We start from the raw sequence: 53,911 nt of genomic DNA on the forward strand, positions 1-53,911 counted from the left end.
ACGATCTGCACCTTGGCCTTGGGCGAGCCCAGCACGTGGTCGCCCGGCTGGGCCGGCAAGGGCGCGGCGCGCGCAAGCGTCGGCATGGCGGTCGCTGCCGCCAGGCCCGAAACGATCAGCGCGCGCCGGTCCAGGGTCATGCCTACTTGCTCGCCGCGGCGATGGCGGTGTCCAGCTGGGCCAGCGGAGCCTCGCCGCCTTCGTCGTTCAGCTTCTTGCCGTTGATGACGAAGGTCGGGGTGCCCTTGATGTCGGTTTCCTTGGAGTAGCGCTCGATACGGTCGTTGAGGGCCTTCAGCGCCTTCTCGTCGCTGACGCAGGCGTCGAACTGCTGCTCGTTCAGGCCCGACGACTGGGCGATGCGCAGCAGCACGCCGCGATAGTCGCCGGTGGTGAACATCTCTTCCTGCGAGCGATAGACCGAGTCCAGCACCGAGAAATACTTGTCCTTGCCGGCGCAGCGGGCCAGCAGGAACGAGGCGGCGGCCACCTGCGGCGGGGCGGTCAGGAACTCGCGATAGACGTAGTTCACCTTGCCGGTGTCGATGTACTTCTGCTTGAAGGCCGGGAAGACCTCCTCGTTCCACTTGGCGCAGTGGACGCAGCTGGCCGAAGCGTACTCGATGACCGTGACCTTGGCGTTGGGGTTGCCCAGGCTCATGTCGTCGGCCGTGACGGTCGAGCCCGACTTGTTGCAGGCGGACAGGCCGGCGACGCTGGCGACCAGGGTCGCGGCGAGCAGGATCCGGCGAAGGGGCGAGCGCATGGTCGGGTCTTCCTCGAACGTGAACAGTGAAGTTAAGCGCGATTCTTTAGCCGCGTGAAAATGGCGCCGATGAGGCTTTCGCGCATCAGCGGCAACCCGCGAAGGTTGTCAACGCTCGTTGCGCAGCACGCCGCGCCCCAGCTTCAGCAGCGCCTCTTTCAGCGGGCCTTCGGGCTGGTCGGACAGGCTGGAGGCCAGGTCGCGCTCCTGGGCCGCGTCGAGCGGCGGCCGGCGGCGCGGACGCGGCGGGGCCGAGGCGGCCGCGGCGACGCGCACGGGTCCCTGGACGATGCGCAGGCGGGTCACCGCGCCCTTGCCTAGCAGCAGGTCCAGGCGCTGGGTGATCTGGCCGACCTGGTGCTGGATCAGCGAGGCGACGGGGCCGTCGACGCGCAGTTCCAGCGTGCCGCCCTCGCCGGTGCGACTCTTGATGATCCGGACGGGCTCGGTGCGGCGGGCCAGGCTCTCGCCGACGATCTCCTTCCAGCGGGCCTGCAGCGCGCCGGGGCCCTGGCCGTGCTTCTTGTCGAGCTCGCGGATGAACTTGGCCAGGCTCTTGCCCGCCGGCGGCGGCACGCGCATCGGCGGCCGGGTGCGGCGGCGCGACAGGATCTTCAGGGCCTCGTCGGCCGTGGGCAGCGTGCGGCGATACATTGCCTCACAATGCTAGCACGCCCCCCTCCCCTCGCGCGCGCGGATTTGCGATAGGAGGCGGACAATGACCGACGTCGCCGCGATCCGCTCAGCCCTGCTTTCCTGGTACGACCGCGAGGCGCGGGTGCTGCCGTGGCGAACCGGCCCCGCCGCCGGCGCCATGGGCCTGCGCAGCGACCCCTACCGGGTGTGGCTGTCGGAGGTGATGCTGCAGCAGACCACGGTGCCGCACGCCACGCCCTATTTCCTGGCCTTCACCCAGCGCTGGCCCACCGTCGAGGCCCTGGCGGCCGAGCAGGACGGCGAGCTGATGGCCGCCTGGGCGGGCCTTGGCTACTACGCCCGCGCCCGCAACCTGCTGGCCTGCGCCCGGGCGGTGGCCAGCCAGCACGGCGGCGAGTTCCCCGACAGCGAGGAGGGCCTGCTGGCCCTGCCGGGCGTGGGCGGCTACACCGCCGCGGCGGTGGCGGCCATCGCCTTCGACCGGGCGGCCAACGTGGTCGACGGCAATGTCGAGCGGGTGATGGCGCGGCTGTTCGCGGTGGAGACGCCGCTGCCCGACGCCAAGCCGGAGCTCAAGCGCCTGGCCGCCGGCCTGGTCAGCGACGATCGCCCCGGCGACTGGGCCCAGGCGCTGATGGACCTGGGCGCCACGGTCTGCAAGCCCAAGGCCCCGCTGTGCGACCGCTGCCCGGTGGAGGCCTTTTGCGCGGCCCGGGCCAAGGGCGCGCCCGAGACCTTTCCCCGCCGCACGAAGAAGGCCGACCGACCGCGCCGCCATGGCGTGGCCTATATCGTCAGCCGCCGTGGCGAGACGGCCCTGGTGCGGCGTCCGGACAAGGGCCTGCTGGGCGGCATGCTGGGCCTGCCGACCTCGGACTGGCGCGACCGCCCGTGGAGCGACGACGAGGCCGCCCGCGCCGCGCCGATCCTGGCCCCCTGGCGCGACCTGGGCGCGGTGGAGCACGTCTTCACCCACTTCTCGCTGACCCTGCGGGTGATGGTCGCCGAGGCCGACGTCGCCGGCGACTTCGTCTGGACCCCGCATGAGGGGCTGTCGGCGCTGCCCAGCGTGTTCCTGAAGGCGGCCCGCGCCGGGCTGGAGCGGTTGGTCTGAACCAGATCCTCCCCCCGAAGGGGGAGGTGGCCCGGAGGGCCGGAGGGGGAAGAGACTTCTGACGGAAGGGAATCTGTGGCCTCCCAGGCCACGTCCCCCTCCGTCGCCTTCGGCGACACCTCCCCCTTCGGGGGGAGGATCTGGTAATCCCGAATATTGACTTCGCATCCCACCATGCGAGCAATGCACCGACACGGGCGCGATCGACGTCCGGCATCGGGAGACGCGGCATGGCTATCGTTCAGACCACCCGGCGGACGGCGCTGGGCGCCGGGCTCCTGGCGCCGCTGATCCCCGGCCTGGCCATCGCCAAGCCCTTTCCCCGCAAGCTGGTCGCCCCGACCGCGCCGTTCGACATGCCCTCGATCGGCGTGCCCGACTTCTCCCGCGCCAGGCGCTTTGTCATCACCGACTTCGGCGCCGACCAGGGCGACCAGGCCAAGACCAGCGCCGCCATCGCCGCGGCGATCACGGCCGCCAACGCCGCCGGCGCTGGGGTGGTGGTGGTCCCCGAGGGGACCTGGCCGACCGGCAAGGTGCACTTCAAGAGCAACGTCGCCCTGCACCTGGCCAAGGGCGCCACCCTGCTGTTCTCCGAAAAGCCCGCCGACTACCTGCCGCCCGTCCAGACCACCTGGGAGGGGCTGGAGTGCTGGAACTATTCACCGCTGGTCTACGCCTTCGACTGCGAGAACGTGGCGATCACCGGCCCCGGCAGGCTGAAGGCCAAGCTGGACGTCTGGCGCGAATGGTACAAGCGGCCCAAGCCGCACATGGACGCCCTGGTGGTGCTGTATCACCAGGCCGCCAGGGGCGAGCCGGTCGACCAGCGCCGGATGACGGGCGGCGAGGCGAACCTGCGTCCGCAGTTCATCCAGTTCAACCGCTGCCGCCACGTGCTGGTCGAGGACGTCAGCATCGAGGACAGCCCGTTCTGGGTGATCCATCCCTTCCTCTGCGCCGACGTCGTCATCCGCCGGGTGAAGATCCGCGCCCACGGCCACAACAACGACGGCGTTGATCCGGAGATGAGCCAGAACGTGCTGATCGAGGACTGCGTGTTCGACCAGGGCGACGACGCGGTCTCGGTGAAGTCGGGCCGCGACCAGGACGCCTGGCGCCTGGGCGTGCCCACCCGCAACGTCGTGATGCGCGACTGCCAGATCAGGAACGGCCACCAATTGATGGCCGTGGGCAGCGAGCTGTCGGCCGGGATCGAGAACGTCTTCGTCGACAACTGCCACTTCACCGGCGACGGCCCAAGGGGGAATGGGGGCGTGGACGGCTGGGCCGTGCCGATCGCCAACCTGCTGTTCGTCAAGACCAACGAGCGGCGCGGCGGGTTCGTGCGGGGCATCCACATGCGCAATGTCAGCGCCACGAAGATCGCCGGCAGCGTGCTCGCGGTCGACACCGACGTGCTCTACCAGTGGCGCACCCTGGTTCCGACCTACGAGCGGCGGCTGACCGCGATCGAGGGCCTGCGAGTCAGCGACGTGCGCGTCGCGCAGGCCGGCTCGATTTGCAGCATCAAGGGCGAGAAGGACCTGCCGGTGCGCGACGTGCGGCTGCGCCGGGTCACGGCCGGCAAGGTGGCCGGGCCGGTGACGACGGAGAACGTGGCGGGGTTTTCCACCGACTAATCCTTCTCCCCTTGCGGGAGAAGGTGGCGGCCGAAGGCCGGCGGATGAGGGGTCTCTCAAAAGCAAAACGCCGCGACAGCCGATCAGCTGTCGCGGCGTTTCTGTACGTGCAACCCCTCACCCGACCTCCCTTCGGGAGGCCACCCTCTCCCGCAAGGGGAGAGGGATCAGGCTACATCCGCTCGGGCGTTTCCACGCCCAGCAGGTCGAGCGCCAGCTCAAGCTGCTTGAGGGCCGTCTGGGCCAGGGTCAGGCGCGAGGCGCGCACGGCCGGCTCGTCGGCGCCCAGGATCGGGCAGGCGGCGTAGAACTTCGAGAAGCCCTGGGCCAGCTTGTAGGCGTGCTCGGCCACGAAGTTGGGAGCCTTCTTGTCGTAGGCCTCGCTCAGCGCGCCCTCGAAGGCGTCCAGCAGCAGGGTCAGGTCGCGTTCGGCCGGTTCGGCGACGATCACGGCCCCGCCTTGCGCGCCCTGCTCGGCGGCCTTGCGCAGGATGCTCTTGATACGGACGGTCTGGTACAGCAGGTACGGACCGGTCTTGCCCTCGAAGCTGGTGAAGCGGTCGAGGTCGAAGACGTAGGAGGTGCCGCGGAAGTTCTGCAGGTCGGCGAACTTCAGGGCGGCGACGCCGACCTTGTGCGCGGTCTCCTCGAAGGCTTCCGGCGACAGTTCCGCCCCCAGGCCGGCTTCGCGCAGGCGCTCGCGGGCCTTCTCGCGGGCCATCTCGATCAGGTCGTGCAGCTTCAGCACGCCGCCGGCGCGGGTCTTGAACGGCTTGCCGTCGGCGCCGTTCATGGTGCCGAAGCCGATGTGCTCCAGGCCGCCCGGCTGGGCGTAACCGGCGAGGTAGGCGGCGCGGAACACCTGCTCGAAGTGGTCGGCCTGGCGCTGGTCGACGCAGTAGAGGATCAGGTGCGGGTCGAACGACTGGCGGCGATCCAGGATCGTGGCCAGGTCGGTCGTGCCGTACATGGCCGAGCCTTCCGACGAGACCACCAGCAGCGGATCGGGGCTTTCGACCTCGATCACCGAGCCGTCGGGCAGCTTCTTCTTCTTGGTCTCGCCAGGACGGGCCACGCGGACGATGCGGGCGCCCTGGTCCTCGACCAGCAGGCCCTTGTCCTCCAGCTGGCGCACCATCGGCGCGATCAGCGGATCGGCGTCGCTTTCGCCCTTCCACAGGTCGAAGTCGACGCCCAGGGCGTGGAACTCGCGCTCCAGGGCCACGCGGCTGACGTCGACGAAGTGCTTCCACAGCAGGCGATAGCCGAAGCGGCCGTTCTGCAGGTCGGCCGTCGCCTTGCGGGCGCGGTCGCGATACTCGACGTCTTCCTTGGCGCGCGCGGCGGCGGCCGGGTACAGGCGGTCGAGGTCGGCCAGGGTGACCCGGCCGGCGAACTCGGCGCGCACCTTGGCGGCGTCGGCGTCGGAGAAGTCGCGCGGGGCGTCCGGCAGCTTGTCCATCAGGGCGGCGATGAAGGCGTCCTCGTCCATCACCGCGGTGATGAGCAGGCCCATCTGGAAGCCCCAGTCGCCGAAGTGGGCGTCGCCCACCACCTGGTCGCCGCGGAAGCGGTACAGGCGCTTGATCGACTCGCCGATGATCGAGGCGCGCAGGTGGCCCACGTGCATCGGCTTGGCCACGTTGGGGCCGGCATAGTCGACCAGCACGCGGCGCGGATCGGCCAGCAGGCTGGCGCCGGCGCGCTCGTCGGCGGCGATCTCGTCGGCGCGGGCGGCCAGGGCCGCGGGGCTGACGCGCATGTTGATGAAACCGACGCCGGCGATCTCGACAGAGGCCAGGCGCGGATCGGCCTTCAGCTGCTCGACCACCTGGACGGCGATTTCGCGGGGATTACGCTTGGCGCTCTTGGCCGCGGCGAGAGCGCCGTTGCACTGGAAGTCGGCCAGGTCGGGCCGGTCGGACGCCGTGACGCGCCCGAAGTCGGGAGACAGTCCGGCGGCCTGGAAAGCGGCCGCGGCCGCCTCGCTCAAGGACCGCTTCAAATCGTTCATTGCTTAGGAGGAGTCCCTGCTTGCTGGGCTTGGGCGGCCTGGCCGGCGTTGACGCGGAAGCGCTTGCCGTCGCGGTTGAAGGCGGCCATTTCCGGGGTGACGTCGAAGCCGATCAGGACTTCGAAATTGCTGCCGCTCGTCGTGGCTTCGGCGCGCGGGATGGTGATGGTCTGCAGCTTCTCGGTGGCGAACACGCGGTCGCCGCTGGCCGGGAAGGTGATCGGCAGGTCGAAATATTCCTTGGCCAGCACCGACTTGTTGCGCTCGGTCACGGCCACCCAGTAGCGGTAGGTCTTGCGGGTCTCGGTCGCTTCCGGGCCGCGGCCCAGGGCGAACAGCACCTCGACCTGCATCTTGATCGGCTCGTCGCTCTTGTAGGCGCAGCCCGAGGACACGCCCTGGATCTCGCCGGTGTAGCCGGTGGTCGCGGCGCTTTCCTTGCCGCCCTTGAACTCGACATAGCGGCTGGCGTCGTACAGCACCTTGACGAACGGGCACGGGCCGGCGTTGCGCAGCTGGGCCAGCGGGGCCTTGGGCTGGTTCCATTCCTCGTCGCGCTTCTTGCGCTTGGCGCCGTCGTCCTCCTGGCCGCCGCCCTGCCCGCCGCGACCGCCGCCCTGGGCGTAGGCGCTGGTGGCGGTGACGGCGATCGACAGGGCCATCAGGGCGCTGAAGGCGACGGAAAGCGTGCGGCGCATGAAACGTCCGGTTCGAGAAGGATTGCCAGAAAGGGAAAGGCCCCAACCGGCGTCATGCAGCCTGATAAAGGCATATGCGTGACCTCGCAACGGGCGCACGTTGCAGCTTGGTCGTCAAAACGCCATGCGCGGCACGTCTGGCGCCCGAGCCCGCAAGCGCTTAGGTTCCGCGCCATGACCACGCCCGCGCCGATCCGTCCCCCGGTCCGTCCCAAGCTCCGCCTGTTCCTGGCCAGCCCGCGCGGCTTCTGCGCCGGGGTCGACCGGGCCATCCAGATCGTCGAGCGGGCCATCGAGAAGTTCGGCGCGCCGGTCTATGTGCGACACGAGATCGTCCACAACCGCCACGTGGTCGACCGGCTCAAGGCCCTGGGCGCGATCTTCATCGAGGAGCTGAACGAGGCTCCCGACGACCGCCCGGTGGTGTTCTCGGCCCACGGCGTGCCCAAATCGGTGCCGGCCGAGGCCAAGTCGCGGCAGATGATCTATCTCGACGCCACCTGCCCGCTGGTCTCCAAGGTCCACGTCGAGGCCCAGAAGCATTTCGACAACGGCCGCGAGATCGTGCTGATCGGCCACGCGGGCCACCCCGAGGTGGTCGGCACCATGGGCCAGCTGCCCGAGGGCACGGTGGCCCTGATCGAGGACATCGACGACGCGCGGACCTGGCAGCCCAAGGACGCCTCGAACGTGGCCTTCCTGACCCAGACCACCCTGTCGGTCGACGACACCGCCGACATCGTGGCCATGCTCAAGGAGCGCTTCCCCGGCATCGCCGCGCCCCACAAGGAAGACATCTGCTACGCCACCACCAACCGCCAGGACGCGGTGAAGATGCTGGCCGAGGCGTCGGACCTGATCCTGGTGGTCGGCTCGCGCAACTCGTCCAACTCGGTGCGCCTGAAGGAAGTGGGCCTGAAGGCCGGCGCCAAGGCCGCCTACCTGATCGACGACGCCTCGGGCCTGGACTGGAGCTGGTTCGAGGGCGTGGCCACCATCGGCCTGACCGCCGGCGCCTCGGCGCCGGAGGACCTGGTGCAGGGCGTCATCGACGCCATCAGCGGCCATTTCGACATCGAGATCGAGGAACTGGTCGAGGCCCGCGAAACGGTGACCTTCAAGCTGCCGCGCCTGCTGACGACGGCTTGAGGAAGAAACTCCCTCTCCCATAGGGAGAGGGTTTCTGGAGACGCCCGCTTGACCGCCAGCGCGCGGCGCCGCATCCCGCGCCCATGGCCGTCTACACCGACATCACCGATCAAGAGCTCGAAGGCTTCCTGGCCGAGTACGCCCTGGGCGCCCCGCTGGCGTTCAAGGGCATCGCCGAGGGCGTGGAGAACTCCAACTTCCTGCTGGAGACGGAGACGGGCCGCTACATCCTGACGGTCTACGAGCGCCGCGCGCGGCCCGAGGACCTGCCCTACTTCCTCGACCTGCTGGGCTGGCTGGCCGATCGCGGCTATCCCTCGGCCCGGCCGATCGCCGACAAGGCGGGCAAGACCCTCAAGACCCTGCGCGGCAAGCCGGCCGCCATCGTCGAGTTCATGCCGGGCCTGTCGGTGCGCAAGCCCAGCCCCGCCCACTGCCGCGAGGCCGGCGAGGGCCTGGCCTGGCTGCACCTGGCGGGCGAAGGCTATGCCGGCCGCCGCGCCAACGACCTGGGCCAGCCGCACTGGGCGGCGCTGTTCTCCAAGCACCGCCAGGCCGCCGAGGACCTCAAGCCCGGCCTGGCCGCCACGATCGACAAGGACCTGGCCGAGATGGCCCTGGCCTGGCCGCGCAACCTGCCCGCCGGCACGATCCACGCCGACTACTTCCCCGACAACGTCTTCTTCAAGACCGACGGCAAGTTCGCGGCGACCATCGACTTCTACTTCGCCTGCGACGACGCCTACGCCTACGACGTGGCCGTGACCCTGAACGCCTGGTGCTTCGAGGCCGACGGCAGCTTCAACGTCACCGCCGCCCAAGCCCTGATCGCCGGCTACGAGCGCCGCCGCCCCTTGAGCCCGGCCGAGCGCGACGCCCTGCCGATGCTGGCGCGCGGCGCGGCCATGCGCTTCTTCCTGACCCGCCTGGCCGACTGGAACGCCACGCCGGCCGGCGCCCTGGTGAAGCCCAAGGACCCGCTGGAGTACGAGCGCAAGCTGGCCGTCCACCGCGAGGGACTGTCGCTGTTCGGACGCGTTTAAGTGAGGATTGGGTCGTGACCCCGAAGCTGATCATCTACACCGACGGCGCCTGCCGCGGTAATCCCGGCCCCGGCGGCTGGGGCGCGGTCCTGATGTATGGCGACAAGCGCAAGGAGATCTGCGGCGGCGAGCTGGCGACGACCAACAACCGCATGGAGCTGATGGGCGCGATCATGGCCCTGGAGGCGCTGAACCGCCCGACCAAGACCGAGCTGCACACCGACAGCCAGTACGTGATGAAGGGCGTCACCCAGTGGATCCATGGCTGGAAGGCCAAGGGCTGGAAGACCGCCGACAAGAGCCCGGTCAAGAACGTCGACCTGTGGCAGCGCCTCGACGCGGCGCGCCAGCGCCACGAGGTCGACTGGCGCTGGGTCAAGGGCCACGCCGGCCATGAGCACAACGAACGCGCCGACGAACTGGCCCGCCGCGGCATGGAAGAGACGCTGAAGAAGCGCTGACCAAACGGCAGGCTTCGCCTGGCGCCGCTTCCCCGATAGCCTCCCCGAAACACGACCTGGGGGAGGCAAGACCGATGAACACGATGATCGCGCCGGTGCTGGCGCTGGTGAGCTGGTCGCTGGTGATGTGGGCGTGGATGTACGCCCAGCGGCTGCCGGCGATGACCAAGGCCGGGATCAAGCCGCAGGACGCCCGCTTTCCCGGCGCGCTGGACGTGCTGCCCGACGCCGCCCGGCAGGCGGCCCACAACTACAACCACCTGATGGAGCAGCCGACGATCTTCTACGCGGCGGCCCTGGCGATCTTCGTGGCGGGCCACGGCGACGGAACGGCGGTGGCGCTGGCCTGGGCCTATGTGGCCCTGCGGATCGTGCACAGCCTGGTGCAGGCCAGCGTCAACATCGTGATGGCGCGGTTCCTGGCCTTCGGCCTGTCGACGCTGGTGCTGGTGGCGATGGTGGCGCGGGAGTGGGTGAAGCTGGCGGGGTGAGGGAAGCAAACCTGACCCCTCTCTCTGCGAGAGAGGGAGGGGCCCACCGCGAAGCGGTGGGAGGGTGAGAGGTTTCACCGACAGCAGGAAATTCCCCATTCCTTCGGTTGCGCCGCTTTCACGGGCGAGCCGAAGCTGACGTCATGAACAGGACAGCCAACGCCCGCAGGCTTCGCCGGAATCAGACCCTCGCGGAAAAGGCGCTTTGGAAGCTCGTCCGCAACCGTCGCCTCGGCGGCTTCAAATTCCTGCGGCAGCTTCCGATCGACCGCTACTTCGCCGACTTCGTCTGCGAGGCTGGAAAGCTGATCGTCGAGCTGGACGGTGCGGTCCACGATGGGCGCGAAGATCACGACGCGCGGCGCACGCAAATCCTGGAACTGTTCGGATACATGGTCCTGAGAGTCCCGAGCGAGCCGGGTTCTGGCCGATCCCGGCGGTGTCGCCGATGACATACTGGCAGTGCTTGGTTCGGCGAGGCTGTAACCTCTCACCCTCCCACCGCCTGCGGCGGCGGGCCCCTCCCTCTCTCGAAGAGAGAGGGCTCTAGAAGCCCCCTCCCCCTCAATCCTCGCTCTCGCACCACGTCTTGATCAGCTGGTGCGCGATGGCCAGGGTCGGGGGCGCGAAGGCGTCGTCGATCTCGCCGCGGATCAGGGCTTTGGCCTCGTCCTTGTCGAACCAGCGGACGGCTTCCAGTTCGGTCTGGTCGGGGGCGGCCTGGTCGCTGTCGACCTCGGCGATCATGCCCATCATCAGCGAGGCGGGGAACGGCCAGGGCTGGCTGGAGTGGTAGCGGACCTTGACGGCCACCAGGCCCGCCTCTTCCTTCAGCTCGCGGGCGCAGGCCTCCTCGATGGTCTCGCCAGGCTCGACGAAGCCGGCCAGGGCCGAGAACATGCCGGCGGGCCACGCCGCCTGGCGGCCCAGCAGGCACTTGCCGCCGTGCACGGCCAGCATGATCGCCACCGGGTCGGTGCGCGGGAAGTGCTCGGCGTGGCAGGACGGGCAGATGCGCTTCCAGCCGCCGTCGGCGATGTCGCTCTTGTTGCCGCAGTTGGCGCAGAACGGGTGCTTGCGCCGCCATTCGAACATCGACTTGGCGGTGGCCAGGATGCCGGCGTCGGGCGCGGGCAGGGTCGCGGCCGCGCCGCGCAGGTCCTCGAAGCGGCCAAGCCCCGCGAGCGCGCCTTCCGACGGATCGGCCGCGCCCTCCAGGTCGACGGCGAAGACGGCGATGTCCTTCCACAGACCCATGAACAGCAGGCGCTCGTCCGTGCCGGCCAGTTCCTTGGCCATGTCGGCGCGCAGATAGGCGATCTGGACGCCGGTCGGCTCTTCATCGGCCGAAGGCGAGTCCTCGACGAGAACCTTGCCGTTCCACACGGCCACGGCCAGGGACTGGGGGTCCTCCAGCTTCTCGGCGATCCAGCTGGCGTCGCCTCGGCGCTCGCCGGCGCGGTCCAGCGGGTTGCCCGCGAAGATGTTGACGATTTCGGAAAGCGGCATGGCTGATTCTGTAGAGGCTGACCGCCGAAAGTGTAAGGGGTTTTGACGCTCGGCGCCCGCCCAGCGACGGGTCGCGGCGAAGAGTCGTCACGGGGCGGAGCGCTTGGCGCTTGCATATCGCGCGATGAGTCGCGATATACCCCCTCGGAGATCGGCGACGGACGATGGCCTCGCCAACCTGGTCAGGGCCGGAAGGCAGCAGCCACAACGAGATCACCCTCGGGTCGCCCGCCGGTCTCCACCTTACCCCTTAAATTCTGTCAGCAGACGCGACGCGGCCGCCCGCGAGCCTTTTGCCGCGCCGCCCGACGCTCTAGACTGCGCCCATGGCCGACCACGACCTCACGCCCGATTCCGCTCCGCCCTGGGACGAGCCCGCGTTCGATCGCGAGGAAACCGTCGAGCGCGACGAGAACACGGCCGACATCTTCGGCGAGGCGCCCGCGCCGGTCGCGGCCAAGCCCCTGCCCGAGCCCGAACCGGAAGAGGCCGGCGCGGCCTATACCGTGCTGGCCCGCAAGTACCGGCCGCGCACCTTCGAGGACCTGATCGGCCAGGAGGCCATGGTCCGCACCCTGGCCAATGCCTTCTCGACCGGCCGTATCGCCCACGCCTTCATGCTCACCGGCGTTCGCGGGGTCGGCAAGACCACGACCGCCCGCCTGCTGGCCCGGGCCCTGAACTACGAGAGCGACACCGTCCACGGCCCCAGCGTCGACCTCAGCACCGAGGGCCGGCACTGCCGGGCCATCATCGAGGGCCGGCACATGGACGTGCTGGAACTCGACGCCGCCTCCCGCACCAAGGTCGACGAGATGCGCGAGCTGCTGGACGGGGTGCGCTACGCCCCCGTCGAGGCGCGCTACAAGGTCTACATCATCGACGAAGTGCACATGCTGTCGACGGCGGCGTTCAACGCGCTGCTGAAGACGCTGGAAGAGCCGCCGCCGCACGCCAAGTTCATCTTCGCCACCACCGAGATCCGCAAGGTGCCGGTGACGATCCTGTCGCGGACCCAGCGCTTCGACCTGCGCCGGATCGAGCCGGACGTGCTGGCCAAGCACTTCGACCGCATCTCGCAGCGCGAAGGCGCGAAGATCGATCCCGACGCCCTGGCCCTGATCGCCCGCGCCGCCGAGGGCTCGGCCCGCGACGGCCTGTCGCTGCTCGACCAGGCCATCGTCCAGACCGAGCGCGGCCAGACGGTCACCGCCGCCGTCGTGCGCGACATGCTGGGCCTGGCCGACCGCAGCCAGACCATCGCCCTGTTCGAACAGGTGATGAGCGGCAAGCCGGGCGAGGCCCTGACCACCTTCCGCCAGCTGTGGGGCTTCGGCGCCGATCCGGTGGTGGTGATGCTCGACCTCCTGGACCACAGCCACGCCGCCTCGGTGGCCAAGGCGCTGGGTCCCGAGGCCCTGTCGATGCCCAAGGAGCAGGCCGCGCGCCTGACCTCGGTCGGCGCCCAGACCAGCGCCGGGACCATGGCGCGCCTGTGGCAGATGCTGCTCAAGGCCCATGACGAGGTGCGCCGCGCGCCCGACGCCATGGCCGCCGCCGAGATGGCGATCATCCGCCTGTGCTACGCCGCCGACCTGCCGGGTCCGGAGGATGCGCTGAAGGTCCTGCGCGACGGCGGCAATCCGGGCGCGGGTCCCAATGGCCCAGGGGGCGGCGTCGCGGTGGGCGGTGGAGCAGCCCCTGGCGGAGCCGTCTCGGCCGCGCCGCGCGCCATGGCCGCCGTCGGCGCCGCCCCGGCCGCGCCGGTGCTGGCCTCGTTCGACGACGTGCTGAAGCTGATCGCCGAGAAGCGCGACATCGGTCTGCGCCTCGACGTCGAGCAGTATGTCCGCCCGATCAGCTTCCGCCCCGGCGCCATCACCTTCGAGGCCGCCCCCGGCGCGCCGGGCAACCTGGCCGGCCGCCTGGTCCGCGCGCTGAAGGAATGGACCGGCCAGCCCTGGCTGATCGCCGCCGAGGGCGGCGGCGGGGCCGAAAGCCTGATGGAGCGCCAGAAGCGCGAGGAGCGCGAAGCCCTGGCGGCCATCAAGTCCGACCCGTTCGTGGCCTCGGTGCTGTCGGCCTTCCCGGGCACCGAGATCGTCGAGATCCGCAAGGTCCTGGCCCCCGAACCCGCGCCGATCGAGCCGGACGAGGCCGAGGACTGATTTTCCCCCTTCCCCCTCGATGGGGGAAGGGCCGGGGATGGGGGTGACGCGGCTTTTCAGGATGCGGCTCGACCGCGCTCGAACCCGCCGGCGCTTCCACCCCCACCCCTGCCCCTCCCCCATCAAGGGGGAGGGAATTCGGTACGAGGAGCAGACCATGAAAGACCTCAGCGGCCTGATGAAGCAGGCCCAGGCCATGCAGCAGAAACTGGCCGACGCCCAATCCCGCCTCGCCGAGGTCCTGATCGAAGGCACGGCCGGCGGCGGCATGGTCACCGTCACCCTGTCGGGCGGCGGCGACCTGAAGAAGGTCGTGCTGGACGACAGCCTGATCGAGCCGGGCGAAGGCGAGGTCATCGCCGACCTGATCGTCGCCGCCCACGCCGACGCCAAGAAGAAGCTGGAAGCCAAGCAGGCCCAGATGATGCAGGAAGCCGCCGGCCCGATGGCGGGCCTGATGGGCGGCATGCCCGGGATGAAGTTCTAAGTTCCAAGCCCTTCCCCCTTGATGGGGGAAGGGTTGGGATGGGGGTGAACCTCGGCGCTGGCCGCCGACGCCGCATCACCCCCACACCCGACCTCTCCCCCATCAAGGGGGAGAGGAGAAAAGAGGAAAACCCTTGGCCGCCTCCGCCGGACCTGAGATCGAGCGCCTGATCGCCCTGCTGTCGAAGCTGCCGGGCCTTGGGCCGCGCTCGGGCCGGCGGGCTGCGCTGGCCCTGCTGAAGAAGCGGGACGCGCTGCTGGCGCCTCTGGCCGCGGCCATGGCCGACGCCCAGGCCAAGGTGAAGACCTGCTCCACCTGCGGCTCGCTCGACACCACCGATCCCTGCGCCGTGTGCAGCGACGGCTCGCGCGACGTGCGCCTGCTGTGCGTGGTCGAGGAGGTCGGCTCGGTCTGGGCCATGGAACGCGGCGGCTCGTTCAAGGGCCGCTACCACGTGCTGGGCGGCCTGCTTTCGGCGCTGGACGGCGTGGGGCCCGAGACCCTGCGGGTGGGCGAACTGCTGGCGCGGGCCTCCAGCGGCGAGGTGGCCGAGGTGATCCTGGCCCTGCCGGCCACGGTCGACGGCCAGACCACCGCCCACTACCTGGCCGACCGCCTGGCCAACACCAATGTCCCGGTGACCATGCTGGCGCGGGGCGTTCCCGTCGGCGGCGATCTCGACTGGCTCGACGACGGCACGATCGCCCAGGCGCTGCGGGCGAGACGGCCGGCTTAAACTCACCTTCTCCCATAGGGAGAGGTTTCGGAGCGGCTGAGAGGTTCGTTCAGAAAACAACCACCGCCTTGCCCACCACCCGCCGCGACGCCAAGAGCTCGAACGCCTCGCGCCAGCGGTCCAGCGGAACCTCGGCGTGCACGTGCGGTCGGATCGTCCCGGCCTCGGCCATGGTCCAGACGGCGGCCTGGTCTTCGGCGCCCCTGTCGGGGAACTGACGGCCGTATTCGCCGGCCCGCACGCCCATCACCGAGATCCCCTTGATCAGCGGGATGTTGGCCGAGACCGTCGGGATCCGCCCGGAGGTGAAGCCGATCACCAGCAGCCGCCCGTCGAAGGCCAGGCAGCGCAGGCTCTCGTCGAAGACGTCGCCGCCCACGGGATCGTAGACCACGTCGACGCCGCGCCCGCCGGTGATCTCTTTCACCCTGTCGCGGAAGCCGCCGGCGACGTTGACGACGGCGTCAGGCGCGTAGAGCCGCGAGACCTGCGCCAGCTTGTCGTCGGAGGCCGAGGCGGCGATCACCTTCGCGCCCATGGCCTTGGCCAGATCCACGGCCGCCAGCCCCACCCCGCCGGCCGCGCCGTGCACCAGCAGCCACTCGCCGGCCTGCAGATTGGCCCGCCGCACCAGCGCCACGCGGGCCGTCAGATAAGCCGCGCCGTAGGAGGCCGCCTGCGCGAACAACAGCCGTGCGGGCTTCGGTTTCAGCGCCCTGACGGGCACGGCGATGTACTCGGCGAAGGCTCCGGTTCGGGCGCCGCCCACCACCGCCGCGCCGATCTCCAGGCCATCGACCCCCTCGCCCAGGGCCGCAACCTCGCCGGCGAAGTCCAGGCCGGGGGTGAATGGCAGGTCCGGCTTCAGCTGGTACTCGCCACGGGTCATCAGCAGGTCGGGGAAGTTGACGCTGGCGGCCCTGATGCGAACCAGGACCTCGCCGGGGCCAGGCGTCGGGGTCGAGACGTCACGGACCGCGCAGCCGGCGAAGTCGGGGGCCAACGCCTCCACCACCAGAGCTTTCATGCCCCCTTCCCCCTTCCCCCATCCAGGGGGAAGGGCTTCACTTCTCGATCTCCGCCCGCACCAAGCCCGCGATCTCGCGGCAGGCCGCGTCGGCGGCCGGCACCGCGCCCGTGAACGCCGTGAAGCCATGCGCCAGGCTGTCGTAGCAGCGATAGGTGGTCGGCACGCCGGCCGCGATCAGCCGCTTGGCGTAGGCCTCGCCCTGGTCGACCAGGGGGTCGAAGCCGGCGGTGATCACGATGGCCGGCGCCAGGCCCGTCAGGTCCTGCGTCTTGTCGGGCGACAGGCGCGGATCGGCCGGATCGGCCTCGGGACCCATGTAGTGACCCATGAACCACTCCATGATCGGGCGGCTCAGCGGATAGCTGTCGGCATAGACGGCCATCGACGGCGTCTCGCTGGCCACGTCGACGGCGGGATAGATCAGCAGCTGGAAGGCCGGCTGGGTCTCGCCCGCGCGTTTGGCCTCCTGGGCCAGCACGGCGGCGAAGTTGCCGCCCATGCTGTCGCCGCCGATCGCGGCCTGCCCCGGCGCCGCGCCGAAGCGGGCGGCGTTGTCGCGGCCCCAGCGCCAGGCGGCCAGCACGTCGTCCAGCCCCGCCGGGAAGCGATGGTCCGGCGCCAGGCGGTAGTCGACCGACAGCACGGCGGTCTTGGCTACGCGCGCCAGGATCCCGCAGAAGGCGTGGCAGGTCTCCAGATCCCCGATCACCCCGCCGCCGAAGTGGGCGAAGACGATCAGCGGCGCGGAACTGTCCTGCTCGGCCGGGCGATAGGCGCGGATCGGGATCTGGCCGCCGGGGCCGTCTACCGTCAGGCTCTCGTTGCGCACCCCGACCTCGGGCGGGCCGGAAACCGCCAGCAGGCCCTTGGCGCTGCCCGCCCGTGCTTCCTGTGGCGACAGGGTGGTCATCGACGGCAGGCCCTTGGCCGCGTTGGCGAAGAACTGGAAGCGCGGGTCCAGGGTGCGTCCGCCGCGATAGACGACGCCTCCGCCGCTCAGCGCCCGCAGGATCGGGGTCGGCAGCGACAGGATCGTCTTGAGGACCAGCTTCTGGACGTCGGCCATTCGGGGGCTTCTCTCTTTTACGTTCGGGGAAAGGCGGCCGGCTAGGGCCTGGGCAGCGCCGGCAGGCCGCCGAGGATCAGGCCGACGGCGAAGGCGGTGGCGCCCTGCGTGTCCATCGGCCGGCGCTCGAGCATCTTGTCGCCGACCTCGCGGGCCACGGCGATGCAGGCGGCGGTCAGGTAGTCGAGGTCGACCGGCGGGGCGTGATCGCGCTCCAGCACCCGCTCGAAGGCCTCGCGCACCTCGGCGAAGACGGCGGTGACCTCGGGCGTGGCCCGCACCTGCGGATGGGTCTCGCCGGCCGGGCGGTTGACGCGCCAGGTCTCGTGCTCGGCGGCCAGGAAGTCGAAATAGGCCCGCATGGCCCCGCGCAGGAACGAGGCGAAGTCGGTCGCCTTCTCGAACTCCACGCGCAGCAGCGGCCGAAAGCGCCGCGCCCCGTCGTCGGCGAGGGCGTCGAACACCTCCTCCTTGGACTTGTAGTAGTTGTAGAAGGTGCCCGAGGCCAAACCGGTCAGGCGGATGATGTCGCGCACCGTGGCCCCGTCATAGCCCAGCTCGCCGAACACCTGCCGGGCCGCGTCCAGGATGGCCTGGCGGTTGGCGGTCTTGGTGCGCTCGCGCTTGCCCGGGCGATTGTCCTCGCGCGGCGGCATGGCGGGGAAGTAGGCGATGTTCGACATCGAGGCGCGGCTCTTTTGTTGGGCGGCGTCAGTGACGCCCCGTCAGGATTTGAGCCTCGTTCCGGGCGCGGAGCAAGCAGATTAAGACCCTCCCCCTGAAGGGGGAGGTGGCCCGAAGGGCCGGAAGGGGAAGGGATTGCGGTCGAAGGGGCCCAACTCCCCTCTCCGTCGGCTTCGCCGACACCTCTCCCTTCAGGGAGAGGGTCAATTAGGCCGCGTGAACGTGGCCTTGCAGCGGGCGTCGCAGCGGGCCCACTCGGCGGGGCAGCTGTCGTCGTCGGTGTTGGCGCGGCAGAAGTAGTAGGTCTTGGCGCACACGGCCTTGCAGGCGGCGGGATCAGCGCCGGGCCTGGGCGACTGCAGCGGGATCGGCGGCGGGATCACGGCCTGGGCGCTGGGGGCCGCCGTCGTCTCCGGCGCGGGGGTCGACAGCGTCCGCCGCGCATGGGTCTGGGCCCCGGCCGACGAGGCCAGGGCGGCGACCAGCAGCAGGGCGGACAGGGCGCGACGCATGGCTTTGGAGTCTAGGGACTGATCCGCCGAAAAGAAACCGCGCCCGGACGTCGCGGGCGCTCTCGACGAACGGCCCTGCGCCCCTACATTGAGACCCATGCTCAAGCACGCCGGACGCGCCCTTGCCGCCTTCACCCTGCTCTTCGTCTCCTTCGTCGCGGCGGGCGGCGTGATGGCCGCGGTCGGACACAAGGCCCCGCGCGGGACCTTCGTCGACATCGGCGACGGCCGCTCCCTGCGCATGGTCTGCGAGGGCGAGGCCACGCACGCCGATCGCCCGACCGTATGGCTGGAGGCCGGCGCCTTCGGCTTCGCCGCCGACTGGGGCGCGACCCAGGACGCCCTGGCCGCCGCCGGCTGGCGCACCTGCGCCTACGACCGCGCCGGCATGGGCTATTCGCCCAAGGGTCCGGCCCCGCGCGACGGCCTGGCCATCGTGTCGGACTTCGAGAAGCTGGTCGCCGCCTCGGGCGAGAAGGGCCCCTACATCCTGGTCGGCCACTCGATGGCGGGCCTGCGCCTGCGCGAATACGCCGGCCGCAACCCCGACCAGGTCGCCGGCCTCGTCCTGGTCGACGCCGCCACGCCGGAGGCGGCCAAGATCCGGCGCGCCCAGGGCTTCATCAAGTCGTTCGTGTTCATCTCGCGCGCGGCGGCGCTGGGGGCCTCGACCGGGCTCTACAAGCCGCTGGTCTACACGCGCCTGGGCGACAAGATCGGCCTGCCGCCGGACGCCAAGGCCGAAAAGCGCTGGGGCTTCGCCAACGGCCGCCACAACCGCACCTCGGCGCAGGAGGTCACCCTGTGGGCGCAGGCCTCCGACCAGGCCGCCGCCCAGCCGCAGTTCAAGCCCGAATGGCCGGTGGCCGTGGTCACCGCCGGCGCCCGCGTCGGCGATCGCGCCCAGTGGAAGGACATGCAAGCCGCCCCGGCCAAGGCCTCGCAGCACGGCTATGTCGACCACGTGGCCGGCGCCACCCACACCCGCCTGCTGGGCGGCGAGTTCGCCGACCACATCGTGCGGGCGGTCGAGTTCGTGGCCAAGGCGCGGGGGACGGCGCCGCAGGCGCTGGTGGACGTGACGCAGTAAATCCTTCTCCCCTTGCGGGAGAAGGTGTCGACGAAGTCGACGGATGAGGGGTCGCACCCACGAAGAACGCCGCGACAGCTGATCAGCTGTCGCGGCGTCTTGCTTCTGAGAGACCCCTCACCCGACCCGCTACGCGGGCCCCCCTCTCCCGCAAGGGGAGAGGGAGTCAGCCCCCAAGCTCCTCCGAGCGCTTCACCGCCGCCGCCAGGGCGCGCGGCAAGAGGTCGCCGAAACCGCCCTCGCCCATCAGCACCGACAGGGCCGCGGCCGTGGTGCCGCCGGGCGAGGTGACCTGCTTGCGAAGCTCCGAAGGCTCCTCGCCGCCGGCCGCCAGCAGGGCCGAGGCGCCGGCGATGGTGGCGCGGGCGAGGCGCGCCGAGTCCTCGGGCGAGAGGCCCTGGCCGGCGCCGGCGGCCTCCAGCGCCTCGATGAAGGCGTAGAGATAGGCCGGGGCCGAGCCGGAAACGGCGGTGGCGGCGTGCATCAGTTGCTCGTCGGCCAGCTCGACCGTGGCGGCGACCGGGGCCAGCAGGGCCTTGGCGGCCTCCAGCGCCTCGGCCGTGTCGGCATAGAGGCTGGCCGCGCCCTGGCCGATGGCCACGGCGGTCGTCGGCATCACCCGCGCCACGCGCCGGCCGCCGAAGGCTTGCGAAATGTCGGCCGCGCGCACGCCGGCGGCGATCGAGACGACGATGGCGTCGCTCGCCAGGTGCGGGACCACGTCCGCGACCGCCTCGCGCCAGATCTGCGGCTTGACCGCCAGCAGCACCACTTTCGCGGCCGACAGCGCCTCGAGCGGTGGATTGACCACCGCGCCGGGGAAGGCCTCGTCGGTCGCCGCCGGGTCGCGGACGATCAGGTCGGACAGAGCGAACGCCCCGGTCTTGCGCCAGCCCTCGATCAGGGCCCCGCCCATGCGGCCCGCGCCGAGCAGAAGGATGGGGGTCATGGGCAAAGCTCCCGCGTGTCTGGTGTCGCAGGGCGCTTAGCGCGGCATGGGGGCGGCGTCACCTGTTTGGTGAGGCCTCACGCGCTTGGTGATTATTGGAAGAGCTTGGGGCGCCTGCTCCTCCCTCGCGAAGCGGGGGAGGTGGCGCGGCGCTATCGCGCCGTGACGGAGGGGGCGAGGGAAAGAGCGCCGTGCGCGCCGTCGCCCCCTCCACCACGGAGCCTGTCCTCGGGCGCGCGCTTCGCGCGACCCGGGGGTGGTCCCCCTCCCCCGTTTCTCGGGGGAGGAGCAGAGGTCAGGCCTGGCCGACCGTCTCGAACATGCAGGCGGCCATGGCCTCGTCGGGGGTCTTGGCGCCGTGCAGCAGGAAGTCGAAGGCCGGGTAGAAGCGGTCGGCGGCTTCCACCGCCGCGTCGATCATCGAGGCGGCCTGGGCCATGGTCGGGCGCTCGCCCGACGGCAGGGCCAGAGCGTGGCGGAACACCACCTCGCCGTCGTCGGTCCAGACCTCGAAGTGGCCCAGCCAGACGCGCTGGTTGATCATCGACAGCAGCTCGTAGGCGGCCGGACGCTTGGTCTTGGACGCCCGCAGGTCGAGCGAGAGGCACAGTTGCAGGCAGTCGGCCTCGGGACGCCAGGCGAACCAGAGCTCGTAATCCTTCCAGTCGCCGGTCAGGGCGAAGGCGAGATCGCCGTCCTCCGTCCGGTCGAAGGTCAGGTTTTCGGCGGCCAGCACGTGCTCGACCACCTCGAGGGGATCCAGCGCCAGCAGGACGTCGTCGTCGGGTTGGGTGTCCATCAGAACCTTTGGCCCCCGGGGGCGATGACGGGCGTGGGACCCGCCGGGTGTCGCCCACGAAAGAAGAGTCTAAGCTGCTTCGCGCGTTTGGCCACAACAGCGTTCACGCTTGGAGCGAGCGGTAAACGATTTATTCGCCCTTTTGCGCGGGTTTGTCGCCCTTCGGAGTCGCCTTCTTCGCGGCGGGCTTCGAAGCAGCCTGGGGGGCAGCCTGGGGGGCGGCGGACTTTTCGGCCTTCAGGGCCGCGACTTCGGCCTGCAGGGCGGCCACCTGGGCCTTCAGGACCTCGAGATCGTCGCGACGCACCAGGTCCAGCTCGGCGGCCCAGCGGTCGGCCTGGGCGCGGAACGCCGTCTTGGCTTCGTCGCCGGCGGTCTGGGCGATGCCCATGGCGGCCTGGGTGAACTTGGCGAATTCGTCGAGGAAGGGGTTCTGGCTGTGCATCTTCGTTCCGGCCGGGCGCAAATCGCCCACAGTTCTTTATATGGTGCGCGGGGGATGAAAGCGAACCTCGAAGCGGGTATCCCTGCGACCATCTGTCCCGAACGGAGCCGAACGGCGTGATCTTTCCGGAATTCGACCCCGTCCTCGTCCAGCTGGGCCCCTTCGCCATCCGCTGGTACGCCCTGGCCTACGTGGCCGGCATCCTGCTGGGCTGGCGCTACGCGGTGCGGCTGGTGAAGACCCCGCGCCTGTGGGGCGGCCGCGCGCCGACCGCCACGTCCGAGCAGATCGACGACCTGGTGCTGTGGATCACGCTCGGCATCATCCTGGGCGGACGCCTCGGCTACATCCTGTTCTACAGCCCGTCGACGATCTGGACCCGGCCGCTGGAGGTCCTGCAGGTCTGGCACGGCGGCATGAGCTTCCACGGCGGCTTCCTGGGCGTGTGCCTGGCCATCATCCTGTTCGCCCGCAAGCACCGCATCGACCTGCTGAAGCTCGGCGACCTGGTCGCTCCGGTCGCGCCGCTGGGCCTGCTGTTCGGCCGCCTGGCCAATTTCGTCAACGGCGAGCTGTGGGGCCGCACCACCGACGTCCCCTGGGGCGTGGTGTTCTGCAACGACCGCATCCGCCAGCTGGAAGGCGGCGCCTGCGTCGCCGGCGAGTTGCCCCGCCATCCCAGCCAGCTCTACGAAGCCGCGCTGGAGGGGGTGCTGCTGTTCCTGATCCTGCGCCTGGCCACCCACCGCTTCGGCTTCCTGCAACGCCGGGGCGGGCTCGCGGGCCTGTTCATGCTCTGCTACGGCCTGTTCCGCGCCGCGCTCGAGAACGTGCGCCAGCCCGACGCCTTCATGCCCAACTTCCCGCTGGGCCTGACCATGGGGATGATGCTGTCGACCCCGATGCTGCTGGTCGGCGGCTGGCTGGTGTGGAAGGCGCTGAAGCAACCGATCACGGCGCCGGAGCCGGTCCAGCCTTGAGCCTGAGAGAACCCGCGCTGCTGGGCCGCCTGAAGGCCCAGATCGCCCAGGACGGCCCGATCAGCGTCCCGGAATACTTCACCCGCTGCCTGCACGACCCCCGCGACGGCTACTACGCCAACCGCCCGGCCCTTGGAGGCATGACGGGGGGCTCGGAAGGCGACTTCATCACCGCGCCGGGCGTCAGCCAGATGTTCGGCGAGCTGGTCGGCCTGTGGCTGATGGAGACCTGGGACCGCCTGGGCCGCCCCGCCCCGTTCCGCCTGGTCGAGATGGGCCCCGGCGACGGCACGCTGATGAGCGACATCCTGCGCGCTGGTCGCCTGCTGCCCGCCTTCCTGGAGGCGGCCGACCTGTGGCTGGTCGAGGTCTCGCCGGTGCTGCGCGCGGCGCAGGAAAAGACCCTGGCCGGCGCCTCGGCGCAGTGGGCCGGGCGGCTGGAAGAGGTTCCGGCCGGCGCGCCGCTGCTGCTGGTCGCCAACGAGCTCCTGGACTGCCTGCCCGCCCGCCAGTTCGTGAAGACGCAAGACGGCTGGGCCGAGCGGGTCGTGGGACTCGGCGAGAACGGTGAGCTGGCGTTCGGGCTTCGCAAGCTAGGTCCTCCCCCCCTGGGGGAGGGGGCCCGGAGGGCCGGAGGGGGGGCGTTTTCAGCCGCCGCGGCCTCGGATGTTCTGCGGTCGCTCCCCCCTCCGTCGGCTTCGCCGACACCTCCCCCCCTGGGGGAGGATCTGCCCGTCGGCGCCATCCTCGAGTCCTCGCCGGCCCAGGCGGCGCTGGGATCCGAGCTCGGTCATCGGCTGGCCCGCGACGGCGGGGCGGCGCTGCTGATCGACTACGGTCGCGCCGCGAGCGAGCCCGGCGACACGCTGCAGGCCATCCGCGCCCACAGGAAGGAAGGCCCTCTGGACAATCCCGGCCAGGCCGACCTGACCGTCTGGGCCGACTTCCCGTCCGTGCTCGAGGCGGCCAGGCAGGCCGGGGCCCAGGCGCCGCCGGTGGTCACCCAGGGCGACTTCCTGCGCGCCCTCGGGATCGAGGCCCGGGCCCAGGCGCTGGCCGCCGCGCGGCCCGATCGCGCCGAGGTCGTCGCAAGACAGCTTGATCGCCTGACCGGAGCGGCGCAGATGGGCGATCTCTTCAAGGTCGCGTGCCTGAGCGCGCCGGGGCTCAATCCCCCGCTCTTCGAGGACGAGGCATGACCAAAGCATCGCTCCCCACCGTCCAGTCTTCGCTGCTGGCGTCCGTGCCGGGCCTGCGCCACGCCTTCTTCACCCGCAAAGGCGGCGTCTCGCAGGGGCTGTACGACAGCCTCAATGTCGGTCGCGGCAGCCAGGACGAGCCGGCCGACGTGATCGAGAACCGCGCCCGGGCCGCCCGCTGGTTCGGCGCGGCGCGCGAGGACCTCAACACCTGCTTCCAGATCCACTCGACGATCGCCATCGTCGCCGACGGCTCGTGGGGCGACGCCCGGCCGCAGGGCGACGCCGTGGTCAGCAAGACGCCGGGCGTGGTCTGCGGCGCGCTGCACGCCGACTGCGCGCCGGTGCTGATCGTCGATCCGGAGGCCCGCGTCGTGGCCGCCGCCCACGCCGGCTGGCGCGGGGCGCTGGACGGGGTGGTGCAGGCCGCCGTCGACTCCATGGTCGAGCTGGGCGGCCGCCCCGAACGCATGGTGGCCGCCGTCGGCCCCTGCATCGGCCCGGACTCCTATGAGGTGGGCCTGGAGTTCTTCGCCAAGTTCGAGGCCGACTGCCCCGGCTCCAAGCGGTTCTTCAAGCCGGGCAAGACCGACGAGAAGCGCTATTTCGACCTGCCCGCCTTCGTGCTCGACCGCATCGCCACCGCCGGCGTCGAGCAGCGCGAATGGGTCGGCCGCGACACCTGCGCCGAGGACGACCACTTCTTCTCCAACCGCCGCGCGGTGCTGAGCGGCCAGAAGGACTATGGCCGGCTGCTGTCGGCGATCATGCTGGAGGGGTAGAAAGAGATCCTCCCCCTGAAGGGGGAGGTGTCGGCGCAGCCGAAGGAGGGGGAAGTCCGCGCGAACCGGCCGCCGTCTCGAAAGCTGAGAACGCCCCCCTCCGGGCCACCTCCCCCAGGAGGGGGAGGATCCTGAAGCTGCGGCCTCAACGACACGAAACGTTCACGAAGCGCAACCTGGGGCCATAAGCGGGTTGCCCCCGGGCGGATCGCTGCTAGAAGGCCCGGCAACGGCGACCCCCACCGAGAATCCAAAATGAAGCTGCTGTCCGGCAACTCCAACCGTCCGCTGGCCCAGGCCATCGCGGAGTACCTCGACATGCCGCTGACCCGCGCCCAGGTGCGCCGGTTCGCCGACCTCGAGGTGTTCGTCACGATCGACGAGAACGTGCGCGGCGAGGACGTGTTCGTCATCCAGTCGACGAGCTACCCGGCCAACGACAACCTGATGGAACTGCTGATCTGCATCGACGCGCTCAAGCGCGCCTCGGGCAAGCGGATCACCGCGGTGCTGCCCTACTTCGGCTACGCCCGCCAGGACCGCAAGACCGGCGGCCGCACCCCGATCTCGGCCAAGCTGGTGGCCAACCTGATCACCCGCTCGGGCGCCGACCGCGTGCTGACGATGGATCTGCACGCCGGCCAGATCCAGGGCTTCTTCGACATCCCGACCGACAACCTGCTGCCCTCGCGCCTGCTGGCCGACGACATCATCAAGAACTACCCGCTGGGCGACGACCTGATGGTCGTCTCGCCGGACGTCGGCGGCGTGGTGCGCGCCCGCGCCCTGGCCAAGCGCCTGGACGACGCCGACCTCGCCATCGTCGACAAGCGCCGCTCGGGCCCGGGCCAGTCGGAAGTGATGAACATCATCGGTGACGTGCAAGGCCGCCGCTGCATCCTGTTCGACGACATCGCCGACTCGGCCGGCACCCTGTGCAACGCCGCCCAGGCCCTGATCAACCACGGCGCCGTCTCGGTCAGCGCCTACGTCACCCACGGCGTGCTGTCGGGCGCGGCCGCCGAGCGCGTGGCCAATTCGGTGCTGACCGAACTGGTCGTCACCGACTCCATCGAGGCCTCCGACACCACCAAGGCCTGCCCGAAGATCCGCTACGTCTCGTGCGCCCCGCTGATCGGCGAGGCCATCCGCCGCATCGCCAACGAAGAGTCGGTGTCGAAGCTGTTCGACTGATCTCGGATCTCATTACCCGTAAAACCCCCGCGAAAGCGGGGGCCCAGGCTTTTTCTGCAACGCCCGGCGCTCGACGATAAAACACCTGGGTCCCCGCTTTCGCGGGGATTTTACGGAGTGAGAGCTAAGCCTCGCCGTTAACTCCCCAAAGCTGTCCGCCACATCGGCGCCATATTTTCCGTCGGCGAAATATCCAACGGAATCCGCGCTCTCGCGGAAATCGCGACATAGTCCCGCTTGTCAAAGTCTGGTTAACGGACTGACTGTCACAATGTCGCCCGTCGGCGATGTTAAGCCGGCTCCAGTCATACGGGGATGTCGCCAGCATGCTTTTCAACCTGCGTCCGCACGCCGCCATCACGGCCGTAGCGCTCGCCGCGGCCTCGATCCTGGCCAGCTGCTCCACCCCGCCCGCCGCGCCGCCGCCGCCCGTCGTCCAGGCCCCGCCGGCCCCGCCGCCCATCACCCTGTCGAGCAAGGTGGTCGAGCGCGCCAGCGCCTTCCGCGGCTACATGCAGCGCGCCGGCGCGATCGACGCCAACTTCCAGAACGGCGAGCAGATCCAGGCCTCGCTGAAGGTCGGCGTCGGCTACGAGCAGAAGCACTTCCTCAGCGGCGCCATGTCGTACGGCGCGGTGCTGGCCTTGCAGGACCCGACCTTCGTGGCCTCGGTCCGCGCCTTCGCCGCCGATCCGGCCCAGCGCCAGCAGGTGATCCACCAGCTGATCGCCGATCCGGCCTACGCCGTCGGCTTCAAGGGCTCCGACACCGCCGCGGCCCGCATCATCGACACCCTCGGCGCCGACGGCCTCAAGGTCTACCAGGCCGGCAAGAAGGTGAAGCAATCGGCCTATGACGTGCAGCGCGTGGCCTGGTCCAAGGGCTTCGTCTCCGACCGCGACGCCCGCCTGGCCTACGCCAAGAGCGCCTCGACCGTCCCGGCCCTGGCCGACACCGCCGACGTCGTCCAGTTGCAGCAGGCTACCCTGGTGACGGTCAACGCCCCGCCGGCTCCGGCGCCGGCCGCGGCCAGCATCGACGCGGCCCTCAGCGCCGCGCCGGCCGGCCCGCGCTCGGCCCCGCCGCCCTACCGCCCGCTGGTGATCCGCAGCATGGCCGTGGCCGCCCTGGCCGCCCTCGGCGCGGCCGGCGACGAGAACATGGCCACCATCGACGCCATCATGGCCGAACCCAGCAGCGCCTCGTGCCTGAACATGGCCAAGCTGAACCTCTACCAGTGCCTGGCCGTCTCCAAGCCGCACTACGAGGACATCTTCTGCCTGGGCCAGCACATCATGATCGACACCGGCGCCTGCGTCATCAAGGCCTCGGGCGCGCCGATGCCGGTCGAGCCCCTGCCGCCCCCGCCGCCGGAAAAGCCGACCGCCAAGAAGAAGACGACCGCCAAGCCGGCGGCCGTGAAGAAGAAGAAGGCCTGATCCAGCCTCCCCGGCTGACAGCGAGAGGGCCGCCGGATTGCACCGGCGGCCCTCTTCGTGTATTGGGCGCCCTCCTGAAAACGTCGACCGAGCGGGGCAATCCGGCCTTGTGCGGCGATTTCGCATTCCGAGGGCATGGGCCCTCCAGAGAGAACTGACATGGCCGATATCATCCTGAACGTCGAAATCCGCGAGCGCGCCGGCACCGGCGGCGCCCGTGAAACCCGCCGCGCCGGCCTCGTCCCGGGCGTCCTGTACGGCGGCGACAAGGACCCCGTGAACGTCGCGGTGAAGTCCAACGAATTCCGCAAGGCCCTCTACACCGGCAAGCTGCTCGGCCACCTGGTCACGCTGCAGCACGGCGAAGAGAAGCAGTCGGTCATCGCCAAGTCGGTGCAGTTCCACCCGGTCACCGACGAGCCGATCCACTTCGACCTGTTCCGCGTCGGCGAGCACCAGCTGATCAAGATCGAAGTGCCGGTGCACTTCAAGAACCACGAAACCTCGGTCGGCCTGAAGAAGGGCGGCTCGCTGGAAGTGATCCGTCACACCGTCGAGCTGGCCTGCCCGGCCGACCAGATCCCCGAAGAGCTGGTCATCGACCTGGCCTCGCACGACATCGGCGACACCATCCGCATCTCGGAAGTGAAGCTGCCGGAAGGCGTGAAGCCGGCCGTGGACCGCGACTTCGTGATCGCCACCCTGAAGGCCTCGGCCGCCGCCCAGTCGGGCGAAGGCGACACCACCGTCGAAGGCTGATCCGGGCTCGGTCTTCCGACCGAACTGATCTAGGAAGCGGGCGGGCCTTCGGGTCCGCCCGTTTTCGTTTGAATACGTGAGCACCGAGCGATGCTGATCCTCGCCGGCCTCGGCAATCCCGAAGCCAAATACGAGAAGAACCGCCACAACGTCGGCTTCATGGCCGTGGACGCCATCGCGCGGAAGTGGGGCACGGCGCCCTGGCGCGCGCGCTTCCAGGGCCTGGCCTGCGAGGGGCAGGTGCAGACGCCGGACGGCGTGGTCAAGCTGCTGCTGCTCAAGCCCAAGACCTACTACAACGAGGCCGGCCGCGCCGTGGGCGAGGCCATGAAGTTCTTCAAGCTGGCGCCCGCCGACGTCATCGTCTTCCACGACGAGATCGACATGGCCCCCGGCCGCTTCCGGATGAAGGCCGGCGGCGGGGCGGCGGGCAACAACGGCATCCGCTCGGTGACCAGCCAGATCGGCGACGCCTTCCGCCGCGGCCGCATCGGCGTGGGCCATCCCGGCGACAAGGCCATGGTCATGCACTACGTGCTGGGCGACTTCCACAAGGTCGAGCACCAGTGGCTGGACCCGCTGCTGGACGCGGTGACCGACGCCCTGCCCTTCGCCGCCGCCGGAGACGACGAACGCTACCAGGCCGAGGTGCTGCGCCTGGCCCCCTCTCCCAAGGCCGACCCCAAGAAGCCGCGGGACTGAAAATCCCTCTCTCTCTGAGAGAGAGGGCGGGGCCCGCGCCGAAGGTGTGGGAAGGTGAGAGGTTTCACCGTCGGCCCAAGCTAGCCCCACGCGAATTGGTCGGTCCGCGCCAAGCTGTTGGGCACACCGGATATCCCCTTTCGGAGCAGCCGCCGCTTCCCGCTTACGACCCTGAGCGGGCGTTCACTATACGTAAGCGCCAATGTACTTCTAGACGACGTCTCGGATCGCGATGCGCTCGTTCGAATGCGGCTCGGAGCCCGGCTAGCCCCAACACCTCACGGTGTTGGGCGCTCACGCTACGTAGCAGCCATGATGCTCATATAAGGAAAGAAATTCATGTCTCGGATTCTACTGGCAATTTTGCTCGTATTTTCCATTCAGGGCGCATCATTCGCCGAGGTCAAGCGGAAGGCCGCTACTGCTGAGGATGTAGAAAGAGCAAAGCGCGAGCTGGATGTCTGGAGCTATGCCGAAAGAGTTGCTGATGGGCATCGCATTCATGGAGCTATGAAGGTGAGTTATAATTCCCGCCCCACGATTTATGGTAGCAATTATGCGTCTCTAATATTGCGTCACATGGATGATACAAACAATATTTTGGTCATGGTCGGCGAGGGCGTTGAATTGGAATGCGATCCATCGCGACCTTACTGGTTAGCGAAGTTCGATGACGGACCAAATGAAAATATAGCATGTGCTAATGAAGGAAATGCCGCGAGGATACATCTGGACGTTCAGAACATTGAGCGGATAAAAAAAGCACAACATCTGACCCTCGAAGTGCGGGAGCGCGGCAGCAGCGCATGGCCTTACCGATGGCACCTCGATGGGCTTAAATGGCCGTATTGAAGGGCGCCGTAGGATGCGCCGCCGCGCCACAAGTCCGCAAACCACCCTTCTCGGAAGTTTCCGGCGACAGCTTCGAGGTGTCCAGCACCACGTCTTCGCGGCGCTGACCGTCCGGTTGGCTGGCGTTCTGCACGGGCCGGAACGACCTCCGGTGCGCCTTTAATGAAAGGGGCCGACGCAGTGCGACGGCCCCGGGTCCCGTATACGCACCAGGTGCTTTCCGAGATGACGATGGAAGTGGTGAGAGGCTGTAACCTCTCACCCTCCCACCGCTTCGCGGCGGGCCCCTCCCTCTCTCTCAGAGAGAGGGGTTCACATCAGAACCGGTACTGAAGGCCCAGGTTAAACTGCCGGCCGGTGTGGGTGTAGACGAAGGTGCTGTCGCGGTCGGAGTCGATGAACTGCCGATTGAAGCGGTCGAAGATGTTCAGCCCTTCCAGCGACAGCTTCAGGCGGTCGTTGATCTGGTACGAGGCGGCCATGTCGAAGGTCAGGTTGGCGTCGTAGCCCTCGACGTCCTGCAGCGGGTTGTTGGCCGGCAGGGCGACGATCGACTTGTCGCGGTACGAGGCCGAGACGCGGGCGCTGAACTTGGCGTCCTCGTAGTAGAGCGTGGCGTTGTAGGCGTTCTTGGACAGGCCCACGAGGTCGTTGGTGGTCACCCCGCCGGCGGCCAGGAAGTAGTCGATCTGCGAGTCGACATAGGTGTAGTTCACCAGCGCGCCGGTGTGGCGCAGGAAGCCCGGCAGGAAGGTGAAGGTCTGCTGGTAGTTGATCTCGAAGCCCTTCAGCGGGCCGCCGGGGGTGTTGACCGGGCGGGTGACGGTGATCGGGGTGTTGTCGGGATCCACGCCCGAGGTTCCGATCAGCGACAGCGGCAGGCCGGTCTCGCGGAAGGTCATCTGCTGGGACTGGTTCTGCACGTAGGTGGCGATGTCCTTGTAGAACACCCCCACGCCCAGCACCGAGCCCGGGGCGAAGTACCATTCGGCGCCCAGGTCCACCGTGGTGGCGCGGATCGGGTCAAGCTCGGGATTGCCCGAGGCGATCGACGGCGTGCCGGTCAGGTTCAGGCTGCCGCCGGGGGTCAGGAAGCCCAGGTCCGGACGTGACACCACCTTGGCGGCCGAGAAGCGCACCACCAGGTCGTCGCGCAGGTCGACGGCGAAGTTCAGCGACGGCAGCACGTCGTGATAGCTGTGCTCGGCGGTCACCTGCTGGGGCGTGGCGCCGATCTGGTAGCCGCGCGACGCAAGGTCGGTCTGGGCGATGCGGAAGCCGACGTCGCCCCGCACCGGAAGGCCGCCGATCTCGGTGCGCAGGTCGGCCTGCAGATAGGCCGAGGTGACCTTCTCCTCGACCCGGCGGATGCCGCCGTAGTTGGGGATCAGGGCGTACATGCCGCTGTCGCTGTAGAGGTTCTGGCTGGAGACGAACTTGTCGTAGTCGATGGTCGCCCAGGACGAGGGGAAGACGTCCTTCTTGATGCCGTTGCCGCCGAAGTCGTCGACGACCTTGGTCACCGCCTGCAGCTGGGCCGTGGTCAGGGTCGGCACCAGGAAGTTGTTGCTCCGCTGGCGGGCCGAGGTGTCGAAGGTGAACTCGTGGTGGTGGGCGCCGACCTTGATCGTCAGGTCGTCGTCGACGGCCCAGGCCAGGTTGAACTCGGCGGTCTTGTAGATGTTGGTGGTGAAGATCTGCGACAGCCGCACCTCGGCGTTGGGCGCGGCGAAGCTGTACTGGCTGGCGTCGGCGACGTTGAAGCCGTGGGTGATCTTCGGCTGGTCGCGGTCGTCGCGGAAGTCGATCGTCATGCTCGTATTGGGACGCTGGAACATGATCGTCGTGGTGATCGGCTGGTCGTAGTCCGACTTCGAATAGCCGACGAGGCCCGAGATGGTGATGTTGTCGGTCAGCTCGTGCTTGCCGTTGAAGGTGTACTGCTGGAAGACGTTCTGGAACTCGTCGTGCTGGGTGTCGGAACGCACGTCGACGCCGTCGAAGCGGGCATAGGCCACGTCGTAGACCGGCAGGCCGAAGTTGGCGCCGGCGGTGTGGCTGGTTCCGGCCTCGCGCAGGATGAGCTCGCGGATGGCCGTCTGCGGCTTGCCGTTCTGGCTGATGGCCCGGGCGAACGAGAAGCCCTCCAGCCAGTTCTCCTCGCGCACCACGTCATAGTTCGAATAGAGGGCGTCGAAGCCGAACGAGGTGCGCTCGCTGGGCTTCCATTGCAGGGCCAGGGTGGCGCCGGTGCGTTCCTGGTCGTGGTGGAAGCGGCCGTAGCGCGGCAGGCGCGGGAAGAACACGGTCGAGCGGTTGCCCAGGTCGAACAGCGTGTCGTTGGCGGCCGGACGCGGCACGCCGGTGGCGCAGTTGGCGGCATCGGTGCCGTTGGCGGCGTTGAAGGCGGGGTTGGGCACGGGACGGCCCACGGGCGTGCAGAAGCCGCCGTCGACCGTGGCCGGGTTCCAGCCGCCCGAACCCCACTGGTCCTCGAGGAACTCGCGCTTGCTCCAGGCCAGCGAGGCCTGGGCGCCGAACTGGCCCCAGGCGGTGTCCCAGCGGTCGCCGAGCACGGCCGAGAGCTTCTTGTCGTTCTTCTTCGACAGGTCGTTGTAGCCCAGCGAACCGCCGACCACGAAGGTGCGGCCCTTCTGGTCCAGCGGCTTGGCGATGTCGAGGTCGACGGTGGCGCCCAGCGAGCCCTCGATCACCTCGGCCTGGGCGGTCTTGCGCACGGCGATGCCGCTGAACAGCTCGGAGGCGAAGGTGTTGAAGTCGAAGCCCCGGCCCAGGTTGGCGCCGCGGTCGCTGGTGGTGGCGCCGCTGGTCGACTGGGCCTCCATGCCGTTGATGCGCACGCGGGTGAAGTTCGGCGGCAGGCCGCGGACGGTGATGGTGCGGCCCTCGCCGGCCACGCGGGTGATCGACACGCCGGGCACGCGCTGGATCGACTCGGCCAGATTGGCGTCGGGGAAGTCGGCGATGTCCTCGGCCTTGATGGCGTCGACCACGCCCGAGGACTGGCGCTTGACGTTCAGCGCGCTCTTCAGGCTTTCGCGAAAGCCGGTGACGATCACCTCTTCCACCGCGTTCTCGGTGGTCTCGCCGGAGGGCTGGGGGGCTGTCTGGGCGCTCGCCGCGCCGGCCGCCAGGGCCGCCGACATCAGGACGGCCAGGGAACAGCCCGTCCGCAGACGCGAACCATACGAGGACGACGACGACATTGGTCCCTCCTGACGGCGGCGTCTCCATGGACCCGCCCTTATGTTTCCAACCCAAGCGCCGGTTTGCCCGGTCTGCTTATGTGTTTGTCGCGAGATAATCCCACATAGTGGATTGCACTCTCGCAATATAACGACATTAGGCAGACACACAGTGGACGCGCAAGAGGCGGCGTTGCGGGAACCGTCCGAAGCGGGCGGCGAAACCTCGCCCAGGGGCGGCCTCGCCGATTGACGGCCCGGCATGGGGGCCACACATAGCCGGGACGCATCCGGAGACCTTGTTGATGTTCCCCGCTATCGGCCTGTCGCTGATCTTCTCGATCGCCCTCTGCGTCCACGTCGTGCGCACAGGCCAGGCCATGTACTGGCTGCTGATTATCCTGATGTTCCAGCCGCTGGGCGGGATCGTGTACCTGCTGGCCATCATCGCGCCGGAGTTCATGGGCGGGTCCAAGGCCCAGCAGATGAAGGCGGCCGCCCGCCAGGCGCTCGATCCGCAGCGCGAGTATCGCGAGGCCAGCCGCGACGCCGAGGACGCGCCCACCGTCACCAATCTCTCGCGCCTGGCCGCGGCCGCCACGGGCCTTGGCAAGCACGAGGAGGCCGAGCGGATCTACGCCCAGGCCCTGCAGGGCCACTATGCCGACGATCCGGCCCTGATGCTGGCCCGGGCCAACAGCCTGATCGAACTTGGCCGCGCCGCCGAGGCCCTGCCGCTGCTGGAGGCCTTGGGGCAGCAGGGCGAGAAGAGCCGCACGCCGCAGACCGCCCTGGCCCTGGGCCGCGCCCAGGCCGCGCTGGGCCGCAACGAGGAGGCCGACGTCTCCCTGCGCTGGGCCGCCGCCCACCTGCCCGGCTTCGAGGGCATGGCCCGCTATGCGGTGTTCCTGGGCGAGACCGGCCGCAAGGCCGAGGCCCGCGAGGCCCTGGCCGAACTCGACAAGCGCCTGGCCAAGACCCACCCGCGCTTCCGCCGCGAGGCCAAGGGCTGGCGCGAGATGGCGGCGGCTGCGGCGGGGTGATCTTCAGGAACCTCCCCCTGTGGGGGAGGCGATCGCGCAGCGATCGGTGGGGGGAGGGTTGCGAGCTTTCAGTCGCTTCGAAAGCTGAAAACGTCCCCCCTCCGCCCCTCCGGGCCACCTCCCCCAGAGGGGGAGGATCTAATGGCGCCGGCGCTCTTCGAAATGCTCCCCCTCTGGGGGAGCTGTCGGCAAAGCCGACAGAGGGGCAGGCGGCTACTTCACCCTATCAATCAGCGCCATCGCCCCGTGGGGCGCATTCACCTTGCCCTCGTGGATGATGAAGGCGAAGACGTCGCGGCTCTTGGCGGCCGGAACCGAGGCCTTGTCGATGCGCGGCAGGTCGGCCGGGGCGCCGCCGGCGGCCCAGGTCTTCAGGCGGTCGGCCCAGGCGTCGAGCTCGGGCTCGGGATAGGCGGTCGCCACCGCGTCCGACCCCGTCTGCAGGCGGGCGTAGACGAAGTCGGCGGCCTCGTCGGCGAACTCCGGATAATCGAAGTGCTTGGCGTAGACACCGGCCACGCCGTGCTCGCGCAGAAGCGCCGGGAAGGCCGGGGTCATGAAGGTGTCGTTGCGCACCTCCACCGCGTGACGCAGGCGCAGGCCGTCCTTCTCCTTGGGCAGCAGGGCCAGGAACGCCCCGAAGTCGGCCTCATCGAACTTCTTGGTCGGCATGAACTGCCAGAGGATGGGGCCGAGCTTGTCGCCCAGCTCCGTCAGGCCCTGGTCGAGGAACTTGGCCACCGACTCACCGCCTTCGGCCAGCACCTTGCGATTGGTGGTGAAGCGCGAGGCCTTCACCGCGAACACGAAGCCGTCGGGCGTCTCGTCGCGCCACTTGCGCCAGCTGTCGGGCTTGAAGCTGGAATAGTAGGTGCCGTTGATCTCGATCGCCGTCAGCTGGCGGCTGGCATAGGCCAGCTCTTCCTTCTGCTTCAGGTCGGACGGATAGAAGTGGCCGCGCCAGGGCTCGAAGGTCCAGCCGCCGATGCCGATGCGAATGTCGCCGCTCATGCGCGTTCCCTTCTTGTTCCGCGCAAACCTAGGCGAGCTTTCAACGTCCGTCGAGCCCTTAGCGAGGGCCGCGGGCCTCGCCCGCCAAACTCCTCCCCCGTAGCGAAGCGTGCGAGGGAGGAGCCTGTCCGCTGCTACTTGGCCTTTCGCGCAAAACAAAACCCGCGCCGGTCGCCCGGCGCGGGTTTCGTCTGTTTTCGGGTGCGTGGAACGCGGAGGCGCGACGAGCCGCGCCTCGACGGCGCTCTTAACGCGAAGCCTTCTTCGGCATCGGCAGCAGGCCTTCGCGCTGAGCGCGCTTGCGGGCCAGCTTGCGGGCGCGACGGACGGCTTCGGCCTTTTGACGGGCGCGCTTTTCCGAGGGCTTTTCGTAGTGGACGTGGCGCTTCATCTCGCGGAACGAGCCTTCGCGCTGCATCTTCTTCTTGAGGGCCTTCAGGGCTTGATCGACGTTGTTGTCGCGGACGAAAATCTGGACCAGGGGTGACTCTCCATTCGACGGCCCGACCAATTTCCCAAGTCCCTCTTGAGGGGCCGGGCGGGCGAATAAAAACCTTACGCCCTGGAAGGGGTGCTTCCGGGCGACGAGGGGCGGCAGATAGCAGAGCGAAGGGCGCGTGTCCATGCGCGACGAGCGCTAAACACCGGTGTAGACTCGGATTCATGAGCCAGACCGCCGCCGAAGCAACGCAGGATTGGGCCGACAAGGCCGAACAACGGGTTCTGGACGAGGCCCTGCGCCTGTCGCCGCGCCTCGGCTGGAACGCCAGCCTGGTCCGCGGGGCCGCCGCGGCGGCCCAGCTATCGCCCGGGGAAACCGATCTCCTGCTGCCCCAGGGCCCGCGCGACCTGGCCGCCATCCTGGCCCGCCGGCATGACGCCAAGGCCATGGAATCACTGGCCAAGTTCGACCCGGCGGCCCTGAAGATCCGCCAGAAGATTCGCGAGGGCGTGATCGCCCGCATCGACGCGGCCGCCCACGACAGCGAGGCCGTCCGCCGCTGGGCCGCGTTCCTGGCCTTCCCGACCAACCTGCCGCTGGCGCTCTCTCTCCTATGGGAAAGCGCCGACCAGCTGTGGCGCTGGGCCGGCGACGTGGCCACCGACGAGAACCACTATTCCAAGCGCGCCATCCTGTCGGGAATCCTGGTCTCGACCCTGGCGGTCGACCTGGCCTCGGGCCGCGAGTCGGCTCTCAAGCACCTGGACGCCCGCATCGAGGGCGTGATGGCCTTCGAGAAGTGGAAGGCCGGCGTGAAGGCCCCGAACCTGGCGGCGGAGTTCCTGACCGCGCTGGCGAAGATGCGGTACGCGCGGAGCTGACCCAAGATGCTCCCCCTGAAGGGGGAGCTGTCGCGAAGCGACTGAGGGGGAAGTCGGTGATGACCGGCCACCGCCTCGAAAGCTGAAAACGTCCCCCCTCCGGCCCTCCGGGCCACCTCCCCCAGAGGGAGAGGATCTCGCAGAGCGACTAAGGGGGCCTTCTCCTTAGCCTTCCAGGGGCCGCAGGCGGTTCACGTGGCCCATCTTGCGGCCGGCGCGGGCCTCGCCCTTGCCGTAGAGGTGAATGCGGGTCTCCGGCTCGGCGGCCAGCTTCTTCCAGGCGTCGACCTCGGGGCCGAGCAGGTTGGTCATTTCCACGCGGGCCAGGGCCGCCGTCGGGCCCAGGGGCCAGCCGGCGACGGCGCGGATATGCTGCTCGAACTGGTCGACCTCGCAGCCGTCCTGGGTCCAGTGGCCGGTGTTGTGCACCCGGGGGGCGAACTCGTTGACCAGCAGCTTGCCGCCGGCCAGCTCGAACAGCTCCACGCCGATCACGCCCACATAGTCGAGCGCCGTGAGGATCTTGGCGGCGATGGCCTCGGCCTGGTCGCGCTCGGAGGACGTGGCCTTGGCCGGCGCGATCGTGCGCCGCAGGACGCCGCCCTCGTGGTGGTTGTCCGACAGCGGATAGCAGACGATCTCGCCGTTGCGGCCGCGCGCGGCGATCACCGACAGCTCGCGGCCGAAATCGGCCGGGGCCTCGAGAATGGCCGGCTGGCGGCCGATCTTCTCGAAGGCGGCGAGCGCGTCGCCCGCCCGCTGGATCCAGGCCTGGCCCTTGCCGTCATAGCCTTCGCGGCGGGTCTTCAGGAGGCTGGGCGCGCCGATCCTGGCCACCGCCGCCAGCAGGCTTTCCTCGTCGTCGACCGGGGCGAAGGCCACGGTGGGCACGCCGATCTCGGCCAGGAAGGTCTTTTCGGCCACGCGGTCCTGGGCGGCGGCCAGGGCGCGGGCGCCAGGGGCGACCTCGCAGCCCAGGGCGGTCAGCTCGGCCACGGTCTCCGCCGGGACGTTCTCGAACTCGTAGGTGACGACGTGGCAGGCCTCGGCCAGGCGCTTGAGCGCCCAGCGGTCGTCATAGGCGCCGACGATCTGGCGGGCGGCGACACGGCCGGCCGGGCTGTTCTCCTCGGGATCGAGGATCACCACGTCGAAGCCCAGGCGCGAGGCGGCCTGGGCCAGCATCCGGCCCAGTTGCCCGCCGCCGAGGATCCCGAGGGTGGAGCCGGGGGGCAGAGGAAGAGCCGGAGAGGCGGTCATGATCTTTAGTCCTCGACGCTTTCGGCGACACTATCGGTCTGGGCCGCACGCTGGGCGTCCAGGCGCTGGGCCAGCGCGGGGTCGGCCAGCGACAGGATCTGGGCGGCCAGCAGGCCGGCGTTCCGGGCGCCCGCCTCGCCGATGGCCAGGGTGGCCACGGGGATGCCGCCCGGCATCTGCACGATCGACAGCAGGGAATCGAGGCCGCTGAGGGCCTTGGACTGCACCGGCACGCCCAGCACCGGCAGCGGGGTCATCGAGGCGACCATGCCCGGCAGGTGCGCGGCGCCGCCGGCCCCGGCGATGATCACCTGATGGCCGGCCGCCTTGGCGCCGGTGGCGAACTCGACGAGGCGCTGGGGGGTGCGGTGGGCCGAGACGACCTTGGCCTCGTAGGCGACGCCCAGTTCGTCGAGGGCGTCGGCCGCCTTCTTCATCGTCGGCCAGTCGGAGCGGCTGCCCATGACGATGGCGACAGGCGGCGCGGACGTGGTCATCGGCGTCTTCCTCGAACGATGGAGGGTATACCAAGAAACCTGGGTCGGCCCCTTGAATCGCGCGCCTTATAGCGGGTCGCCCCTCCAGACCAAAGCCCGTTCTCGGACGTTCTCGCGCTGCTTTCCGCAGGTTGCGGCCCGCTCCTCCACCTGCGGCTTATTGGCGCCCGGCTACCACCGCCATTGTCATGGTTAACGAGAAAACGCAGATTTCCATTCAGCTTGACCAGAAGTGATTCGCCGCCCCTCCGATGAAGATCTCCGGCGCCCGCACCGAAACCTTCTCCGCGATCCGCCGCCGTGCGCTCGCCGACGCCGCCGGCGTCTCGGCCGCGCCGCGCGGAACCGTGCCCGTCGACAAGGCCGGGTTCCTGGGCCTGGAGCCCGCCGACCTGACTCCCAAGGTGCAGGCCGCCCTGCAGACCCTGATGTCGGAGGTCGAGGACCTGCGCACCGAGGTCTCGCGCCTGAAGTATCGCCTCAACGAGGCCGAGACCCTGGCCGACATGGACGTGCTGGCCCCGGTGCTGAACCGCCGCGCGTTCCTTCGCGAGGTCCGCCGCGTCTCGGCCTTCGCCCAGCGCTACGGCTCGCCGGCCAGCCTGGTGTTCTTCGACCTCGACAACTTCAAGGCCGTCAACGACCGCTTCGGCCACGCCGCCGGGGACTCGGCGCTGAAGGCCGTGGCCGAGCGCCTGCTGGCCAATGTCCGCGAAAGCGACATCGTCGGCCGCATGGGCGGCGACGAGTTCGCCGTTCTGCTGGTCCAGGCCGACAAGGCCACCGCCGAGATGAAGGGCGAAAGCCTGGCGGGCGCCATCCGCGGCGTACCCGTCCAGTTCGGCGAATGGAGCGCCCCGCTGCACGTCTCGTTCGGCGTGCGCGAGATCGAGGCCGGCGCCGAGCCGGAAGTGTCGCTGGCCGAGGCCGACGCGGCGATGTTCCTCAAGAAGCGCGCGCGACTGGCCGCGAGCTGAGAGCCGATCAGCTTTACGGGCTGGCCGGTCCCCAATCCGCCCAATCCCCGCGCAGGCGGGGACCCAAGCTGACTTTCAAGGTGCGGCCCAGCCTCGGATCATCCGCGATCTCGGCTTGGATCCCCGCCTGCGCGGGGATGCTCGGTGATCAAGTCGACCAAGCACTCAGAAATTGACCAGCCCTACCCCACGCCGCCCGCGACAATCGGTCTCGCCCTCGCGCACCACGAGAAACTTCAGCATTAACCGTTGTTAAACGGCGCCCGGGCTCTTGTGGCAGGCGAGCGGAGACGTCCGCGCCAGCCTTCCAGACCCCGGGGATTTCCTGATGACCGAACACGCCGAACCGGCCCTCGAGCTGATCTCGTTCTGCATCGGCGAGCAGGAGTTCTGCATCGACGTGAAGACGGTCCGCGAGATCCGCGGCTGGACCCCGGCGACCCCGATCCCGCATGCGCCGGGCTTCCTCAAGGGCGTCATCAACCTGCGCGGCGCGATCATGCCGGTCATCGACCTGCGCAACCGCCTGGGCCTGGGCGTCACCATCCCCGAGACCCGCCACGTCATCGTCGTCGTCGAGTGCCACGACCGCCTGGCCGGGATCCTGGTGGACGCCGTCTCCGAGACCTTCACCATCACCCGCGACCACCTGCAGCCGGCCCCGGACATGGGCGCCGACGAGCTGCGCTTCGTGCAGGCCATCCTGTCGGTCGACACCCGCCTGATCACCTACCTGCGCATGGACGACGTGTTCCCGCCGCAGGTCAGCCAGGCGGCTTAAGACTTCTACACTGAGGAACCTCCCCCTGTGGGGGAGGTGATCGCGAAGCGATCGGTGGGGGGAGTGAGTGCGAAATCGGCCGCCTTCTCGGCAGCTGAAAACGTCCCCCCACCGGCCTTCGGCCGCCTCCCCCACTGGGGGAGGTTCTTTCCCTACGAAATCGCCGCCTGGGCCTTCAGCTTGCCTACCATGTCGGACGACAGGTAGCCGTCGGCCGGCAGCTGGCGGCTCTGTTGCCAGGCGCGCAGGGCCTTGCGAGTGCCAGCCCCGATGACGCCGTCGGCCGGCCCGGGGTCGAAGCCCAGGCGCGCCAGGGCGATCTGGGCGGCCATGCGGTCGGCCAGCGACAGCGGCTGCTCCACCGGCCAGGACGCGACCAGCGGCCCGCCGCCGCCGAAGCGGTCGGCCAAGAGGCCGATGCCCAGGGCGTAGGAGGTGGAGTTGTTGTACCTGCGGATCGCGAAGTGGTTGGGCAGGGCCAGGAAGGCCGGGCCGGCCGCGCCGGCGGGCAGGATCAGCCCGGCCGGCGACGCCGCGTCCGCGGCCGTCCAGGGCAGGCCGTCGGCTCTTTTCACGCCCTTGGCTTCCCACCAAGCGGGCAGCTCGCGCGGGCCCTCGGCCAGGCTGTAGTCGAAGCCGGCCGGCAGGATCACCTCCTTGGCCCAGCCCACGCCCGGCTTCCAGCCGCCCTTGGCCAGGAGGTTGGCGGCCGAGGCCAGGCTGTCGGCGTCGCTGCGCCAGATGTCGCGGCGGCCGTCGCCGTCGAAATCGACGGCGGTCGACAGATAGTTGGACGGCAGGAACTGGGTCTGGCCCATGGCGCCGGCCCACGAGCCCTTCAGCTGGTCGCGGGTGTCCTCGCCCGAGGCGATGATCTTCAGGGCCGCGATCAGCTCGCCCTCGGCCCAGGCGCGGCGGCGACCGTCGGCGGCCAGGCTGGCCATCGAGCGCACGACGTCGAAATCGCCCTGGATCTTGCCGAAGGCCGATTCCATCGCCCAGACGGCCAGCAGGATGTCGCGCGGCACGCCGTAGCGCTGCTCGACCGACGGCAGGAAAGGCAGGGCGTCGCGCTTGCCCCGGCCCACGGCCACGCGGTCGTCGCTGATCACGCCCTTGATGTAGTCGCCCACCGGCTTGGAGAACTCCGGCTGGCGGCCGTCCAGCGAGATGACGCGGGGATTGGGCGTCAGGCCGTTCAGCTCGCGCTCGACCACCGCCTGGGGCACGCCGGCGGCCACGGCGCGCGGCTTGAAGTCGGCCAGCCAGGCGTTGAAGGCGGCGACCTGGCCGCCCGTCTCCACCGCGGTGACCGCCGAGGGCGGGGTCGGGGCGGCGGGCGTTGAAGCCACCGGCGGCGGCGCGGTCGGGGTCGACGGCGCCAGCGGGGCGTTGACGGTCGTGTCGGCGCAACCGGCCAGCAGCAGAACGAGGAATACGCGTCTATCCATCGGGGCAGGCTACCGGGGTTCGTGCGAAAGCTTCAATCACAAGGACGCCAGGACAAAGTGAGTTCCCGGTTCGCATCGCCTCTCCACAAGCTTTGCTCTAGAAGTCTGCGACACACCGAGGTCGGCGCGAGGGTTTCGACGTGCAACTGCTGAAGGGCCGGATCAACCGCGCCAGCTACTGGCTCATCGTCGGCGTGGCGCTGGTCGCCATACTGGTCTCGGCCCTGGTGTTCCAGCGCCCGCTGCCGGCCGCCCTGGTGGTGATGCTGATCGCCGCCGTCCCGCGCCTGCACGACCTGGGACGCACCGGCTGGTGGGCCGGCGGAGTGTTCATCGCGCTCATGGCCCTGTTTTTTGGCGGCGGCTTCGTCATCCCGCCCCAGGCCTACCAGAACACCCTGGGCGTGGCGGTTCTGGTGCTTCCGGTGCTGCTGTCGGCCCTGGGCGGCCTGCCCGGCCAGGCGGCCGACAACGCTTTCGGCCCGCCCCCGCCCAAGGGGCTGTCGTTCAAGCCCGTCGCCCCGACCGGGGCTTGAGCGCAACACGGCGCGACGGCTGCGCGCAGCGGGGCCTTGGCCGATTGACTCATCGCCCCGTCTTGCCTATACGCACGCCCTCCGAAACATCCGGATGTTCCGGCGAGCTTGATGGCGCGCCCGAACCTCTCCGCTGACAACAGAGACGGTCATGAAGGTTCGCAGCTCGCTGAAGTCGCTGAAGGGTCGCCACCGCGACTGCAAGATGGTGCGTCGCAAGGGCGTCATCTACATCATCAACAAGACCGACCCGCGCTTCAAGGCCAAGCAGGGCTGATGACGCCGCCTGCGTCTCCCAGGGCCATGCTCTGGGACGTCGGCAACGTCATCGTGCGCTGGAACCCGCGCACGCTCTACGCGAAGATCTTCAAGGAACCGGCCGATCTCGACCGGTTCCTTTCGCATGTCGGGACCATGGACTGGCACAGCGAAACCGACCGGGGCCTCTCCTTCGGGGAGAACATCGCCCTGCGCGCGGCCGAGTTTCCCGAACACGCCGAGCACCTTGCCGCTTGGTGGGCCCGCTGGGACGAGATGTTCTCGGGCGCGATCGCCGAGACCGAATCCCTGATCGAGGACCTGGCCGCCGCCGGCGTGGCGCAGTACGCCCTGACCAACATGTCCAGCGAGGCCTGGCCGGGCGTCCAGGCCATGAGCCCCGCCTTCCGCCACCTGCGCGATCCGGTGGTCTCGGCCGTCGAACGCACCATCAAGCCCGAACGCCGGATCTACGAGATCGCCCTGGAGCGCACCGACCTGTCGCCCGCCGACCTGCTCTTCGTTGACGACAGCGCCGCCAACATCGAGGCGGCGCGGGCGATGGGCTTCCACGTCCATCACTTCGTCGACCCGGCCGCCCTGCGACCTGTGATTCAAGCCCACGGCCTGCTCTGAATCGGCTTTCCCTCGGCCCGCGCAGGCACTAGTTTCCGCGCCTCCGGTTTTCAGCCCCTTTTCGCGAGAGATCTCCATGGCCGACGACGCCATCCCGCACGCCGACGTTCTGAACTCCACCGCCCAGGGCCAGCTGAAGTCGATCATCGAGCGCGTCGAGCGCCTCGAGGTCGAGAAGGCCGAGATCATGGAGCAGATCAAGGAAGTCTACCTCGAGGCCAAGGGCAACGGCTTCGACGTCAAGGTGCTCAAGAAGGTGGTGCGCCTGCGCAAGACCGACCGCGCCAAGCGCCAGGAAGAGGACGCCATCCTCGATCTCTACCTCTCGGCCATCGGCGAGATCTGATTTTGAAAAGGCCCTCTCCCCGGAGAGGGCCTTTTTGCTAGGCTGACGTCATGCGCGCCAAGCCGCCCGATCGAAAAGCCCCGGACCCCCGCGCCCAGGCCCGAAAGGCCGCGCTGAGCGCCCTCAAGAAGGCCAGGCGGATGGCCGACAAGGGCGGGATCGAGCTCTCCGACTGGGAAGGCGAATTCCTGGGCTCGGTGGCCCAGCGCATCGAGACCTATGGGCGAGCGTTCGGCGACCCGGAAAAGGGCGGCGCCGGCCAGGCCCTGTCGGTCAACCAGACCATCAAGCTCAAGGAAATCACCGCCAAGGCCAAGGGCGAGCGCAAGCCGATGAAGCGCGGCAAGGGCTTCGCCCGCAAGGGGCGGCCGGAGGCGGAGGTCGAGACGGAAGAGGACGAGGGGTAGGCGATCGCTCACCCCCCTCAACGCCCGTCATTCCCGCCCTTGTGGCGGGAACCCCTCTGTCAGCCGCAAGGGCAGATGAGGCGGCGTGCCGAGCACGCCGCTAGCGCTTCACGTGCGAACGGAACCAGTGGTTCTCGCCACAAGGGCGGGAATGACGGGAGGTTGGGGGCGGAGCCAATCGCCCCTCCTAGAACGCCCCGCCCTCGCGCAGGTTTATCCCGTATTCCAGATAGGCCTTCATCGCGGCCATCATGTGCATCCAGCCGCCGGCGTTGCCGTGCGAGGCCTTCAGGCCCTCGGGGCTGTGCGGCCAGCCGGACTCGCTGATCTTGACCATGGTGTTTGCCGCATCGAGCGCCACGAAGGTCATCACCACCCGGGTGTCGGGGTCGCCGGCGATCGCCGAGCCCCATTCCAGCACGATGCGCTCGGGGGCCGCGACCTCGCGCACGACCACCGGATAGCGCTCCTCGAACTCGGGGAACTGCCAGAGCACGGTGGTTCCGGCGACCAGGGGGCCGCTGCCCTCGCGCAGGAAATAGCCGCTGAGCTTCTTGGGATCGACGACGGCGTCGAAGACGTCGGCGGCCGGTTTGCGGATCTTCAGCTGCACCTCGAAGGCCAGCGGGGTCTCGTCGGATCTGGCGTCGCTGGACATGGCGGTCCTCCCTTGGCGAACGCCGGCATGTAATGTTATAATTCTATAACATGTCAAGCGCCGCCCAAGACGACCTGCTGTTCAAGGCCCTGGCCGACTCCCGGCGGCGGCAGATGCTGGACCTGATGAAGGCCGCCCCACGCACGACGGGAGATCTGTGCGAACACTTTTCCGGAACCCTGGACCGCTGCACCGTCATGCAGCACCTGGGCGTGCTGGAACGGGCCGGGCTGATCGTCGTGCGGCGCGAGGGCCGGGTGCGCTGGAACCACCTGGACGCCGGCCCCTTCCAGGACATCCACGACCGCTGGATCGGCCCCTACGCCCTGGCCGCCGCCGACCTGCTCAACCGCCTGAAGCACGACCTGGAAGGCGGCTGATTGCCGAACGCCGTTCGGCGGAATAGCCTCGCCGCTACAGACGGGGGAGGAACCGGTCAATGGCTGTCGACCGCGGCGCGACGCGCCCCGTGCTGCTCGTCATCGCCGTCGCCACCCTGCTGGCCGGCACGCTGGACATCCTGGACGCCTTCACCTTCTGGGGCGTGACCAAGGCCGTGCCGCCGCAGCGGATCCTGCAGTCGATCGCCAGCGGCCTCTTGGGCAAGGCGGCCTTCCAGGGCGGCGCAGGGACGGCGGCCCTGGGCCTCTTCCTGCACTACTTCATCATGGCGGTGATGGCGGCGCTCTACGTGCTGGCCGCCCGGCGCCTGCCCGTGCTGGTCCGCAGGCCGCTGCTGATGGGCCTGGCCTATGGCGCGGCGACCTATGTGGTCATGAACCATGTCGTGCTGCCGCTGAGCCAGGTAGGCCCGGCCGCCGCCTTCGCCTGGCCCCGCTTCATCAACAATCTCGGGGCGCACCTGTTGCTGGTGGGCGCGCCGATCGCCCTGGTCGCCCGCTGGGGCCAAGGCGGGCGCGCCTAGCGGGCGCCCTGCCCTCGCCTCCTACGAGGCTTCCTTGACGTCGACGTCGATGCCCTGCTCTCGGACCTTGCGGTAGAGGGTCGAGCGGCCGATGCCCAGGCGGCGGGCCACCTCGCTCATGTGGCCGGCATAGACCTCGATGGCGTGCTGGATGAGGTCGCGCTCGATCTCCTCCAGGGTCCGCAGGTGGCCGTGGCCGTCGAGGATGCGCACCGGAGCCTCGCCGAGCGCGCCGGTCTCGGCATGGACGGCGGCGGCCTGGATCATCATCGGCAGGGGCTCGATCGGCGACGGCTCCAGCGGCGGGGCCACGACGCCCGAGATGGCCGGGAAGTCGTAGGGCTGCAGGTAGGGCGCGTCGGCCAGCACGATGGCGCGATAGACCGCGTTCTCCAGCTGGCGCACGTTGCCGGGCCAGTCGAAGGCGCAGAGGATCTGCAGGGTCTCGGGCGAGGCCCCGACCACGCGCTTGCCTTCCTCGATGTTGAAGCGGCGAACGAAGGCCTCGACCAGGGCCGGGATGTCCTCGCGGCGTTCGCGCAAGCTGGGCGCCTCCACCGGGAAGACGTTCAGGCGGTAGTAGAGGTCCTCGCGGAACAGGCCTTGGGCGACGGCGGCCGACAGGTCGCGGTTGGTGGCCGAGACGATGCGGACGTCGACCTTGACCGAGCGCTTGGAGCCGATCGGGTCGATCTCGCCCTCTTGCAGCGCGCGCAGCAGCTTGACCTGGACGTCGAGCGGCAGCTCGCCGACCTCGTCGAGGAACAGGGTGCCGCCGTCGGCTTCCTTGAACTTGCCCGAGTGCTTGTCGGACGCGCCGGTGAAGCTGCCCTTCTCGTGGCCGAACAGGATCGACTCCACGAGGTTCTCGGGAATGGCGCCGCAGTTGACCGCCACGAACGGCTTGCCGGCGCGGTCGGACGAGCCGTGCACCGCGCGGGCGATCAGCTCCTTGCCGACGCCGCTCTCGCCGGTGATCAGCACCGGAATGGCGCTCTTGGCGGCGCGCTCGCCGATGCGCTTGACCATGGTCATGGCCGGCGAGGTTCCGATCAGGTCGGAGAAGGTGGTGCGGCCCGAGACGCGCTTGTTCAGGCGGTCGACCTCGCCCTTGAGGTCGCCCATCGAGAGGGCGTTGCGGATCGACACGGTGATCCGCTCCGGGCTGGCCGGCTTGATGAAGAAGTCGGTGGCGCCGGCCTGCATGGCCTTGACCACGGTGTCGACGCCGCCGCTGGCGGTCAGCACGATCACCGGCTGGGCGTAGCCGCGCGCGCGCATCTCCTTCAGCGCCTCCTGGCCGGGCAGGCCGGGCATGACGAGGTCCAGCAGGATCACGTCGGCCGGCGCGCCGGCGGCCAGGTGCGCCATGGCCGCGTCGCCGTTCTCGGCGTGGCAGACCGCGAAACCTTCGCGCTCCAGCACCGCCTGGATCAGTCGACGTTGGGTCGGATCGTCGTCGACGACGAGCACCGTCTTGGTCATTGAAGGCCATCCACCAGAACCGGCCGCGCCCACATGGAGAGCGACTCTTGTTGGTTCAGAGTGATACAGCGAGGGGGTAAACACCGGCTTTCGGAGAGGTGTCGCAGACCTTAACAGTGAGCCTTAACAACGGTTTACGCTGTTGGTCGGATGAGGGCGCGCAAGGCCCCCAACACCCTCTCCTCCCCCGTGAAACGGGGGAGGGGGACCTCGAAGCGGTGGAGGGGGCGAGACCGGGCTCGGCGCTCTGTCCCTCGCCCCCTCCGTCACGGCGCGTATCCGCGCCGCGCCACCTCCCCCGTTGCACGGGGGAGGAGAAAGGCGCCTCATCCCTTCATGGTCGATGACGACACCCTGCGCACCCTGGCCACGGCGCTTCCCGAGGTCGAGGAAGGCCTGAACGGCCAGCAGATCGCCTATGCCGTGCGCGGCAAGGGGCTGGCCTGGGGCTATCTGGCCCGGCCCGCGCCCAAGGCCAAGCGCGTCCTCGTCCCCGGCGTCATCGCCGTGCGCTGCCTGATCGAGACCAAGCAGATGCTGATCGAGGCCGCGCCCGAGCGCTTCTTCGACGACGACCACTATCGCGGCTATCCCGCGGTGCTGGTGCGGCTGGCGGCGATCGAGGCCGACGAACTGGCGGGACTGCTGCGCACCGCCTGGACGATCGTGGCGCCGAAAAGCCTGGTGAAGGCTCACCCCTGAAACGGAACGCCCCGGATGTAACGGAACGCCCCGGATGTCGGGTGACATCCGGGGCGATGGGTCTTGTCTAGTAAGGCAGTTCCGGCGCCGTCTGGGCCGGCGGGGTTCCGGCGGGCGGCGCCGTCGCGCCCGGATCGGCGGTCGGGGTCTCGCCGTCGCCGAGGATGTCGCCGATCGGATCCTCGACCGGCGGCGGGGGTTCGGCCGTGCCGCCGGGGATCGGGGTGGCCTTGAGGCGCGGCAGGGCCGAGCTCATGAACACCTTCCAGATCTCGGCCGGCGGGCCGCCGCCGCTGACGCGCTTCATGGCGGTGTTGTCGTCCTTGCCGGTCCACACCGCCGCGACGAAGCCGCCCGTGTAGCCGACGAACCAGGCGTCCTTGTAGTCGCTGGTGGTGCCGGTCTTGCCGGCGATGTCGTAGCCGGCGACCTTGGCGCGGCCGCCGGTGCCGCCGTTCACCACCTGGCGCATCATCTGGTTCATGTATTGCAGCGACGGCGAGCCGATCACCGACGGGCGCGGCTGCTTGTCGACGCTGTGGTCGTAGAGGACCTTGCCCGAGGCGGTGCGGATGCGCTCGATGCCGTAGCCCTTGGCCAGGAAACCGCCGTTGGCGAACGGGGCGTAGGCCTGGGCCATTTCCAGCGGACTGACCTCGACGGCGCCGAGCGCCATCGACGGGTCGAGCTGGATCTTGCTGGTGATCCCCAGGCGTCGAGCGGTGGCGGCCACGTTGCTGGTGCCGACCTCGTTGGCCAGGCGCGCGGCGACCGTGTTGATCGACTGGGCCAGGGCCGTCTGCAGGGTCATGGGGCCCAGGAACGTGTTGGTGTAGTTGCGCGGCTCCCAGTTGCCGATCTTCACCGGCTCGTCGACCACCATGACGCTGGGATTGCGGCCCTGGTCCATGGCGGTGAGGTAGACGAACGGCTTGAAGGCCGAGCCGGCCTGGCGGCGGGCGCTGGTGGCGCGGTCGAACTGGCTCTGGCCGTAGTCCTCGCCGCCGACATAGGCGCGGATGCGGCCCTCGCCGTCGATGGCCACCAGGGCGGCCTGCTGGACGCCCTGCTTGAGGTGGCCCTCGACGCCCAGCTGCACGGCGCGCTCGGCCGCGACCTGGATCGGCAGGTCCAGCGTGGTCTCGACCACCAGGTCCTCGGTCGGCTCGCCGACCAGCGAGCGCACCTGGGCGTCGACATAGTCGGTGAAATACTGGGCGCGCTGGTTGGCCAGGGTGGCCGACACCTGCACCGGGGTCTTGAAGGCCTCGTCGCGCTGCTCGGGGGTGATGGCCTTCAGGCGCACCATCTCGTCGAGCACGACGGTGGCCCGGCGCGCGGCGCGCTCGCTGGCGCTGACCGGCGAGTAGCGGGCCGGGCCCTTCATCATGCCGGCCAGCAGGGCGGCCTCGCCGATGGTCAGGTCCTTGGCGGGCTTGTTGAAGTAGCGCTGCGAGGCGGCCTCGATGCCGTAGGCGCCGGCGCCGAAATAGACCCGGTTCATGTAGAGGGCCAGGATCTGCTTCTTGCTGAACTTCAGTTCCAGCCAGACGGCCAGGATCAGCTCCTGGGCCTTGCGCTTGTAGTTCTGGGCCGGGCTGAGGAACAGGTTGCGGGCCAGCTGCTGGGTGATGGTCGAGCCACCGCGCTGGGGGCCGCCGTCATGGGTGATGTTCCAGATCAGCGAGCGGGCGATGCCCCACGGGTTGAACCCGAAGTGGTGGTAGAACTGGCGGTCCTCGATGGCGACGAAGGCGGCCGGCACGTATTCGGGCAGGGCGTCGATGTCGACCGGCGGCGCGTACTGGCTGCCGCGCACGGCCAGGAGGGCGCCCGAGCGATCCAGGTAGTTGATCGAGGGCTGGCGGGTGACGTCGTAGAGCTTGGAGGTGTCGGGCAGGTCGCGCGCGAACACCGCGAAGAAGGTGACCACGAAGATCAGCCCCCATACGCCCAGGACCGTCGTCCAGTACAGCAGCGCCTGGAGAGGCGTGCGTTGAGTCTTCGCCGGCTTGTTTCCGCCGAAGGCGCCGTTAGCCATCTGTAACCCTAGGTCTCGTTAGCCCCGCCCGCGTGGCGGTGTCATAGCTCACAGCGACCAAACACGCGATAGAATTGACGAGAGGTGAACGCGGTTTAACCAAGCGGGGGAGAACCGGCCGGGGCGTGCCTTGAGGGCTCTATTCCCGTCCGGTCTCCTGATCCTTCTCCCTGGAGGGAGAAGGTGGCCTGCGAAGCAGGTCGGATGAGGGGTTAGGAACGGTCGACGGCGTGCCGGCACGCCGGCCAGCAGCGTACCCCCTCACCCTCCCACGCTACGCGCGGGCCCCTCACCCTCCCTCCGGGAGAGGGTCTTTTAGAAATCCGCCGTTTCCGGCCTTGGCGGGGAGTCTCGCCCCTGCCAAAAGAGCGCCGTGTCCACCGCCCTCGCCTCCCCGCCCTCGCTCGACGCCGCGCGCGATGTCCTGCGCCACACCTTCGGCCACCAGGATTTCCGCGGCCTGCAGGCGCAGGTGGTCGGCGAGCTGCTGGAAGGGCGCAGCGCCCTGGCGGTGCTGCCCACCGGCGGCGGGAAAAGCCTCTGCTACCAGATCCCCGCCCTCGTCCGCCCGGGCCTGGGCCTCGTCGTCTCGCCGCTGATCGCGCTGATGGCCGACCAGGTGGCGGGCCTGCAGCAGGCCGGCGTCGCCGCCGAGCGCCTGGATTCAAACACCCTGCCCGAGGAGCGCGCCGAGATCTGGCGGCGCATCGAGGCGGGGCAGCTTGATCTGCTCTACCTATCGCCCGAAGGGCTGATGCAGGGCTGGATGCTGGAGCGGCTGTCGCGCCTGCAACTGTCGCTGGTCGCCGTCGACGAGGCCCACTGCGTCAGCCAGTGGGGCCACGACTTCCGGCCCGAGTACCGGATGCTGGGCCGCATCGCCGAGGTGTTCCCGAACGTCCCGCGCCTGGCGGTGACCGCCACGGCCGACGCCCGCACCCGCGACGACATCCGCATGGAACTGCGCCTGCAGGGCGCGGCCGAGTTCGTCGACAGCTTCGCCCGGCCCGAACTGGCCCTCAACGCCGAGCGCAAGCGCGGCAAGGGCCACGACCGGGTCATCGAACTGGTCACCGAGCGGCCGGGCCGCGCCGGCGTCGTCTATGCCGGCAGCCGGGATTCGACCGAGAAGCTGGCCCAGATGCTGATCGACAACGGCGTGCCGGCCCTGGCCTATCACGCCGGCCTCGACAAGACCGTCCGCGCCCGCCGCCTGGAGCAGTTCCTCGAGGCCGACGAGGCGGTGATGGTGGCGACCATCGCCTTCGGCATGGGGGTCGACAAGCCCGACGTCCGCTTCGTGATCCACGCCGATCCGCCGGCAGCCATCGAGGCCTACTGGCAGGAGATCGGCCGCGCCGGGCGCGACGGCCAGCCGGCCGAGGGCATTACCCTCTACAGCAGCGCGGACCTGGCCTGGGCCGGTCGCCGCATCGACGCCCGCGAGGCCCCCGACGAGGTCAAGCAGGTGCAGAGCCGCAAGCTGCGGCAGTTCTACGCCATGCTGGAAGGCATGACCTGCCGCGCCGCCGCCGTCCGCCGCTATTTCGGCGAGGAGGGCGTGGAGCGCTGCGGGACCTGCGACATCTGTGTCTCGCCCCCGACAGGAATAGATGCGAGCCAGGCCGCCCAGAAGGCCCTGTCGGCCGCCCACCGCCTGGGCGGCCGGTTCGGGCGCGGCCGGCTGGTCGACCACCTGCTGGGCAAGACCAAGGACGTCACGCAACAGGAAGCCCAGATGTCGACCTTCGGCATCGGCAAGGAGTTCAGCCCCCAGGGCTGGCGCGACCTGCTCGACACCCTGGTGTTCGAAGGCCTGCTGCGCGAGGACCCCAACGAGGGCCGCCCGCTGATCGGTCTTGGCGACGGCGAGGGCGTGCGCCAGGTCTATCGCGGCGAGCGGCAGGTGTCGCTGCGCCAGGCCCCGGGCGGGGACGCCGGGAGCAAGGGTGGAAGCGGCGGCGGCAAGAGTCTGCGCCGGCGCCAGGCCCTGACCGTTCCGCCGGGCGACCAGATGCTGTTCGAGGCCCTGCGCGCCTGGCGCAAGGACCAGGCATCGGCCCAGCACGTGCCGCCCTACGTCATCTTCCACGACGCGACCCTGGCCGAGATCGCCGCCGCCCGGCCGCTGACCCTGGCGGCCCTGGGCAAGTCCGGCGGCGTGGGCCAGGGCAAGCTCGACCGCTATGGCGAGGCGGTGCTGAAGGTCGTCCGCGACAACTAGGGGGAGGCCGGTCGCTGGAGCCTGGCGGCGGGTTCGCGCAAAACGTGCGCGATCGCCTCTTGCCCGAACCAAACCGGCTCGCCAGGTGTTAGTCTCCAGACGCCTGGAGGCGCGCTCGCGTCGCGCCCCGGAACAGACTTTTGGGAACACGCCCTTTCACACCGGGAGACGCCGATGACCGACGCCACCATCAAGACCGACCTCGCCGGCGACGCCAACGCAGCCAAGGCCAGCGCCAAGAAGACCGCCGCCAAGGCCACCGCCGCCGTCAAGAAGGCCGCCGCCACCATCGCCGAGACGACCGCCGAGAAGACCCAGGTCGCCCGCGAGTACGTGCACGACAAGACCGACGCCGCCGTCGCCTGGTCCAAGCCCAAGGCCGAGGCCGCCCACAAGGCCGCCGAGGAGCACCCCCTGGCCCTGGCCCTGGGGACCTTCGTGGCCGGCGCGGTGTTCGGCTTCCTGCTGGCCCGCAACTTCGACCGCTAGGTCCCGGGCGCGGCGAGCCGCGCCATCACAGCCTGAAGCAACGAACGCCCGGCGGGACCGACCCGCCGGGCGTTTTCGTTTGGGGTTTGCAGGCTCCTCCCCCGCCTGCGGGGGAGGGGGACCACGAAGTGGTGGAGGGGGTGAGACTGGACGCCGAGCTCTGTCACTCGCCCCCTCCGTCACGCTGCGTATCCGCAGCGCGCCACCTTCCCCGCTAAAGCGAGGGAGGAGCTTTAGCAAAAGAAAGGGCGGCGCCGTTTCCGGCGCCGCCCTCCTTAGTTCAGTTCTTCGCCCTCGATCAGAAGGGCGACTGGACCGTCAGTCTGACGCCCTGGCTGTCGCTGTCCTTCGTGACCATGTTGTCGAAGTCCAGGCCCAGCTTGAGGCCGCTCTTGATGGTCAGGTCGGCCCCGAGCTCCAGCCGCAGCTGGTCGCGGTCGATCGGATCCACCGTCAGGCGGTAGGTCGGCCCGCCCACCCAGTCGGTGTAGTTGAGCAGGGCGTCGTTGGCCTTCTCGAAGTCGTGCGAGTACTCCACCCGGAACCGCGGAGCCAGCAGGCCGGCCGAGGTCTTGCGGAGGAACTCGCCGCGCAGACCCAGCGTACCCGTCAGGCTCTTCACCGTCTGGGCATGGTAGGTCAGGCCGAAGGGGCCACCGCCGTCTTCCGAGAACTTGTCCAGGTTCGAGCGGCTGTAGGCGACGCGGCCATAGGGCGACAGCAGGCTGGTCTGCGTCCGGTGCTCCATCCCGAAGGTCAGGGCCGCGAACACCTGGTCGCCGTCACGCTCGCCGTTCACCAGCTCGCCCGTCGAGGTGACGTAGCGGCGGGTGTCGAAGTCGAGCGTGCCGTAGCCGAGGACCCCGTCGACGAAGGTCTTCTCGCCCGTCTTCAGGCTGGCGTAGAGGCCGGCGCTGTAGCTTTCGGCCTTGCTCTTGGTGCCCGACTTGCCGATCCGGCTGGAGTCGCGGCCGTAGCCGAGACCCAGGCCGAAGGCGAAGTCCTGGTTCACCCGGTAGTCGACGCCGCCGGTCAGGCCGTCGGTGGTGAAGCGGAAGCCGCTTTGCGACCCGACCGCGTCACGCATGCCGAAGTCCGCCGAACCAGCCGCCCAGACGCCCCAGCGCTTGGGACCGGCCTGGCCGTCTTCGCCGTCGTCCTTCTCGGTGTAGCCAGCCGTGTCGGCAGGCAGCAGCGGGCTGGACGGATCGACCGCGTCGTTCATGCCGAGGCTGGCGTACTTGCGGAACCGCTCGCGCGCCTCCAGTCCGTCATCGCGCTCGGTGCGACCGCCGCTGACGCTGACCCCGAACCCGCGACCCGCGCCGCCGCCGTTGTGCAGCTGCTCGAGGCGACGGTTGAAGTTGCTGATCTGGGCGTCGGCGAAGCGGACAGCCGCCGCGTCCTGGGCCGCGATCAGACCCTTCACTTCCGGATCCTTCGACGGATCCGGACGAGCCGTGACGATCACGGTGATCCGGCCGGGGGCCGAAGTCGCGAAGGCGTTGCTCAGGGTGTAGGTCACCACCGCCGTGCCCGCGAAGGCGTTGTCGGGGGTGTAGGTCAGGGTATAGGCGCCCGACGAGGGGCTGGTCACCACGGCCGCGCCGGAGTTGGCGGGCGTGATCGACGCCACCGCCGCGCCGGTGAACGGCCCGCCGCTGGCCCCGGCCACCAGGTTAACGACCGCCTTCTGGCCGGCGAGGATCTCGACGGTGATCGGCGGCGCCGTCAGGGGCGCGGGATTGACGGTGACGGTCACCGGAACCGGGTTGGACGCACCGAACGGATTGTTGATCCGGTAGGTGAAGCTGTCCGACGGGCCCTGGAAGCCGGTGGCCGGGGTGTAGACGATGGTCTCGCCGTTGACGACGGCCGTGCCCTTGCCCGGAGCGGTCACCACCGTCACGCCCGTGAAGGGGCTGCCGGTAGCGCCTTGGGTGGCGGCCAGGGTCACCGACTGGCCGGCCAGGACGGTGATCGTCTGGGCCGACTGGGTCGGGACCGCCAGCGGGTTGACCGTGACGGTGACCGTCGCCGGACCACCCGAGCCGCCGGGGCCGGTCGCCGTGTAGGTGAAGGTGTCCGTACCGAAGAAGTTCGCGGCCGGGACATAGGTCACTTCCAGGCCCGCGATCGTCGCCGTGCCGTTGGTCGGAGCCGTGGCGATGGCGATGGTCGTGATCGGGCCGGTGTCGTTGGCGGTCACCGGGATGACCACCGAGGCGTTGGCGTTG

Annotated in this window: 55 protein-coding genes, 1 other RNA gene and 2 pseudogenes (2 of these 58 only partly in view); 34 read left to right on the forward strand and 24 right to left on the reverse strand. The window is 69.5% G+C overall.

Annotated features, from left to right (window positions below; translation table 11 throughout):
• From V6S85_RS21065 to V6S85_RS21075, 3 genes are all read right to left on the reverse strand, one after another.
• Positions 1-140 carry the 5' portion of a thioredoxin domain-containing protein gene (locus V6S85_RS21065; protein WP_116564830.1) on the reverse strand. The gene continues 475 nt to the left of window position 1, outside the view, so the window shows 140 of its 615 coding nt (coding positions 1-140); the start codon lies at positions 138-140; its stop codon lies off the left edge, out of view.
• A gap of 2 nt (positions 141-142) precedes the next feature.
• Complete coding sequence (locus V6S85_RS21070) at positions 143-766, reverse strand: DsbA family protein (protein WP_116564828.1); 624 nt, start codon at positions 764-766, stop codon at positions 143-145.
• Between the two features lie 108 nt (positions 767-874).
• Positions 875-1,420 (reverse strand): DUF721 domain-containing protein, encoded by a 546-nt coding sequence (locus tag V6S85_RS21075; RefSeq protein ID WP_116564826.1) that lies wholly within the window; start codon positions 1,418-1,420, stop codon positions 875-877.
• A gap of 64 nt (positions 1,421-1,484) precedes the next feature.
• On the opposite strand from V6S85_RS21075, the gene mutY reads away from it, so the two are divergent.
• Both mutY and V6S85_RS21085 read left to right on the forward strand, forming a co-directional pair.
• The gene (gene mutY, locus V6S85_RS21080; protein WP_334350134.1) at positions 1,485-2,537 is read left to right on the forward strand and encodes an A/G-specific adenine glycosylase; all 1,053 of its coding nucleotides are present in this window, start codon (positions 1,485-1,487) and stop codon (positions 2,535-2,537) included.
• Positions 2,538-2,767: 230 nt separating this feature from the next.
• Entirely contained in the window at positions 2,768-4,180 is a 1,413-nt protein-coding gene (locus tag V6S85_RS21085) for a glycoside hydrolase family 28 protein (RefSeq protein WP_334350135.1), read from the forward strand.
• Between the two features lie 172 nt (positions 4,181-4,352).
• On the opposite strand, the gene V6S85_RS21090 is transcribed toward V6S85_RS21085, so the two are convergent.
• Together V6S85_RS21090 and V6S85_RS21095 are read right to left on the reverse strand one after the other, a co-directional pair.
• The gene (locus tag V6S85_RS21090; protein ID WP_116564820.1) at positions 4,353-6,194 is read right to left on the reverse strand and encodes an arginine--tRNA ligase; all 1,842 of its coding nucleotides are present in this window, start codon (positions 6,192-6,194) and stop codon (positions 4,353-4,355) included.
• Positions 6,191-6,892: a Tat pathway signal sequence domain protein gene (locus V6S85_RS21095; RefSeq protein ID WP_334350136.1), complete on the reverse strand. Its 702-nt coding sequence runs from the start codon at positions 6,890-6,892 to the stop codon at positions 6,191-6,193. Before V6S85_RS21095 ends, V6S85_RS21090 begins: the two co-directional genes overlap by 4 nt.
• A 174-nt stretch (positions 6,893-7,066) precedes the next feature.
• On the opposite strand from V6S85_RS21095, the gene ispH reads away from it, so the two are divergent.
• From ispH to V6S85_RS21120, 5 genes and pseudogenes are all read left to right on the forward strand, one after another.
• Entirely contained in the window at positions 7,067-8,041 is a 975-nt protein-coding gene (gene ispH / locus V6S85_RS21100; RefSeq protein ID WP_334350137.1) for a 4-hydroxy-3-methylbut-2-enyl diphosphate reductase, read from the forward strand.
• Between the two features lie 83 nt (positions 8,042-8,124).
• On the forward strand, positions 8,125-9,084 hold the full coding sequence (thrB, locus tag V6S85_RS21105) for a homoserine kinase (RefSeq protein WP_334350138.1): 960 nt from the start codon (positions 8,125-8,127) through the stop codon (positions 9,082-9,084).
• Positions 9,085-9,098: 14 nt separating this feature from the next.
• Positions 9,099-9,545: a ribonuclease HI gene (rnhA, locus tag V6S85_RS21110; RefSeq protein ID WP_116564812.1), complete on the forward strand. Its 447-nt coding sequence runs from the start codon at positions 9,099-9,101 to the stop codon at positions 9,543-9,545.
• 74 nt (positions 9,546-9,619) lie between these two features.
• Positions 9,620-10,036 carry an MAPEG family protein gene (locus V6S85_RS21115; protein ID WP_334350139.1) on the forward strand — a complete coding sequence of 139 codons (417 nt, stop codon included), beginning with the start codon at positions 9,620-9,622 and terminating at the stop codon, positions 10,034-10,036.
• Between the two features lie 143 nt (positions 10,037-10,179).
• Positions 10,180-10,522 (forward strand): annotated as a pseudogene (locus V6S85_RS21120) (endonuclease domain-containing protein).
• Positions 10,523-10,600: 78 nt separating this feature from the next.
• Here V6S85_RS21120 and nudC read toward each other — a convergent pair.
• Positions 10,601-11,545: an NAD(+) diphosphatase gene (gene nudC, locus V6S85_RS21125; RefSeq protein WP_116564808.1), complete on the reverse strand. Its 945-nt coding sequence runs from the start codon at positions 11,543-11,545 to the stop codon at positions 10,601-10,603.
• A 145-nt stretch (positions 11,546-11,690) separates the two neighbouring features.
• Here nudC and ffs point away from each other — a divergent pair.
• The 4 genes from ffs (at position 11,691) to recR (ending at position 14,936) form a co-directional block, all read left to right on the forward strand.
• Positions 11,691-11,789, forward strand: an RNA gene (gene ffs / locus V6S85_RS21130) — signal recognition particle sRNA small type.
• Between the two features lie 82 nt (positions 11,790-11,871).
• Complete coding sequence (locus tag V6S85_RS21135) at positions 11,872-13,713, forward strand: DNA polymerase III subunit gamma/tau (RefSeq protein ID WP_116564806.1); 1,842 nt, start codon at positions 11,872-11,874, stop codon at positions 13,711-13,713.
• 157 nt (positions 13,714-13,870) lie between these two features.
• Positions 13,871-14,200, forward strand: coding sequence for a YbaB/EbfC family nucleoid-associated protein (locus tag V6S85_RS21140; protein WP_116564804.1), 330 nt, complete (start codon positions 13,871-13,873; stop codon positions 14,198-14,200).
• 133 nt (positions 14,201-14,333) lie between these two features.
• Complete coding sequence (gene recR / locus V6S85_RS21145) at positions 14,334-14,936, forward strand: recombination mediator RecR (protein ID WP_116491020.1); 603 nt, start codon at positions 14,334-14,336, stop codon at positions 14,934-14,936.
• 49 nt (positions 14,937-14,985) lie between these two features.
• On the opposite strand, the gene V6S85_RS21150 is transcribed toward recR, so the two are convergent.
• The 4 genes from V6S85_RS21150 to V6S85_RS21165 form a co-directional block, all read right to left on the reverse strand.
• Complete coding sequence (locus tag V6S85_RS21150; RefSeq protein ID WP_334350140.1) at positions 14,986-15,963, reverse strand: NADPH:quinone oxidoreductase family protein; 978 nt, start codon at positions 15,961-15,963, stop codon at positions 14,986-14,988.
• A gap of 37 nt (positions 15,964-16,000) precedes the next feature.
• Positions 16,001-17,032, reverse strand: coding sequence for an alpha/beta hydrolase (locus tag V6S85_RS21155; protein ID WP_334350141.1), 1,032 nt, complete (start codon positions 17,030-17,032; stop codon positions 16,001-16,003).
• A 41-nt stretch (positions 17,033-17,073) separates the two neighbouring features.
• Positions 17,074-17,715, reverse strand: a complete 642-nt coding sequence (locus V6S85_RS21160) for a TetR/AcrR family transcriptional regulator (protein ID WP_101713963.1) — start codon at positions 17,713-17,715, stop codon at positions 17,074-17,076.
• 204 nt (positions 17,716-17,919) lie between these two features.
• Complete coding sequence (locus V6S85_RS21165) at positions 17,920-18,228, reverse strand: hypothetical protein (RefSeq protein ID WP_334350142.1); 309 nt, start codon at positions 18,226-18,228, stop codon at positions 17,920-17,922.
• A gap of 97 nt (positions 18,229-18,325) precedes the next feature.
• Here V6S85_RS21165 and V6S85_RS21170 point away from each other — a divergent pair, with 97 nt between their 5' ends.
• Positions 18,326-19,318, forward strand: coding sequence for an alpha/beta hydrolase (locus tag V6S85_RS21170; RefSeq protein ID WP_334350143.1), 993 nt, complete (start codon positions 18,326-18,328; stop codon positions 19,316-19,318).
• Positions 19,319-19,484: 166 nt separating this feature from the next.
• Here the strand turns inward: V6S85_RS21170 and proC are convergent, their stop codons facing one another.
• The 4 genes and pseudogenes from proC to V6S85_RS21190 all read right to left on the reverse strand — a co-directional run bounded on the left by proC (position 19,485) and on the right by V6S85_RS21190 (position 21,511).
• Entirely contained in the window at positions 19,485-20,267 is a 783-nt protein-coding gene (proC, locus tag V6S85_RS21175; RefSeq protein ID WP_334350144.1) for a pyrroline-5-carboxylate reductase, read from the reverse strand.
• A gap of 119 nt (positions 20,268-20,386) precedes the next feature.
• Positions 20,387-20,559, reverse strand: a pseudogene (locus V6S85_RS21180) (TPM domain-containing protein); the annotation flags it as partial.
• A 3-nt stretch (positions 20,560-20,562) separates the two neighbouring features.
• Positions 20,563-21,066 carry a YbjN domain-containing protein gene (locus tag V6S85_RS21185; RefSeq protein WP_101713958.1) on the reverse strand — a complete coding sequence of 168 codons (504 nt, stop codon included), beginning with the start codon at positions 21,064-21,066 and terminating at the stop codon, positions 20,563-20,565.
• 130 nt (positions 21,067-21,196) lie between these two features.
• Complete coding sequence (locus V6S85_RS21190) at positions 21,197-21,511, reverse strand: accessory factor UbiK family protein (protein WP_116564792.1); 315 nt, start codon at positions 21,509-21,511, stop codon at positions 21,197-21,199.
• Between the two features lie 116 nt (positions 21,512-21,627).
• On the opposite strand from V6S85_RS21190, the gene lgt reads away from it, so the two are divergent.
• The 8 genes from lgt to V6S85_RS21230 all read left to right on the forward strand — a co-directional run bounded on the left by lgt (position 21,628) and on the right by V6S85_RS21230 (position 29,418).
• Positions 21,628-22,491, forward strand: a complete 864-nt coding sequence (gene lgt, locus V6S85_RS21195) for a prolipoprotein diacylglyceryl transferase (RefSeq protein ID WP_334350145.1) — start codon at positions 21,628-21,630, stop codon at positions 22,489-22,491.
• Positions 22,488-23,690 carry a class I SAM-dependent methyltransferase gene (locus V6S85_RS21200; RefSeq protein ID WP_334350146.1) on the forward strand — a complete coding sequence of 401 codons (1,203 nt, stop codon included), beginning with the start codon at positions 22,488-22,490 and terminating at the stop codon, positions 23,688-23,690. Before lgt ends, V6S85_RS21200 begins: the two co-directional genes overlap by 4 nt.
• Positions 23,687-24,472, forward strand: a complete 786-nt coding sequence (gene pgeF, locus V6S85_RS21205; protein ID WP_116564788.1) for a peptidoglycan editing factor PgeF — start codon at positions 23,687-23,689, stop codon at positions 24,470-24,472. Before V6S85_RS21200 ends, pgeF begins: the two co-directional genes overlap by 4 nt.
• 255 nt (positions 24,473-24,727) lie before the next feature.
• Positions 24,728-25,666, forward strand: a complete 939-nt coding sequence (locus V6S85_RS21210) for a ribose-phosphate pyrophosphokinase (protein WP_101713954.1) — start codon at positions 24,728-24,730, stop codon at positions 25,664-25,666.
• 326 nt (positions 25,667-25,992) lie between these two features.
• Positions 25,993-27,105, forward strand: coding sequence for a hypothetical protein (locus V6S85_RS21215; RefSeq protein WP_116564786.1), 1,113 nt, complete (start codon positions 25,993-25,995; stop codon positions 27,103-27,105).
• 159 nt (positions 27,106-27,264) lie between these two features.
• A complete protein-coding gene (locus V6S85_RS21220; protein ID WP_116564784.1) occupies positions 27,265-27,864 on the forward strand; it encodes a 50S ribosomal protein L25/general stress protein Ctc in 600 nt (199 codons plus the stop codon).
• A gap of 90 nt (positions 27,865-27,954) precedes the next feature.
• Positions 27,955-28,566: an aminoacyl-tRNA hydrolase gene (gene pth, locus V6S85_RS21225; protein ID WP_334350147.1), complete on the forward strand. Its 612-nt coding sequence runs from the start codon at positions 27,955-27,957 to the stop codon at positions 28,564-28,566.
• 339 nt (positions 28,567-28,905) lie between these two features.
• Positions 28,906-29,418, forward strand: coding sequence for a hypothetical protein (locus V6S85_RS21230; RefSeq protein WP_133244725.1), 513 nt, complete (start codon positions 28,906-28,908; stop codon positions 29,416-29,418).
• A gap of 317 nt (positions 29,419-29,735) precedes the next feature.
• Here V6S85_RS21230 and V6S85_RS21235 read toward each other — a convergent pair whose 3' ends face one another.
• Positions 29,736-32,645: a TonB-dependent receptor gene (locus V6S85_RS21235; RefSeq protein ID WP_334350148.1), complete on the reverse strand. Its 2,910-nt coding sequence runs from the start codon at positions 32,643-32,645 to the stop codon at positions 29,736-29,738.
• Positions 32,646-32,929: 284 nt separating this feature from the next.
• On the opposite strand from V6S85_RS21235, the gene V6S85_RS21240 reads away from it, so the two are divergent.
• The gene (locus V6S85_RS21240) at positions 32,930-33,667 is read left to right on the forward strand and encodes a tetratricopeptide repeat protein (RefSeq protein WP_334350149.1); all 738 of its coding nucleotides are present in this window, start codon (positions 32,930-32,932) and stop codon (positions 33,665-33,667) included.
• Between the two features lie 213 nt (positions 33,668-33,880).
• Here the strand turns inward: V6S85_RS21240 and V6S85_RS21245 are convergent, their stop codons facing one another.
• Positions 33,881-34,678, reverse strand: a complete 798-nt coding sequence (locus V6S85_RS21245) for a DUF72 domain-containing protein (protein WP_334350150.1) — start codon at positions 34,676-34,678, stop codon at positions 33,881-33,883.
• Between the two features lie 247 nt (positions 34,679-34,925).
• Positions 34,926-35,159, reverse strand: a complete 234-nt coding sequence (rpsU, locus tag V6S85_RS21250; protein ID WP_081612876.1) for a 30S ribosomal protein S21 — start codon at positions 35,157-35,159, stop codon at positions 34,926-34,928.
• Positions 35,160-35,341: 182 nt separating this feature from the next.
• On the opposite strand from rpsU, the gene V6S85_RS21255 reads away from it, so the two are divergent.
• Entirely contained in the window at positions 35,342-36,001 is a 660-nt protein-coding gene (locus tag V6S85_RS21255; RefSeq protein WP_334350151.1) for a COQ9 family protein, read from the forward strand.
• Positions 36,002-36,166: 165 nt separating this feature from the next.
• On the opposite strand, the gene V6S85_RS21260 is transcribed toward V6S85_RS21255, so the two are convergent.
• Complete coding sequence (locus V6S85_RS21260; RefSeq protein ID WP_334350152.1) at positions 36,167-37,261, reverse strand: 5-(carboxyamino)imidazole ribonucleotide synthase; 1,095 nt, start codon at positions 37,259-37,261, stop codon at positions 36,167-36,169.
• Between the two features lie 5 nt (positions 37,262-37,266).
• A complete protein-coding gene (gene purE / locus V6S85_RS21265) occupies positions 37,267-37,758 on the reverse strand; it encodes a 5-(carboxyamino)imidazole ribonucleotide mutase (protein ID WP_116564078.1) in 492 nt (163 codons plus the stop codon).
• A 251-nt stretch (positions 37,759-38,009) separates the two neighbouring features.
• Between purE and V6S85_RS21270 the strand changes: the two genes are divergently transcribed.
• Positions 38,010-38,735, forward strand: a complete 726-nt coding sequence (locus tag V6S85_RS21270; RefSeq protein ID WP_334350153.1) for a GGDEF domain-containing protein — start codon at positions 38,010-38,012, stop codon at positions 38,733-38,735.
• 328 nt (positions 38,736-39,063) lie between these two features.
• Complete coding sequence (locus tag V6S85_RS21275; RefSeq protein ID WP_058348012.1) at positions 39,064-39,516, forward strand: chemotaxis protein CheW; 453 nt, start codon at positions 39,064-39,066, stop codon at positions 39,514-39,516.
• 152 nt (positions 39,517-39,668) lie between these two features.
• On the opposite strand, the gene V6S85_RS21280 is transcribed toward V6S85_RS21275, so the two are convergent.
• Complete coding sequence (locus V6S85_RS21280) at positions 39,669-40,967, reverse strand: lytic murein transglycosylase (RefSeq protein ID WP_116564084.1); 1,299 nt, start codon at positions 40,965-40,967, stop codon at positions 39,669-39,671.
• Positions 40,968-41,107: 140 nt separating this feature from the next.
• Here V6S85_RS21280 and V6S85_RS21285 point away from each other — a divergent pair, with 140 nt between their 5' ends.
• The 5 genes from V6S85_RS21285 to V6S85_RS21305 all read left to right on the forward strand — a co-directional run bounded on the left by V6S85_RS21285 (position 41,108) and on the right by V6S85_RS21305 (position 43,150).
• Entirely contained in the window at positions 41,108-41,503 is a 396-nt protein-coding gene (locus V6S85_RS21285) for a DUF805 domain-containing protein (protein ID WP_334350154.1), read from the forward strand.
• A 151-nt stretch (positions 41,504-41,654) separates the two neighbouring features.
• Positions 41,655-41,780 (forward strand): type B 50S ribosomal protein L36, encoded by a 126-nt coding sequence (gene ykgO, locus V6S85_RS21290; protein WP_004616427.1) that lies wholly within the window; start codon positions 41,655-41,657, stop codon positions 41,778-41,780.
• Positions 41,780-42,397 carry an HAD family hydrolase gene (locus tag V6S85_RS21295; protein WP_334350155.1) on the forward strand — a complete coding sequence of 206 codons (618 nt, stop codon included), beginning with the start codon at positions 41,780-41,782 and terminating at the stop codon, positions 42,395-42,397. Before ykgO ends, V6S85_RS21295 begins: the two co-directional genes overlap by 1 nt.
• Positions 42,398-42,473: 76 nt before the next feature.
• On the forward strand, positions 42,474-42,743 hold the full coding sequence (locus V6S85_RS21300; RefSeq protein WP_058348015.1) for a DUF2312 domain-containing protein: 270 nt from the start codon (positions 42,474-42,476) through the stop codon (positions 42,741-42,743).
• 50 nt (positions 42,744-42,793) lie between these two features.
• Positions 42,794-43,150, forward strand: coding sequence for a hypothetical protein (locus V6S85_RS21305; RefSeq protein WP_334350156.1), 357 nt, complete (start codon positions 42,794-42,796; stop codon positions 43,148-43,150).
• 187 nt (positions 43,151-43,337) lie between these two features.
• Here V6S85_RS21305 and V6S85_RS21310 read toward each other — a convergent pair whose 3' ends face one another.
• Positions 43,338-43,808 (reverse strand): SRPBCC domain-containing protein, encoded by a 471-nt coding sequence (locus V6S85_RS21310; RefSeq protein ID WP_334350157.1) that lies wholly within the window; start codon positions 43,806-43,808, stop codon positions 43,338-43,340.
• Between the two features lie 50 nt (positions 43,809-43,858).
• On the opposite strand from V6S85_RS21310, the gene V6S85_RS21315 reads away from it, so the two are divergent.
• Both V6S85_RS21315 and V6S85_RS21320 read left to right on the forward strand, forming a co-directional pair.
• A complete protein-coding gene (locus V6S85_RS21315) occupies positions 43,859-44,188 on the forward strand; it encodes an ArsR/SmtB family transcription factor (protein WP_334350158.1) in 330 nt (109 codons plus the stop codon).
• A gap of 59 nt (positions 44,189-44,247) precedes the next feature.
• A complete protein-coding gene (locus tag V6S85_RS21320) occupies positions 44,248-44,733 on the forward strand; it encodes a hypothetical protein (RefSeq protein ID WP_116564096.1) in 486 nt (161 codons plus the stop codon).
• Positions 44,734-44,754: 21 nt separating this feature from the next.
• Here V6S85_RS21320 and V6S85_RS21325 read toward each other — a convergent pair whose 3' ends face one another.
• The gene (locus tag V6S85_RS21325; protein ID WP_334350159.1) at positions 44,755-46,218 is read right to left on the reverse strand and encodes a sigma-54-dependent transcriptional regulator; all 1,464 of its coding nucleotides are present in this window, start codon (positions 46,216-46,218) and stop codon (positions 44,755-44,757) included.
• A gap of 336 nt (positions 46,219-46,554) precedes the next feature.
• Between V6S85_RS21325 and V6S85_RS21335 the strand changes: the two genes are divergently transcribed.
• Positions 46,555-46,920, forward strand: coding sequence for an MmcQ/YjbR family DNA-binding protein (locus V6S85_RS21335; RefSeq protein WP_334350182.1), 366 nt, complete (start codon positions 46,555-46,557; stop codon positions 46,918-46,920).
• 67 nt (positions 46,921-46,987) lie between these two features.
• Here V6S85_RS21335 and V6S85_RS21340 read toward each other — a convergent pair whose 3' ends face one another.
• Positions 46,988-48,961 (reverse strand): transglycosylase domain-containing protein, encoded by a 1,974-nt coding sequence (locus V6S85_RS21340; RefSeq protein ID WP_116564100.1) that lies wholly within the window; start codon positions 48,959-48,961, stop codon positions 46,988-46,990.
• A 373-nt stretch (positions 48,962-49,334) separates the two neighbouring features.
• Between V6S85_RS21340 and recQ the strand changes: the two genes are divergently transcribed.
• Together recQ and V6S85_RS21350 are read left to right on the forward strand one after the other, a co-directional pair.
• Complete coding sequence (gene recQ, locus V6S85_RS21345; RefSeq protein ID WP_334350160.1) at positions 49,335-51,185, forward strand: DNA helicase RecQ; 1,851 nt, start codon at positions 49,335-49,337, stop codon at positions 51,183-51,185.
• Between the two features lie 174 nt (positions 51,186-51,359).
• Complete coding sequence (locus tag V6S85_RS21350) at positions 51,360-51,674, forward strand: hypothetical protein (RefSeq protein ID WP_116564104.1); 315 nt, start codon at positions 51,360-51,362, stop codon at positions 51,672-51,674.
• Between the two features lie 298 nt (positions 51,675-51,972).
• On the opposite strand, the gene V6S85_RS21355 is transcribed toward V6S85_RS21350, so the two are convergent.
• Positions 51,973-53,911: the final stretch of a putative Ig domain-containing protein gene (locus V6S85_RS21355; protein WP_334350161.1), read on the reverse strand. The gene runs 6,089 nt beyond the window's last position; only the last 1,939 of its 8,028 coding nucleotides appear in the window; its start codon lies off the right edge, out of view — the gene reads right to left on this strand; it ends in the stop codon at positions 51,973-51,975.

Origin of the sequence: Caulobacter sp. CCNWLW153, from assembly GCF_036889365.1 — a bacterium.
Classification (GTDB): Bacteria; Pseudomonadota; Alphaproteobacteria; order Caulobacterales; family Caulobacteraceae; genus Caulobacter; species Caulobacter radicis.

Excerpts from the sequence above, each read along its gene's own strand:
- V6S85_RS21070 (WP_116564828.1), bottom strand. The coding sequence starts at position 766 with ATGCGCTCGCCCCTTCGCCGGATCCTGCTCGCCGCGACCCTGGTCGCC.
- V6S85_RS21075 (WP_116564826.1), bottom strand. The coding sequence starts at position 1,420 with ATGTATCGCCGCACGCTGCCCACGGCCGACGAGGCCCTGAAGATCCTG.
- mutY (WP_334350134.1), top strand. The coding sequence starts at position 1,485 with ATGACCGACGTCGCCGCGATCCGCTCAGCCCTGCTTTCCTGGTACGAC.
- V6S85_RS21085 (WP_334350135.1), top strand. The coding sequence starts at position 2,768 with ATGGCTATCGTTCAGACCACCCGGCGGACGGCGCTGGGCGCCGGGCTC.
- V6S85_RS21090 (WP_116564820.1), bottom strand. The coding sequence starts at position 6,194 with ATGAACGATTTGAAGCGGTCCTTGAGCGAGGCGGCCGCGGCCGCTTTC.
- V6S85_RS21095 (WP_334350136.1), bottom strand. The coding sequence starts at position 6,892 with ATGCGCCGCACGCTTTCCGTCGCCTTCAGCGCCCTGATGGCCCTGTCG.
- ispH (WP_334350137.1), top strand. The coding sequence starts at position 7,067 with ATGACCACGCCCGCGCCGATCCGTCCCCCGGTCCGTCCCAAGCTCCGC.
- thrB (WP_334350138.1), top strand. The coding sequence starts at position 8,125 with ATGGCCGTCTACACCGACATCACCGATCAAGAGCTCGAAGGCTTCCTG.
- V6S85_RS21115 (WP_334350139.1), top strand. The coding sequence starts at position 9,620 with ATGAACACGATGATCGCGCCGGTGCTGGCGCTGGTGAGCTGGTCGCTG.
- nudC (WP_116564808.1), bottom strand. The coding sequence starts at position 11,545 with ATGCCGCTTTCCGAAATCGTCAACATCTTCGCGGGCAACCCGCTGGAC.
- V6S85_RS21135 (WP_116564806.1), top strand. The coding sequence starts at position 11,872 with ATGGCCGACCACGACCTCACGCCCGATTCCGCTCCGCCCTGGGACGAG.
- V6S85_RS21140 (WP_116564804.1), top strand. The coding sequence starts at position 13,871 with ATGAAAGACCTCAGCGGCCTGATGAAGCAGGCCCAGGCCATGCAGCAG.
- V6S85_RS21150 (WP_334350140.1), bottom strand. The coding sequence starts at position 15,963 with ATGAAAGCTCTGGTGGTGGAGGCGTTGGCCCCCGACTTCGCCGGCTGC.
- V6S85_RS21155 (WP_334350141.1), bottom strand. The coding sequence starts at position 17,032 with ATGGCCGACGTCCAGAAGCTGGTCCTCAAGACGATCCTGTCGCTGCCG.
- V6S85_RS21160 (WP_101713963.1), bottom strand. The coding sequence starts at position 17,715 with ATGTCGAACATCGCCTACTTCCCCGCCATGCCGCCGCGCGAGGACAAT.
- V6S85_RS21165 (WP_334350142.1), bottom strand. The coding sequence starts at position 18,228 with ATGCGTCGCGCCCTGTCCGCCCTGCTGCTGGTCGCCGCCCTGGCCTCG.
- V6S85_RS21170 (WP_334350143.1), top strand. The coding sequence starts at position 18,326 with ATGCTCAAGCACGCCGGACGCGCCCTTGCCGCCTTCACCCTGCTCTTC.
- proC (WP_334350144.1), bottom strand. The coding sequence starts at position 20,267 with ATGACCCCCATCCTTCTGCTCGGCGCGGGCCGCATGGGCGGGGCCCTG.
- V6S85_RS21185 (WP_101713958.1), bottom strand. The coding sequence starts at position 21,066 with ATGGACACCCAACCCGACGACGACGTCCTGCTGGCGCTGGATCCCCTC.
- V6S85_RS21190 (WP_116564792.1), bottom strand. The coding sequence starts at position 21,511 with ATGCACAGCCAGAACCCCTTCCTCGACGAATTCGCCAAGTTCACCCAG.
- pgeF (WP_116564788.1), top strand. The coding sequence starts at position 23,687 with ATGACCAAAGCATCGCTCCCCACCGTCCAGTCTTCGCTGCTGGCGTCC.
- V6S85_RS21210 (WP_101713954.1), top strand. The coding sequence starts at position 24,728 with ATGAAGCTGCTGTCCGGCAACTCCAACCGTCCGCTGGCCCAGGCCATC.
- V6S85_RS21215 (WP_116564786.1), top strand. The coding sequence starts at position 25,993 with ATGCTTTTCAACCTGCGTCCGCACGCCGCCATCACGGCCGTAGCGCTC.
- V6S85_RS21220 (WP_116564784.1), top strand. The coding sequence starts at position 27,265 with ATGGCCGATATCATCCTGAACGTCGAAATCCGCGAGCGCGCCGGCACC.
- pth (WP_334350147.1), top strand. The coding sequence starts at position 27,955 with ATGCTGATCCTCGCCGGCCTCGGCAATCCCGAAGCCAAATACGAGAAG.
- V6S85_RS21230 (WP_133244725.1), top strand. The coding sequence starts at position 28,906 with ATGTCTCGGATTCTACTGGCAATTTTGCTCGTATTTTCCATTCAGGGC.
- V6S85_RS21235 (WP_334350148.1), bottom strand. The coding sequence starts at position 32,645 with ATGTCGTCGTCGTCCTCGTATGGTTCGCGTCTGCGGACGGGCTGTTCC.
- V6S85_RS21240 (WP_334350149.1), top strand. The coding sequence starts at position 32,930 with ATGTTCCCCGCTATCGGCCTGTCGCTGATCTTCTCGATCGCCCTCTGC.
- V6S85_RS21245 (WP_334350150.1), bottom strand. The coding sequence starts at position 34,678 with ATGAGCGGCGACATTCGCATCGGCATCGGCGGCTGGACCTTCGAGCCC.
- V6S85_RS21255 (WP_334350151.1), top strand. The coding sequence starts at position 35,342 with ATGAGCCAGACCGCCGCCGAAGCAACGCAGGATTGGGCCGACAAGGCC.
- V6S85_RS21260 (WP_334350152.1), bottom strand. The coding sequence starts at position 37,261 with ATGACCGCCTCTCCGGCTCTTCCTCTGCCCCCCGGCTCCACCCTCGGG.
- purE (WP_116564078.1), bottom strand. The coding sequence starts at position 37,758 with ATGACCACGTCCGCGCCGCCTGTCGCCATCGTCATGGGCAGCCGCTCC.
- V6S85_RS21270 (WP_334350153.1), top strand. The coding sequence starts at position 38,010 with ATGAAGATCTCCGGCGCCCGCACCGAAACCTTCTCCGCGATCCGCCGC.
- V6S85_RS21275 (WP_058348012.1), top strand. The coding sequence starts at position 39,064 with ATGACCGAACACGCCGAACCGGCCCTCGAGCTGATCTCGTTCTGCATC.
- V6S85_RS21280 (WP_116564084.1), bottom strand. The coding sequence starts at position 40,967 with ATGGATAGACGCGTATTCCTCGTTCTGCTGCTGGCCGGTTGCGCCGAC.
- ykgO (WP_004616427.1), top strand. The coding sequence starts at position 41,655 with ATGAAGGTTCGCAGCTCGCTGAAGTCGCTGAAGGGTCGCCACCGCGAC.
- V6S85_RS21295 (WP_334350155.1), top strand. The coding sequence starts at position 41,780 with ATGACGCCGCCTGCGTCTCCCAGGGCCATGCTCTGGGACGTCGGCAAC.
- V6S85_RS21300 (WP_058348015.1), top strand. The coding sequence starts at position 42,474 with ATGGCCGACGACGCCATCCCGCACGCCGACGTTCTGAACTCCACCGCC.
- V6S85_RS21305 (WP_334350156.1), top strand. The coding sequence starts at position 42,794 with ATGCGCGCCAAGCCGCCCGATCGAAAAGCCCCGGACCCCCGCGCCCAG.
- V6S85_RS21310 (WP_334350157.1), bottom strand. The coding sequence starts at position 43,808 with ATGTCCAGCGACGCCAGATCCGACGAGACCCCGCTGGCCTTCGAGGTG.
- V6S85_RS21315 (WP_334350158.1), top strand. The coding sequence starts at position 43,859 with ATGTCAAGCGCCGCCCAAGACGACCTGCTGTTCAAGGCCCTGGCCGAC.
- V6S85_RS21320 (WP_116564096.1), top strand. The coding sequence starts at position 44,248 with ATGGCTGTCGACCGCGGCGCGACGCGCCCCGTGCTGCTCGTCATCGCC.
- V6S85_RS21325 (WP_334350159.1), bottom strand. The coding sequence starts at position 46,218 with ATGACCAAGACGGTGCTCGTCGTCGACGACGATCCGACCCAACGTCGA.
- V6S85_RS21335 (WP_334350182.1), top strand. The coding sequence starts at position 46,555 with ATGGTCGATGACGACACCCTGCGCACCCTGGCCACGGCGCTTCCCGAG.
- V6S85_RS21340 (WP_116564100.1), bottom strand. The coding sequence starts at position 48,961 with ATGGCTAACGGCGCCTTCGGCGGAAACAAGCCGGCGAAGACTCAACGC.
- V6S85_RS21350 (WP_116564104.1), top strand. The coding sequence starts at position 51,360 with ATGACCGACGCCACCATCAAGACCGACCTCGCCGGCGACGCCAACGCA.